Source organism: Citrobacter portucalensis, from assembly GCF_002042885.1.
Taxonomy (GTDB): domain Bacteria; phylum Pseudomonadota; class Gammaproteobacteria; order Enterobacterales; family Enterobacteriaceae; genus Citrobacter; species Citrobacter portucalensis.
Map to the genome: position 1 here is coordinate 1 of NZ_MVFY01000016.1, position 54,653 is coordinate 54,653.

Genomic DNA, 54,653 nt, shown 5'->3' on the forward strand with positions numbered 1-54,653 from the left:
GAACTCCCCTGTTCTTGAGCTTATGCGCGACCACCTGCTATATGCCGGAATTATGGCAGGAAGTGTGGTGGCGGGCTTTATCTGGCCACTCGCCATACCGCTCTTTCTTTTGCTGGCCATCGTGGCCAGCATCAGCTTCGGTACCCACCGCTGGCGCATGCCGATGCGAATGCCAGTCCACCTCAATAAAATAGATCCGTCTGAAGACAGGAAGGTACGACGCAGTTTTTTCAGAGCATTTCCCTCACTGTTTCAGTACGAAACAACGCAGGAAAGCAAAGGTAAGGGGATATTCTACATTGGCTATAAGCGAATGAATGATATCGGACGCGAGCTGTGGCTCACCCTTGACGATCTGACCCGCCATGTAATGTTCTTTGCCTCGACCGGTGGCGGGAAAACCGAAACCATCTATGCGTGGATGCTCAATTCATTTTGCTGGGGACGGGGATTCACCTTTGTTGACGGCAAGGCGCAGAACGACACTGCACGTACCTGCTACTATCTGGCTCGCCGCTTTGGGCGTGAGGACGATGTGGAGTACATCAACTTCATGAACAGCGGCATGTCCCGCAGTGAGATGATCCAGAACGGAGATAAAAGTCGGCCACAGTCTCACCAGTGGAACCCCTTCTGCTACAGCACTGAGGCCTTTGTGGCTGAGACGATGCAATCAATGCTGCCGACCAACGTACAGGGTGGAGAATGGCAGTCCAGAGCTATTGCAATGAACAAGGCGCTGGTCTTTGGCACAAAGTTTTACTGTGTCCGTGAAAACAAAACCATGTCATTGCAGTTGCTCCGCGAGTTTATGCCGCTGGAGAAACTGGCCGGGCTTTACTGCCGTGCCGTGGATGATCAGTGGCCAGAAGAAGCTGTCTCTCCGCTCTATAATTATCTGGTAGACGTACCGGGTTTCGATATGGCCACCGTGCGGCAGCCTTCAGCCTGGACAGAAGAGCCGCGCAAGCAGCACAGCTACCTGACGGGCCAGTTTCTGGAAACCTTCAACACATTCACAGAAACGTTCGGCAATATCTTCGCTGAGGATGCCGGCGACATCGATATTCGTGACAGTATTCACAGCGACCGCATACTCCTGGTGTTGATCCCAGCCATGAACACGTCGCAGCACACAACCTCTGCACTGGGGAGAATGTTTGTTACCCAGCAGAGCATGATCCTGGCCCGGGACCTTGGACACAAGCTGGAGGGACTGGACTCAGAAGCGCTTGAAATCACCAAATACAAAGGCAAATTCCCCTACATGAATTATCTCGATGAGGTGGGAGCCTACTACACTGAGCGAATAGCCGTTCAGGCTACACAGGTACGCTCTCTTGAGTTTGCACTTGTAATGATGAGTCAGGACCAGGAGCGCATTGAAAATCAGACCTCAGCGGCCAACGTCGCAACCCTTATGCAGAACGCAGGCACCAAAGTCGCCGGAAAAATCGTGAGTGATGATAAAACGGCAAGAACAATCAGTAATGCTGCAGGGCAGGAAGCCCGGGCGAATATGGTCAGCCTGCAGCGGCAAGACGGTCTCATTGGCACTTCCTGGATCGATGGTGACCACATCAATATCCAGATGGAGAACAAAATCAATGTGCAGGACCTGATTAAGCTACAACCCGGTGAGAACTACACAGTGTTTCAAGGTGATCCAGTTCCAGGAGCATCTTTCTACATCGAACCTCAGGATAAAACATGCAATGCCCCCGTCATTATCAATAGATATATCACGATTAACCCACCGAATCTTAAGCAACTGCGAAAACTTGTCCCACGAACAGCACAGCGCCGTCTGCCGGCAGCGGAGAACGTCAGCAAAATCATTGGTGTACTTACAGAAAAACCCTCGCGCCGGCGTAAAGCGGCCAGAACTGAACCCTGGAAGATAATCGATACCTTCCAGCAGCGGCTGGCCAATCGACAGGAAGCACACAATCTGATGACAGAATATGACATGGACCACGGAGGACGGGAAGAAAACCTCTGGGCAGAAGCGCTGGAGATCATCAGAACAACCACTATGGCGGAACGAACAATCCGGTACATCACACTCAATAAACCTGAGTCAGAATCGACGGAAGTAAACGCTGAAGAAATTCAGCTGGCGCCGGATGCAATATTGAGGAACCTGACACTTCCACAACCTGCCTATGTTCCTCCTGCCCGGCACAGAAACGAGCCATTCTTCTCCCCAAAACAGACAAGTTCACCACAGCCAGATATGGAATGGCCAGAGTGACAGTTCAAAAATTTGTCGGGTTTTAGGAACAACTGCCGATAATCAAAATGATATAGCACGAAAGGAAATGAAATGAAGAAACTAATATTTGCCGCACTCTTTGGTTTTTCAGCCGTTGCCGCTGCAGCGCCCCAACCTGTTGTAGACGCCAATGCCGTGGCGCAGTTGACTGAAATCCGTAACATCCTCCTCACGAACCAGCAGAAGGCGTACGCCTGCTCCGATGGCGAGAAGCTTTATACCGTCGGGTTGCAGATTAAACATGATGGTTCTGAATACAAATGTGTTTTAAAGAATGACCACGCGGAATGGGAAGTAGTTCCACGCATTGCATTTAACTAAAAAAGGCCGCGAAAGCGGCCTTTTTTGTTTTTATAGTTCTGCTTTGGAGGTAGCTGAGTCAAAATTCAGTGCTTTCGAATACGACCGTTGCTCATCCTTAGCGATCTTGCTCGTTTCTTCCATATCAAAGTCCGGATATTTTGTTTTAACCGCTTTGCACAGGTCTTTCAGGTGCCCTTCTGCTTCACATACTGCGTTCCGGAAATCATCATGAGCAGCCTTTGCCAACGGATCAGTATGTACATTGTGCTGATGGCCGAACTTCTGCAGATGAGGGTTATTGGTTTCAACGAAGTACCATGCATAAGAAAATGCCCGCGAGCATGACTGGTAAAATAGCTCTACAGACTTCCTGATTTCTTTGTCATGAAGATGGAACTGAGTAGCCTGAATATAACCCTCAACACCGTAGTGGTAATGAAGTGCCGGAATATATACCCACGTTATTTTTCCGTGATGGAAAAACCAGTCATAAGTAGGCAAGTGCATCTGGCTGAATAACTCATAAAGAGTATTTTTATCTTCCTTGTCTTCTGCAGTCATCTTCTTTTTTGATGGCCAGCGATCCAGTGTTTCGTTCGCTATCAAACAGAGCAGACCCAGCCCCAGACATACCCATCCACTCGTGCTCGTATCTGGTATATTAATGCTTGCGTACCTGGATAAAAATGCGTTCACATAGGGGACCCAAAGTGGCCCTGACAACATCGATATACCGGCAGCTATCAGCGCCCTGGTGACCCACTTACGTAGTTCTGGAAAAAAAACGCGAAATATTTTCCAGAAAAATTGCTCATCAATTTTCAAATCATATTTCCTGGGCATACCCTATGCCGCGGTGGAGGCCACAGTGTATTCGTGAAGAAAAAGCTAAGACAAGGCACAGAAACCCTTGCAGGCGACGTTAAAAAGTATTGGAGTAGCTATAACCCTCACTCATTTCTCAAGAGGTCGACATAATCCTTATAGACATAGCTTTTCCCGCGAGCTCTGCCAGTCGTTTCAACAAGAATGCCTGTAGCTTCGAGTACCTTGATCGCAGTACTGGCAGTAGGAAACGTTACCGCAAGTTCAGACTGAGCACGTTCGACAGTTAATCTTGGCATAACTGGCAGTAACTCAAAAAGACGCATGGTTTGCAAGGACGTCGAGGTGTTCGCAAGTAGCATCTTTCGATGCATGGCGATGAGAGAAGCTATCTGAATAATACTCCGTTGAGCCTCCTCAGCAGCTATCTCCACCCCTTCCAGGAAGAACGATACCCATTGCTCCCAGTTCCCATAGCTCCGTATCTCTGACAGACACCGGTAATATTCTTCCTGATGGCTTTTCAGGTACCCGGAAACATATAAAAGAGGTTCGGGCAGGACACCCCATTCTTCCAGCAGGATTGCAATAAGCAGTCGGCCAATGCGTCCATTACCGTCCAGAAAGGGGTGAATAGTTTCGAATTGCGCATGCACCAGGGCAATCTTAACGAGTGGAGGTAACGTCTGATTTTGGTCGTGAATAAACAGCTCCAGATCAGACAAGAGGTTCGTGACTTCTTCCGGGGGAGGAGGAACATAGACCGCATTACCAGGACGAGTTCCGCCTATCCAGTTCTGGCTGGTTCTGATGTTGCCGGGTTGTTTATTAGCGCCACGAATACCATTGAGAAGAACCTTATGCGCTTCCGTAATCAACCGCACCGATACAGGAAGACCTTCAGGTGAGTTAATTTGTTCCCGGACATACCGGAATGCCTGCAGATATTGTGTAACTTCTTCAACATCATCCGCATTGGCAACGGATAAACCTGCTTCGTCATCAAAAACGTCTGTCAGGGTAGCTTGGGTACCTTCCAGCTGGGAAGTTAGCAATGCCTCGCGGCGCAAGGCGCTGTAAATGAGCCACTCTCCGGAGGCAACGAGACCAGACATACCTGAAAGCCTGGCCAGGGCAAGTTCAGCTCGTGTATTTTGTTCTTGCCATACATGGGGATCCAGTTCTGGTTTCGTTGGTGGCAGAGGAAATGGCACAAAGGCATGAACAGCCTCATTGTGGCTTTGGGTGGTTTTGTAGTGGCCTGTTACTCGATTCATTAAAGCTCCTTTTAATAAGCTAGATAGTTATTAAAACATCCTTTAATAACAATATCACTAGTTAAAAAAAGCTTTAATACAGAGGCTGACTCTGTTTATCTTGGCGTCGGTGGTTCCCAGGTATTCTGATGTGAAGCTTGAGCATCCGGAGCATAACTGCTTTGATTCAACACATTTGTGAATTGTTGCTCATGCTCAACACGTAGCTGGTCTACATCCGGCCGTGCGATATGGTATTCAGCTTCATCGCGGTGGTTCACATTGTGCCATGCCACCATTTTGGCAAATGCTGTATTGAACTGTTCATCATTCCCTTCTGGTGCCATCGCGACGGTCGGAGAACGACTGAAGAGAACCGGTGCGACTTTGACCATATCCCGCTTCAGCGAATCGTAATCGCCGGTGTTTCTGAAAATAACCCTGTCGCCATAGTCAGTGCAAATGTGACGACCTGTCTCCGGATCCCGGAACTGGACGCGACCATTTTTCTTCAGTGAAGCCTGTAGGCCAGGTACACCGGAATACATCGGCGTACCACCAGGTTCACAGATAACAACACATCTGCTGTCTGTAGTGGATTTCACTGCATTACCACGACGATCCTTGTAATCCCATCCCCTTAGCTGTGATATCGCAGCCTTGTCACCTTTCACCGCTTCAGCTTCAACCCACTGCCGGTAAGACGGCGGATACCATGTTCCCTGTCCGATGAGTTCAGCGCGTTCAGCTTTCATAGCTTCTTTCAGTGTAATCAGAGCCTGCATACGCTGCAGTTCTACAATATGGTAATACAGCTTTCTCACCAGAGGGTCTCGATGTTCGATACGGATGCGCGCTTTACGCATCCGGCATTCATCATGTATAGCCTGGTAGCGCTCACGACCACGCAAATCCGGACGCTGCCAGTTAGCCCGCCAGGCTGCATAACGGGCTTTCAGATCTTCTCTTGCAGCTGCGCGCGCTTCACGGCGCTGGCGACGCAATTCAGGGTCACGTTTCATACCAGGAATATCGCGATCGCTCACGGCCAGTTCCGGATTGTAACGGCTTACCGGCTTAACACGTTCAAAGATGTCTGCCGGCACTGGAACAAATGAACCAGCATGAGGTTCCGCACGCGCAAGTGTAAGATCCGGATGAACATGACTTGCCTTAACAGGAGTCTGTTCGCGATTATAGGCATCCATCACAACCAGCCCCTGCTGCTCACGAACTAACAACAACCCTTGTTTCGCAAACTGTTCATGACAGCGTTCCCAGGAAAAGTGTTTACTGCTTATAAGCGTTTCAATCTCCTGACGGCAGTGCGAAACAGCATAGCCCCAGAGGCTTTCCTTATCGGAGAAAATCTCGCGTTTCAGGGCTCCCTGTGGACCCGATCCTGTACGCAATTTTCGCCATTCCCGATCGGAAACTGGAGTTGCTTCCAGACCGCCACCAGTGAACTGTTCTGCAGGAGGAACCTGCTGGAAAATGTCTTTTGGTACCGGCTTCCAGCCACCTTTATACGAGTCCAGGACCGCTTTCGTTAGCGCAGGCCATACCCGTTCTGCCCTGACTGGTGTGCGCGTTGGATCATATCCATCACAGATAACCAGTCGATCATGTTGTTCTTTAAGATACAAACCCGACTTTGCGAGGAGTGTATGTACCGACTGTATAGTTCGTTGCGACGGGTCCTGATCAAGTGCAATCAGCGGTGCGCGTAAACGTGCGGTCGCATAGTCAGTTAAGGTATCTTTCTCTGTCATTCGTTCAGGACGCGACGGCACTGTAATTTTCTCAGGTTCGTAACGGCCAACAGCCTGGACTTGCGAAAAGATATCCTGTGCAGGAGGAGTAAACTCACCCAGTTTACGAATAAGTTTTTCGGTATCGAAAGCGTGACCAAATGCCGAAAGCGTTACGCCAGGACGCTCACTGTCCCAGCCATCCTTCACTTTCAACTCGCCGTTATCCGCTGACAGGAACAAACCTTCTTTAGCAAAACGCTGATGGAGAGAAGACCAGTCAGTCACAGGTGCTTCCCGTAAACCGGCTATAGCAGTGTCAGCGATGTATTCTCTCAGGCTCTGAATACGACCACGCTTCCAGGCACTTTGACGATCACGTTCAATCGAAGTACGACGAACAATACGATTGTCAGGTGCAATCACATAGCACCCATTATCGGGCGAAAAGCCATGCTTAAGCTCCAGCTCACGGCAGGCCTTACTCAGTTTTTCCTGGCTGTAAGCGAGACGGTTAAGATAACCGGTCTCCGGGTGAACGCGGTTTACAGCGATGTGAACATGCAGATTATCCGTGTCAGTGTGAACGGCAGAGACGAACTGATGGCCGGCTAATCCTAGGCGAGAAAGCGTATGGCTGACCGAATCATAAATCTGTTCTGGACGTGGGCTTTCATGCGACTGCCAGCTCAGAATATAGTGGAATACAGGATCACTTTTGTTATGGGCGAACTTCGCTTTACGGGCCGAGAACTCCATCTCTTCGGCTGCGCTTTCAATTGACGTACAGTTGTGGAAACAGGTCACGCCGTAAAAATTTACCCATTCACTGCCGTCCGGCATCACGTCAACAAGCGAGATAAACGACTCATCACGCAGTTTCGTGGCATAATCAACAAGACGAGAAAAGCGACTGCTGTGCGGCATTTCCGGTTTTGTTCCGGATGCTTTAACAGCTTCCATCAAATCATCATCGCGCGGTTCATCACGAACAGAAACGTAAGACACCAAATCCCCAAAGGAGGACTTTCCGTCTTGTCGTTTCGGTGGAATAACTGCGATCATGATGTTCTGATTCTCTCCGTACTAGTCGTTGCTCATAAGTTTTTTTCTGAGCGTGGTGGACAATTCTGATATTGCTACAAGGACCGTGGAGTATTCTTTATCCCCGACTCTTTTCCCTTCAACAAACAGATGCTTTTGCAGTCTTCCCAGCCTCAATAGCTCAGTCATAAAGCTGTCGTCGATGAGTGAAATGACCTTTCTGTTCATCGCAGCGTTACGAATGTAAGCCGATACGCTTTGTCCAACCTCTTCCGCTTTCCCTTCAATTTCTTCGATTTCATCAGGGGTAAACCTCAGAGTCTTGATAACGGTTTTCTGCCGTTTATCACTTCCTCTTCGGGATACTTTGTCGCTCATGTGTGCTCCTTACTCGGGTGTCGGGGCGGAGCCCTGACCAGGTGGCATTTGTAATATCGTGCGTGCGCGGTATTACAAATGCACATCCTGTCCCGTTTTTTCGGCCATTATACGCTTCGCTGGCTGTTTCGCCTAGTGGCGATTTGACGGCATCGGCAGTGCGAGACACTGCCACTTTTTATTTGGCAATGGTATGATTTACATGAAAATCATAGCGGCAATATGTGAAAGGAAAAATTTGATATGACAGATAAAAAATGGTTCACAACGGAAGACGTTGAAATGGCAAAAATGACGTTAGATTCTCTACCGGATTTAACCGAGAAACGTCTTACCAAATCCGACGTATTGAATAAACTGCAAGACCAGATAATTTTGCTTTCTGGTCATAAAGGCTATTCTGTAGATGATATCCGTTCGGCTTTAGAGGGTGTGGGTATCCAGACAAGTGTTAAAGCTATTCGTGAAATATTAAGTAAGCAGAAAAAAACAACAAAAGGGGCAGGTTTATCTCGTAACAGAACGACTAAAAATTCTAATCAAACTCCAGTGAATCAAGAAAGTTAAGAATTTTTACGGAGAGCAACTGGAACCTGATGAGAGGCATTACTTTACCACGATAGTGGTTAGATAATTCCGAACTGTGTAATTAGTTTAAAACTGATTCAATACCTGTGTTTGTCACGTATAGCACCATAATTAGCGGGAGTTTCCTCCCGCATTGCATTATTCATGACTTCAACTTTTGCATCATTTCTGCCATTCCCCACAATGCACGGTTCAGTTTTACATCCCCATCAATTCCGGTCACTGCACGTGTACGCTGTCTCTTTCCTTGCGCTGTTTTTCCCAGTAAACCACCCTTTGTCATATTCTCCTGAACACGCTGATACGTCGTCCAAAGATCATTAGATTTATCTTCATTTCGGCGAACATTGAGCAAATCGGATGGTGCCAGAGGTATGTGCTTTCCTTCTGAGTTTTCATCATAACGCCAGCCCAGAGCGGTCTGTGCAAAAATTTCCTGCTCCTCGCGTGTCAGCGCGGTGTCTTTCATTATTTCTCGTGACTCTGTTATTTCGTCAAAAATTCCCAGAACCTCGTATGCGCCTTCTATAACTTGCTCTACTACATCGCCTTTGTGCGGGACACGTATCTCACCGAACGTCTGTCCGCAAATCATCCCGTTGGTGCAGACGAAGCGGAACATTCCCGGAATCATCTGATAACTGCTGCTACCATCGTGGCTATTCAAAAGAATTATTTCCGGAACCTCTTTACCTGCAATTTGCCCGGAACGACGCAAACGCATCATATGTTTGGTGTGAGCACGTTTTCCTTCATCACGGGTGCGTGTCTGGCAAGCAAAGAACGGGAGGAAACCTTCTTCGCGCAATTTTTCCAGAACGGTAATCGTTGGAATGTACGTGTAGCGTTCGCTACGTGAATCATGTTTGTCCTCGGAGAAAATACTCGGAACAACATGCATCAGTTCATCATTCGTCAGTGGACGCTCGCGACGGATGACATTCATTGATGCAAAACGAGATGCTAAACGGGCCATAGTGATTCTCCTCATGATGATAAAAAAATTGCTTCTGCCGTCGCCTTTTTGATGATGATTCACCATCGCGGGAGGCCGTTCCCGTGATAAAGCGAACGGCCTGACCTGCAAGGAGGAGATGCAAGGGTGCAGCAGGAAGCCGCAGCGCAAGCGACCAGAGGGAGTGCGAACGGGTGAGTGATGTCCCCTTGCATAGACTCCGGGTCGGGCCAGAGTCTTTCACGGGTAAGGCAGCACGCGGTGAGCAAAGTACTCAAAAGGTGAAGCTGGAATTAAGCCAGCGGGCGAAGCCCGTTTCCTTTCTGGGGCCGGAAGCGGCCCCAGTCAGGGCGGCGCTGACGGAACGGCAGCTGCAAGCCCGTGCGCCGGAGGTGGGGAATTATGCCCGGCTCTTCCGGGCGAATACTTACCATTCAAAAACAGGTGCGCCTTCCACATGATCGCCCACGGCAGAGAAGTGGATCATGCTGACATCGGCCTGACGAATTGCGCAAAAGATGAATGCACGTGTGGTTCTCGAAATACCCATTTTTTTCAGTCTGTGTAACGGGTTAGTAACGGCATCGAGCCGAATCAGGTAGCCCACTCCGGTATTCATTAACCACCCGCTGTCTTCATCCCAGAACACGATGTTGTCGAGAATATTATGATCTTCCAGTGTGATGTGATTGATGCAACACTCCAGGACAGGGCGCATCATCATGCGTGAAAGCACAACACGAGGTCCCCATTTCAGAGAGTCGGTAACATCGTTCCATGACCACTCTTCATCATCAGGAACGGGAAGCGTCAGCAACCTGAAAGGTACACCAATTTTTTCTGCAAGAATTTCTCCCATTCCGATAACAGGATCATCACGTTCATTAAGGTCACAGCACGCAATAAATTCACCGTTCAGGTAAATGGCTTCCTCGCCGTTATCAAGCTGAATAGCTGTTACGCCGCGTGGCGCATTTTGTAGATAATATTTTGTCATTGGTTATTCTCCGCTATGGCGCTCAAAAGCCGCCCCGTTGCGGGGCGGCGGCTGTCAGATGTAGCCCAACTCGGCGTTCACGGTAGTCATGAACTGCTGCCAGTATTCAAATCGCAGCGCAGGTACATGCGCGCGGCGGCCACTCTTCAGGGCGTTTACAAACGCCTTCGCCTGTGCGACTATTTGCGGGTCGAAAATCATAGTTAACTCCTTTGGTTTTGATGAGGACCAGTTGCATCTGGTCTGGAAGAAGCAGAGTTCGCGCTCTGCTTTTTTATTGCCTGTGATCCGGCAATCCTTTCTGCGTCGATGACGCAAGCCTTCAGTTGTTCCCCCCCGGCTCCTTCTGCCGTCTCTTTTTTCTTCGGCTTCCGGGCCAGAACGAAACGCCCTCATTGCGCAGACGATTCGGCAGCGCCCGAAAGAGGCTGCAAGGGTTAAGGACTTATTTTTTCTGCGTCACACCGGAAAAAATCAGGCCTTAAGCAGCTCTGCTGCGACCCTTTCAGACGCTTACGGGAGATGCCAGTCTGCATCAGCAATGAGAGGCTTTCGTGCGTGCGGAGGGGAAAAAGGACGGCAGAAGAAGCCGGTGAAGCCGGCTTTCCTTAGCGGACGCCAGCGGCGGCCAGTGAAAGCGGCGCGGCCGGAACGGTCGCAGCAAGCGCGGGGTTGCCGTTCGACATCGGACACTAGCGAATAGCCCGAAACCGCTTGCGGGTTCGGCGGAGCCTGGCCGGTGCGTCAGCAGCTGCCCGGCGGAGTGTGGCCTGACGACCCGGCGAGCTGGCGCGACGGGGAGCCGAAGGGGGCGCGCCTTTCGCATTTTCCTTTCTCTTTTCGCTGTCAATTTCAACATCAAAAAAAGTGCAATATCTGCACCTTTTAACCTTCAAAAAAACCATAATTTCATTATAAAATAAGTGCAATTTCTGCACTTTTTTAAGGATAAATAATGACAGGTTACGAGCTTCGACTCTGGAGAAAAGGCCTCGGCTGGAGCCGTGACAAGGCGGCTGAACAACTGGATATCAGCCTGCGAACCTATAAAGACTACGAAAACGCGCCCCGCCTGAAACGCAGCATTGCGCTGGCAACAGTGACGCTATCACTACAGGACCAGCTGCCCCGATTCAGACAGAACCGGACCAGCGGCGACAAAATGCGTGAAATGCTCAATGTGATGATCGATGATGCGATCCATCCGGATTAACGGCCCTTCCCTGCGGGCCTCCCCTGCAACGTGTCCTGCACATATTTTTGCGCCATATTCCAGACTCGCGCTTCATCTTTGCTCAGTTCCTCTGAATCAATGGCTTCACAAGTATAGTAAGCATCCCATGGCGGCGGATGACTGACCGCTTTGGGCATATTCAGCAGTTCAACCGCCGCGCGAACTGCCGGAAGCACATCACCCGAATCGACCCCTTCATCAAAAATTATCTCTGTGCCCATCGCCACGTTATCCTCCAGCCACGCCAGCAGGATTTCCAGTTTGTGGGGTTTGCTCATACGTCCTCTTTCGGTGTGGCCCGGCAACCGCCGGGCCTGATTTTTCAGTCAATGGCCCGGTAAATCAGATCGCGTTCCGGGTGTTTGATGATGCTGATATAGTCCTTCAGCGCGTCCTGACGGTCGACAAGGCCCTGACAGACTCTGGCCATCTCCGGCCCCATCTCGAAAACCTGCCAGTTGAGGCGGTTCAGGCACATCAGGGTTGCAATGATCCCGGCGGCCTCCGCTGAAACCTCAGCATCGAAGTAATTTCCCGGCATGGTCACGTGATACACCCCTTCCGGCGGTACCAGATACCCGGTCGGGCGGGTAATACAGTCCTCAGTCCATCCGTCAATTCGACCGCTGATACCACGCGGAACGGCAAAGTAACGCCAGAAACCTCCTTCATACTGGCTATGTACCTGTAACCAGGAGGCGACCAGCTGGTCGCCCTGCGGCGTGAAGAATAATTCTGGAATAAAGGCCAGACGCTGGCGCGGGTCAGTGATTTCAATGCTGGCAGTCGGGGCAATCATTGTGGAAGTCATCATTATTCGGCTTTCCTTAGCGGCCGCCAGTGGCGGCCAGTTTAAGTGGCGCTGCCGGAACGGCAGCTGCAAACGCTATGTGTCAGGCGGCAATATCGAGGCCGTACATAAAGTCCTTCATTGCTTTCATGCGTCTCTGGAACTCCAGCTTGTTTTGAAAGTCGTTCCAGTAATAAACCGGGGTATACCGCGCACGATGCAGGTTCATTGTCAGCGTGTTGCCTGTGATAACTTCCGCCGGGATACCCAGTAACGAAAGCTGAACAAACGCCATATCGGCGGCGATCGGGTCAATATCGATACAGCTTCCGAACATGTGATTCGAATGGTCATATCCGGCATCTAACAGGCATTCGGCATAGGCGATAATCATCCCCGCCGCGCCGCTCGCGGGGTCACTGACGGTGACAAAACCCTCGCGGCGGATCGACTCTTTCACGCCGGGCATCATCATTCGTGCCATCATCGACTGAACGGAATACGGCGTGAAGTATTGCCCCATGCCATTAGAACCCAGCTCCAGCTCCATGAAAATCGCGCCGAGAAAATCATGAAATTTGGCATCGAGCGCGCACACCATCAGGATGAAAAGATCATGCATTTTCTGAATATCTGCGGCCTCGTAGCGCTCGCAGATTTTGCGGCTACGCTCGATATTCTCCGGTGTAAGAATCCGCGCCAGATCCAGCTCACTGGCAGAAAGCGTGATGAAATCGCAGAACACATCCCAGCGGCGCATATAACGCGCGGTATCGTTAAACAGGCGGATAAACTGCTTACGTGCTGCATCCACGTGCATCAATCCGATAATCGGCTTCTTTTTGGAAACCGGAACAATTGGAATAACGTTGTCAGACTCACGCGCCTGATTGAAAAATTCTGCAAAACTCAGTTGTGACATAGTTCCCCCTGCTTGCCGCCCCTTCAGGGGCGGCTCCGTGTATCAGTGTGTTTTCTGGCTTTCAGGAATGAAGGTCGCTTTGACCTTCGCCACAATGACGGCGTGATTCAGGTGGCTGTAATCACGCAGACGGAAATAACGCTTGCCGCAGCGCACGAAAATATCAGTCACGTTCCCGCAATACATTTCCTGCATCATGAACGTTTCAGTGTCCTGCGCGGTGTCGCTACGCCAGTTCATTGGCGGCATCATCCCTGCCGCGTCATGGAACTTGTACACGTCGATTTCGACGGGGGCAGTGACAGCCGCTTTTTCGCGGGTCAGCCAGTAGGCGCGCTCGGCCTCGGCGGTCGCGTTCATGTCCAGCGTGTGGGTCGGTTCGGTCTGATATACGTGCATAGGGATCTCCTTTCTTTTTAATCACATCACCCGTTGAGTTACGGGAGCCGCGGTTTTGACGTTTTGCGGGAACCTGCTGAAGTTTCCCGGGTTGTTTCACTTCACCCGTTTGAGAACCTTCGCCGCAGGTGCAGCACGCCACCGGCCGACGCCGGAATCCAGGGCGGAAGCGCAAAGTTTTTACCTGGAAAAAGTTTTCGCTGGAGAGCGGCAGCGGCCCTGGATGACAAGGAGGACTGTGGCGTGATTCAGCACCCAGGAGGAGGAACTCAAAGGGCGAAACGCACAACGGAGAAGACGAGCCGGGACCCGCCGCAACGTCGATACGCGGCTGCGTAGCGATGTTGCCCTGTAGAATCCCGTCGCCGGCGACGGGATGGTTAGAGCGGCGTGGCCGGAACGGCCGCAGCAAGCGTGGTGTTTGACCTTCTCCATCGGACACTAGCGAGTAGCCCGAAACCGCCTGCGGGTTCGGCGGAGCCTGGCGGGTGCGTCAGCAGCTGCCCTGGCGGAGTGTGGCCTGACGACCTGGCGCGCTGGCGCGACGGGGAGCCGAAGGTGGCCAGGTCCTTCGCCTTTCTGGTTTGAAACAGGAAGAATCCGGGAGAAAATGGCACAGCCATCAGGGAAAGTGGAACAGAAATGAGTAAAGAGAAACAAACGGCAGGAAGAAAGCGGAATACTACAGCAGGACCAGAAAGAGGACATAGACGGAGGTGAGGATTGTAGGCGCGCAGCGCCTCTCATCCGCCCTCCCGGGTCCCCACTGTGGTTGTTCATGCCAGCCAGATGGGGAAAAGGGCCTCCCTGCGAGCAGGGAAGCCCTTCTAAAAGCGCCTGGGGCAATGATTCGACAACATAGAAAGCCCTGAGTGGCGGGGGTTTCCCCCCGCCGGGGTTAGCTACTTAGCGGATTCGTAAGCCAGTATTGCAGCGACCTCCCGTTCTCCGTCCTTCAGCCTGATTTCGCAAAGCGATTTTCGGGTCAGGTATGTGAATGCCAGCAGTGTTAAACACACTATAAGCACACACCAGATAACGGGACTTCGCGGCAGTTTCATGGCCTTCTTCTCCTGTTAACACCAAGCTGTAATGTCCCCTTTGAACCATTCTAAAATGTCCCCAGACAATTCTCTGGGGGATTTTTCATGATCAAAGAGACTGTTACGATGAGTCATAAGGAACTCGACCGACTTCACATTATTCAGGAGTCACTTAATCGCCATATTACTCAGGAACAAGCTGCGGCACGCATTGGCATTTCTATTCGGCAGGTTAAACGTCTGGTGCAACGGTATAGAAATGAAGGGCCTTCTGGTCTAGTTTCCCGCCGACGTGGAAAGCGTCCCAATAATTCCTTTTCTACCGAATTCAGAGCAACAGTAATTTCACTCCTCAAAGGCCGCTACGCTGATTTTGGACCTACGCTTGCGTGCGAAAAATTGCGCGAGATACACGGCTTGTGTTTATCCATTGAAACTCTCAGGAAGTGGATGGTAGAGGAGGGCATATGGCGCGAACGTCGTCGTAAGTTTGCCCGAATTTATCAGCGCCGGATGCGGCGCCCATCCTACGGTGAACTCATCCAGATTGATGGCTCGCCTCATGACTGGTTTGAAGGTCGGGGCCCCAAATGCACACTGATAGTCTTTATCGATGATGCTACCAGCGCTCTGATGGCGCTACGATTCGCTCCTGCAGAAACAACCCGGGCTTACATGGAAACCCTCCGGGGTTACCTTAATGATCATGGCGTACCACTGGCTCTCTATTCTGACAGACACAGTATATTCAGAGTAAATAACCCGGAGCGGGAAGGAGAGTTGACTCAGTTCACACGTGCGATAAAGACACTGGGCATCGAGCCAATCCATGCCAACAGCCCGCAGGCAAAAGGGCGGGTAGAGCGTGCCAATCAGACACTGCAGGACAGGCTGGTCAAAGAAATGCGGCTTCAGGGTATCAGTGATATTGAAACAGCAAACGCATGGTTGCCGACCTTTATTGAAGCCTATAACAACCGGTTTGCTACGCCGCCTCGTATTGCTGATAACGCCCATCTTGATGTACACCATTCTGAAGAGGAACTGGGTTATATCTTCAGCCTCCAGGCGAAGCGCGTTCTCTCCAAAAATCTCACTTTCCAGTACAAAAGCAGTGCGTTTCAGATTCGCAGTGAAGGCCGGGGATATCGACTTCGGCATTCGGTTGTCACGGTATGCGAAAGCTTTAACGGTGAAATTAAGGTTCTGTATGATGGGAAAGCGTTGGGATGGGAAAAATATGTTGATGGCCCGGAGCCTATACCACTGGATGATGAAAAAAGTGTCCATGAACGTGTGGATAATGCCCGTTTTGATTTACGCTCAAAATTCTACGTAAAACCTAAAGCTGACCATCCTTGGCTCACGCGCCGCACGCAAAGTAATCAGCAAGTGAAGCCCCCTAAATTACCCAGAAAGAAGGCTGATCCCGATAAAATGGACTGAAACCAGGCGTTATTCAGTTGAGTGCATATCCAGTCATAGGATAGATTCTTACGTAGCGTTTCTGGCGTGCATTTTCGGGTGGTTTGTTACTGTTTTTAACGGGGACACGTCAGAAACGCGCTCAGGCCGTCTGAGCGGTACGCGTAATGGGGCGTTATGGTAAATCCGACAACCAAAGCTGTTGTGCGTAAGATTGGTTGTGATGAAAAAATCCTCCCATGCCAATTCCTGGCTGAGCGACTGGAGATTTTTTATGACGATCAAATCTGTTTACATCGGTATGCCTGTCTACCATAAAGACGGCGGTGCTCATATGACGGTGAGACAGGTCTTGCCAACTGGTAATGTCATATGTGCATGGATTGAACCGGATGGCCGAGAGGTTGAACAGACTTTTCTACCGACGGACTTAGAGATAGGGGTTCACAAAATGGGAGCACTATTGCTTACAGGGCTGTAACCGTCGTTGTCCGGCGACGAAAAGTGTACAACTGAAGCCCGCTATCGCGGGCTTTTTCATCGATGTATGCATTGCGACGTTATGGTAAATCAGAGTGCTTTACTCGCGGTTCTCTAGTGAGAGAGCAATCCTCTCTAGCGCGTCGCCTATACGTGAAAGAGACTCTGCTGCTGTTTCACGTTGGTAGCCCAAAGCAATTGCTACGGCCTCAATAAACGCTGGTGAAGACTGGCTTACGCCTAATCCGTCATGAACCAAATTTTTCAAAAGCTCTTCACTTTTTTCGGTCATAAACACCTCTGTATGCTGTATAAATCAACGAGTTTCGATGAGTAAATCAGGCGATTTTTGATAATCAGGGCGTGAGTAATCCCGATCAGTTTCTGAAAGGCAGCGGAAAATGATACTTATGGTCGTATCGATCCCCATGCGGGTATTTGCCACGCTTTCATTGGTAAGCATAAATTTTTTACCCAGTGTGGCACACTTCTTTGCCCCAGCTTCAAAAGCACTTTGCCTCGCCGAAGCCGCATCTCTGAATCCATCAGCGGTAGCTGAAACACTATACGTATCTCTGCCTAACTCAAGAACATTGCTGGTTGAAACGCATCCGGTTAAAAACAACAGAGAAATTATGGCTGTTTTTTTGTAACTCATTGATTTTAATATCCGAGTAGGGTGATTGTGGAACACCCCTATTGTGTATTGATTTCTTAATATTTTCAATGTGTTGGGTGGTTTAAAACTAGCGACTGGTATATGTAATAAGTGTCGGTATTTATTTGTGATGATTTAATGATAAATCATGATGTTAGTGGTTCCCGTTATGAGGCGTTATGGTAAATAGCCTATGCTAATGTCCGCTAAGAGCGATATATAGTCATTCGCACCCTGATGTAGCCCCCTGAAACTCCAGACAGTAGCTGTATCTCCAGATAAGAGATAGGCTTGAATATATGTCTAACACTAACGCCAATTTTGAGATGACCGGGATCCTGTTAGGGCAAGAAGTCCGTAAACGTAAAACTCCTCAGGAGAAGATCGCCATTATCCAGCAGACGATGGAGCCGGGCATGAATGTCTCCCATGTCGCCCGCCTGCATGGCATCCAGCCCAGCCTGCTGTTTAAGTGGAAGAAGCAATATCAGGAAGGCAGCCTCACCGCCGTTGCGGCCGGAGAAGAAGTTGTTCCAGCTTCTGAGCTTACTGCTGCTCTGAAGCAGGTCCGGGAGCTTCAGCGCCTGCTGGGCAAGAAGACGATGGAAGTTGAGATCCTGAAAGAAGCCGTGGAGTACGCTCAGTCGCGAAAATGGATAGCGCACGCGCCCTTGTTGCCAAAGGACGGGGAATAGCCCTGGTCAGCCGCACCATGGGCGTGTCGCGTGCGCAGCTGTCACTGCGAATTAACCGTTCTGCCGACTGGCAGGACAGGCGCTGTAACCGGCGTGATGACGAAGCAGACGCTGAAATACTGTCAGAGATCCTCGATATCATCAGCGATATGCCCAGTTACGGCTATCGCCGTGTGTGGGGCATCCTGCGTACGCAACGTCGTACAGAGGGACTGCCCCCCGTGAACGCCAAACGGCTTTACCGGCTTATGAGCGAGCATAATCTGCTGTTACTGCATGACAAACCAGAGCGGTCGAAGCGTGAACATAAGGGCAAAATCGCGGTGGCAGAAAGCGATATGCGCTGGTGTTCAGATGGCTTCGAGTTCGGCTGCGACAACGGTGAGAAGCTGCGGGTCACGTTCGCGCTGGACTGCTGCGACAGAGAAGCCATAGACTGGGCAGCGAGCACAGGAGGCTACGACAGTTCGACGGTGCAGGATGTGATGCTGAGGTCGGTGGAAAAGCGCTTCGGCGACGGGCTGCCGACCACACCGGTTCAATGGCTGACGGATAACGGTTCAGCATATACCGCGCATGAAACGCTGAGGTTCGCCAGAGAGCTGAATCTGGAGCCGTGTACAACAGCGGTGAGCAGCCCGCAGAGCAATGGCATGGCCGAACGGTTCGTGAAGACGATGAAGGAAGACTATATCGCGTTCATGCCAAAACCAGATGTGAGAACAGCCCTGCGAAACCTTGCAGCAGCGTTCACACATTACAATGAAAACCACCCGCACAGCGCGCTGGGATATCACTCCCCGAGGGAATATCGGCGGCAGCGGACATCGTTAACTTAAGATACAAAAGCTGTCCGGAGATGGCGGGTCAAGATCATAGTCATTCGCACCCTGAGAATTACACTTTGAAGTGATTCAGGGTATGCGCTTACTGGTTACGAATATTGAGCGAGAATCATGCGATGATCGCCGCTTTTCTTTCGAGCCAGTAGGTGCTCCACGTTCGCTAACGAGTACTCAGGGCATGCAGATAACTGCTGGCTATATTTCTTTCGAAGAGCGTGGAATGCATACCAATCCCCGATAAAAAGGAGTTGGTGATGACTGAGACTAATCAATTTGCTGCGCACGTTGGTCTGGACTGGGCAGATAAAAAGCACGATGTCTGTGTTCAGTTTAAAAACGGTGAACGCACATTCCATGTGATTGAACATACGCCGGAAGCGCTTGATGTCTGGCTTACCGAGTTACACCAGAAGGTAAAAGGCAGGATCGCTATCGCCGTTGAGCTGAAGAAAGGTCCCGTGGTGTATGCTCTTCAGAAATATCCATTTATCACCGTTTTCCCTGTCCACGCTTTGTCCCTGGCCCGTTACCGGCAGACCTTCTCGCCTAGTGGCGCTAAAGATGACCCGCAGGATGCCGAGCTGGCATTAGAGTTAATGCTGCGCTATCCCCAAAAGATAAAAGCCATTGAACCCGACAATGCGGATATTCGCTTACTTCAGCAACTGGTTGAGCAGCGTCGTCAGCTGGTTGAAGATAAACGCCGTTTTGTGAACCGGCTCATCAACACACTTAAACAGTATTATCCTCAGCCCCTGGAGTGGTTCTCACATCGGGGTAGCTTGCTATTGTGTGAACTGATTATGCGATGGCCCAGTCTGCAACAACTAAAACGAACCAGGCGCGACACGATCCGCAACTTTCTCAATGCCAAAGGTGGCCGCGCAATGGCCCTTACCGAGCAGCGTGTTGTGAGTATTGATAACGCCATTCCGTTGACGACAGACCCGAGTGTTATAGAGGCTAATGCTTTGATGGCAACAGCACTGGCGACACAAATTAAAGTCGTGAGTGAAATCATCAAAACCTATGACGAACGAATCGAAACGCTGTTTGACACATTGCCAGATTCGGGGCTGTTCAAATCACTTCCGGGCATGGGGCCGTGTTTGGGACCACGAATGCTTGCTGCACTTGGTGATAACCGTGACCGGTTTAACAGCGCTGAAGAAATTCAAAACTACGCAGGTATTGCACCGGTGACAGAACGAAGTGGCCAGAAATCCTGGGTTCACTGGCGATGGCAGTGTGCCAAGTTCGTCCGGCAAACCTTTGTTGAATGGGCTGCCAAGACGGTTAACTCATCATACTGGGCCAGACTTTATTATCGGGGACTGCGAGAAAAAGGAAAATCTCACCAGTCTGCAATCCGGGCTCTGGCCTTCAAATGGATAAGGATCATTTACCGCTGCTGGAAGACCAAGACCCAGTACGATGAAGCGAAGTATTTGCTGGCACTGGAAGCGCGAAAGTCGCCCTTACTGAAGCCATAAAAAAGCTTGTCGAATGTCTCAGGGCGTGAAGCAGACCTTAGGATAGTTCTTCTGGTATGCCATACCACGCTTCCAGCATGGGTTACTCTGCGTCGGGAAATTTGCAGAGCAGTAGTAATGTTACTTTTGTATTCTGTTAACGCGAACCACAGGAGGTTGCGTTTTGGTGTCAAGACTGCCGTTAATACTGATCATTTGATCGGGTTTTACCGTGCGACCGTCAAAGACAGAAAGTGGAATCAGTGTATAAATACTGCCGGTTTTGTCACGAAAAACAAATTTATCTCCACCTTGACCATCAATCAGATTCCCGCGCAGGGAGATGGTTGCACCATCATACATACTTTTGGCTTGTTGAACCGTCATGATTCGCGCATCTTCTGTACCCCGGTACCCCTCATCCAGAGCGTGTGGTGGTGGCGGCGCAGTATCTTTTTTCAGTCCACCATTGTCATCGTCAGCGAAAACTGTCGGGATTAAAAAACAATATATTAATGGTATCACGTATAATTTCACTCCGTCCTTACCTCAGTAACAACTTGACTTATTAAGTCTGGTTGCTATTCCTTAATCTGGCAAACTGGAACTGTCTTAAAAAGTAATATCGTTACAAATCATCTAACTGGCGAGATACAAGCAAAACAGAGAGGTCAAACATGCCCAGAAAAAAACAGACAGTCCCCGGCATTGAAGAAAGTCATTACTTTCTGAATTTTGAGTCGAAATTTCATAAGGTTGGATTCGCTGTTTTACTCATTATTATTTCCCTGGCGGTATTAGGTGTTTTTTCGGATGGTTATTTCAGTAATGCCGTGAGTAAGAATACTACCGGAGAAGTGACACTGGATTTTGAGCGATTTGGTCGTTTGCAGACAGAGTTTAAATTAAAGATCTCGACTACAGGTCAACATTCTGAGGGGAACATTTATCGTATTGGTGGAGATTTCAATGCTTTCTATGAAACAGAAAATATCTGGCCTCTACCTGACAGAATGTACAGCAAGGGAGATGATCTGTACCTCGTGTATAATGCCAATAAAAAACAAGAAAATATAGCAATCTGGTTACTTGTTACACCAGTAAAACCCGGAAGCGCCATGAGTGTGATCCAGTTAAATTCCGGCCCTGAAATTCGTTTCAGTCAGTTTATTTATCCATAGGAGATCATTATGGAAATGGTGCTGAGAGCCTTAGCAATTTATCTTATTTTACTCGTCGTATTTAAGATTGTTGGACGCCGCGCATTATTACAAATGACCAGTTTCGACCTGATTTTATTATTGATTATTAGTGAAGCCACACAACAGGCATTACTTGGCAATGATTTTTCCATAACAGGGGCGATGCTCACCATTGTCACTTTGGTAGTGATCGATATATTTTTCGGATTCATTAAAAAACAGATGAGCGGCGCTGAATCTGCTCTTGATGGCTCACCGGTGATTCTGCTGGACCACGGCGAACCGTTAATGGAGAAAATGAAAATGGTTGATGTCTCTCTCGATGATATTCTGGTGGCTGCACGCCAGAGTCAGGGCATTACGGAACCAGGGAAAATTAAGTATGCAATCCTTGAGCGTAATGGCCATATTTCAGTCATTCCTGATGAGGATTAAGGGGGGAAATGAAAAAATCAGCGTACAACAAAACCAAAACCACTGGCGAGTTAACAAAACAGATCGCGAATACGTTCATTGACAGCGGATTATCCTTAACCACAGCTGAATCTTGCACGGGTGGACGTCTGGCTGCTGCGCTCTGCGCAGAGGCAGATACCGCCGCGTTTTATGATATTGGCATCATTACCTTTAGCAACAGTGCAAAACAGAAAATGCTTGGTGTGCAGGCCAGTACGCTGGAGAAATATACCGCTGTAAGTGAACAGACGGTGATAGAAATGTCTGAAGGCGCCCGGGTACGCGCCGGAACAGATATCAGTATTGCCATTAGCGGCTATGCGGGGCCTGACGGCGGAGAGGATGGTACTCCCGCGGGTACAATCTGGTTTGCGTGGAATTTCCGCGGGCAGATAGTAACAAAACGAACCATTTTCTCCGGCAGTTGTCAGGATGTCATTGAAAAAGCGATCTGTTATAGCCTTGAGGTTTTAGTGGAAGAAGTTTCAGTCTGGCAACGGCACTGACTGTGGTTTGTCAGTGCATGCATTGCCAGAAATAGTCTGAAAAGAACTTATTTTTTCGCTTCGACGCCGTTTGCATCAGATCTCAAAAGGAACTGCGCCGTCGTGTTCGGGAGATGCTTAAGAAGCCAGTCAGCCATATCGAGTTCTTCCGCCAGAATTGACTTTATGGCAGGTATGGACGCGGTGTCACCCGCTTTCTCAGCAGCAACCAGGAGCGAGGTATAACAAGCTATTTCAAATTGTTCAAATACATAGCCGCTGATCGCTCCCTTTACAATTTCATCAGAGGGTAACATGCCTCCAATCGACTGGCCAAACGCGGCCATTTTACTCATCGAGTCTTTTAGTACAGAACGCGAGATATCATTTCGCTTAAGAATCTCTTCCAGCACGGTAATCTGTCGTTTTGTCTCGGTCAGGTGTTGCTCTATTCTGGCACGTAAATCAGGATAATTATCGATACGGCCTGCCATTGATTCCAGCATGGATTCCGCTTGCTTTTCCATCGCATGCGCATCCCGTAGCCAATCATGGTAATGCTCAATATAATTCATCGTGATTTCCTCGAGTCAGTAATTTTATTTTTTCTCGGCCTTTTTATTGATATTGCCTACCGCAAGGTCGGTGAGTTTCAGGTCGGTATCTTTTTCTTCCTTAAGTGTTTCCGCGAGAAGTTTCACCGCTTTTTTATAACCCAGTTGTTCCGCTAGGGTGGCCAGAGTGCCGTAACTGGCTATCTCATAGTGCTCTACTTTCTGTGCCGCAGCGATTAACGCCGCATCGCGAACTTCATTTTTTTCAGTGCCTTCTATGGCCTCATTAGCTTCTTCAATCAGTCCTTCCATAGCCACGCATTTGATACGTTTAAGCTTAATTTCCGGCTCTTGTTCAAGGATTTGGTCTATACGCTCTATTTGCCCCCGAGTTTCTTCCAGGTGTGCATTAAAAGCCGCACTGAGTTTTTCATTTGACGCCGCTCTGGCAAGTTTAGCCAACCCGCGCGTTAATTGTTTTTCAGCACTATAGGTGTCTGAAAGCAGGTGAATAAAAACATCTTCAATAGTTTTCATATTCATATGGATTCCTTCAGGGCTAGAGAAATACTGCGAGTCTAATCCAGACCCGCAGGACACTCTTTTTTATTAAAAGATGAGACTGAAACTAATAATCAGGAATTGTCAGACTTACGGCCACCACTGTGACTGTTCTGCCCGCCTTTCTTACCGGCTTCAGATGCACGTTGCGGATCATTTTTGAAGTTTCCCCCGCTGTGCTGACCACCTTTGCGGCCTGCTTCAGATGCTTTATCTCGGTTTTCAGCGAAATTACCGGAACCACCACGATGCTCTGCCATATATCACCTCATATATCGGTTATGCCAGTCAGATACAAAAGTGTATTTCGTACCCGTCGTTGTTCAGTGCTTAACGTTAGCGGTAATCCTGACTTAGTCAAATTTAATTCCGGCATCCACCATTTTTCCACCTTTATTTTTCAATACATTACAAATCTCTCGCTTGGCTTATTTTAAGGCTAACATGATATTAAAGACACGCTAACTCACCGACCACGCACAAAAAAATAAAAAATATTAAAACCAGGATTAATCTGATACGGAAATTATTAAGATACAAGCTGTGAATTTTGATCTACGCTTATTAGCTCTTCCAAGTAAATATAGAGAGGTGATGGAATGCCGGATAAATATAATGAGAAACAGGATACGAATATGACAAATTCAGAACGTTTTCCTGTTCCACCTTTTCCACACCAAAGACAACCTTTTCCGGGACTTGCCGGAAAAATGCAACCACGTCCGGATCATGGTGAAGAAAGTTATCAGGGAAGCGGTCGCCTTACTGACCGAAAAGTGTTAATTACCGGAGGTGATTCAGGAATTGGACGAGCAGTCGCAATTGCTTTTGCACGTGAAGGCGCGGATGTGGCAATCAACTACCTGCCTGATGAAGAAGAGGACGCTCGTGAGGTCGTCGATCTAATTCAGAAAGCAGGAAGAAAAGCCGTGGCACTCCCTGGTGATATCCGTGAAGAGACATTTTGCCAGCAATTGATTAGTCAGGTGGTTAAGACCTTAGGTGGGCTCGATATCCTGGTCAATAACGCGGGTCGCCAGCAATTCTGTGAGTCGATTGAGGAACTTACAACTGATGCCTTTGATGCAACATTCAAGACCAATGTCTACTCGTTATTCTGGATTACTAAAGCGGCACTCCAACATTTATCCCCTGGTAGCGTGATTATAAACACCTCATCAGTTCAAGCCTACGAGCCCAGCGAGATCCTACTGGATTATGCTCAGACCAAAGCGGCTATCGTAGCTTTTACAAAATCGCTGGCAAAACAACTGGCACCGAAAGGGATCCGGGTAAATGCCGTTGCCCCCGGTCCCTACTGGACGGTTCTTCAATGCTGTGGCGGCCAACCACAGGAGAAAATTGAGCAGTTTGGTGCTAATTCACCACTTGGTCGACCTGGTCAGCCTTCGGAAATTGCACCACTATATGTCACCCTGGCTTCCCCAGAGAACAGCTATACGTCCGGGCAGGTCTGGTGTTCTGACGGCGGAACCGGGACGTTATAACGAGTGATTGCACGAGATGAATAACGGGAGAACTAATGATGAAAGCAATGACTTATCATAGCCGTCTTCATGCCCGCAACCACACACTACCTTAACCCGGTATATAAACGCCGTAAGATATTGTTATTCGTGTAACGTAAAGTGCTATCTGTGGTTCGGGCCCCGCATATTTATCGGGGTAAACCCCAGTGCACTTCATGGTGACATCTTTGGCCATGAGTTTATGACAGAGGCCGTTGAGACAAAACCGGAAGTGACAGCGGCCAGTATTGGCGATCGTGTGGTAATACCCTTCTTCCCAGACACCCAGGAGATTAAATGGCTGACTTAAATGAACGCGTTGAAATCCTTGAGAGAAATCTAGACGATCTGAGACTCGACCTTCACGCATCAAAGATTGCTATTAGCGTTTTATCTACTGTGATAAACAGCATGAGTGCTGAACCTGGAGTACTTGAAAGATCTTATGATCAAGCCAAAAGTTCTGGTCCTCTTGTAAAATTCAATCATCCAGTAGAGGAAGGTTATGAGGATAAACTTACGGAGAGAATATTAAATATACTCTCGTCTACCTAAAACAAGCTTAACTAATCCAAAACTACCCCAGAGGATAAGCGGAATATCCTCTTAGGGTGAACGCATTCCGGACTTCCCCAGCCGGGGACAAACTGACCATAGCGGTGGGGTTCAGATATGCGCAATAATCCCTTCAATGAAAAATCTGAGCACAATAGTTACGTACGAACTGTCTGCTCATGGCACAAAGCGGACAGTGATCACCGTTCTTACGACTACTTTCTGACTTCCTTCGTGACTTGCCCTAAGCATGTTGTAGTGCGATACTTGTAATGACATTTGTAATTACAAGAGGTGTAAGACATGGGTAGCATTAACCTGCGTATTGACGATGAACTTAAAGCGCGTTCTTACGCCGCGCTTGAAAAAATGGGCGTAACTCCTTCTGAAGCGCTTCGTCTCATGCTCGAGTATATCGCTGACAATGAACGCTTGCCGTTCAAACAGACACTCCTGAGTGATGAAGATGCTGAACTTGTGGAGATAGTGAAAGAACGGCTTCGTAATCCTAAGCCAGTACGTGTGACGCTGGATGAACTCTGATGGCGTATTTTCTGGATTTTGACGAGCGGGCACTAAAGGAATGGCGAAAGCTGGGCTCGACGGTACGTGAACAGTTGAAAAAGAAGCTGGTTGAAGTACTTGAGTCACCCCGGATTGAAGCAAACAAGCTCCGTGGTATGCCTGATTGTTACAAGATTAAGCTCCGGTCTTCAGGCTATCGCCTTGTATACCAGGTTATAGACGAGAAAGTTGTCGTTTTCGTGATTTCTGTTGGGAAAAGAGAACGCTCGGAAGTATATAGCGAGGCGGTCAAACGCATTCTCTGAACCAAAGCATGACATCTCTGTTTCGCACCGAAGGTGACACTTCTGCTTTGCGTTGACAATGGCCTTCTTCTCCTTGCCTTACGGCATCTAAGAGGCTATCCTGATGGTGTCGATTCATGCAGGGGCCTCGGTTAATGAAAATTAACTGGGGCTTTTGTCTTTCTGCCTCACGACACAGGTACAAACCACCGGAACATCCTGAGGCAAAAAGCCTCAAGCGCCACCGCCATTATACCGTTCATCCCTCTTTCTGCCCAGGAATAGGCAGCTAACTGTCTTAATTTATCCTGCTTATCCGTCTTCCCGGGGATCGCCCTCCCCTCTGGCCCACTCAGTAATCTGCTCATCCAGCACGGCAAGTTGCGGGTATACCGCCTCAGCCAACAGATAAAAATCTGTCTCCAGTCCGCCATGCCAGTCGGCCCATTCGGCAGACATATCATTCAGTTTGTCGACGATGGTCTGCAGCTTCTTACGCTGACTGCGTGCGAGTTTCAGTTCCTCGCGGAACGGGTTTCGTTTTCTCACGGCCAGACCTCCCGAAGAGTGATCTTGTTCGGTACCATCCAGCGTTCAAGCTCGCGTTCTTCAGGCGAACTGGCTCCCGCAACGTCGTGAACATCCAGCACAACCTCCAGCGCCGACAGGTTATACCCGCGAACCAGAGATGCCAGTGACGGACAACGTTCTGTCCACGCCCACAGCATTTTTTCCAGATCGTAGTCCCGGATATCCTGTTGTGACCAGTGGGCATACCAGGTGCGGATAGTCTCCGGTGTGTGAAATGCCAGGTCAATTTCGGCCTGCCCGGTCAGATTGTCATACTTCTCTTCCCGCTCTCTTTCTCGGCGTGCCTCCTGACGGCTGTATAGATCATCTTCACGCTGGTAACGGCTTGCCTGACGCTCTCCCACACTGAACGCCTGCTCCGGAAACAGCGATGTCACCATCGAGGTATCAAGCGGTGAATAACAATGCCGACCCCGCGAGCGAATCAGAGTATCAAATGCTTCCTCATACTGAGCGAGCGGGACTTTGTCGTCCTTGTACCAGTACACGCCGCGTACCTGGTTAATGGCGCGACCGCTAATTTTGCTGCTCCCACACAGGAATCGGAAAAAGGCCCGGGCATAAGGGTGCGGCGGATTACCGAACCGCCTGTCCTTCTGAGTTGTTTCCTCAACGTGCATAATGGCACGGAGTGCAGCTTCACGTTCTGGCAGTTGCGTCACAAGAGAGAGATGGCGTGGAATGCTCATGCTGGTATCTCCTCTTTCAGAATAGACATGATGTCGCATAGTCCGTATCCATCCCAGTGAAGGCCACTGACCTGGCACAAAATGCGGCTGATTTCACTGGCATCGAAGAACGAGGACTGGTGAACACAGGCCAGACGCTCTCCCTGAGACATGGAAATCAGCACAAGCCAGTAATCACTGATTTCACCAGGGCTGCATACCACCACTTCAAAGCGCCCATGTTCGGGGGTAAAGCGAATCTGAACCGGAAACAAGCCGCCGAACTCACTGCGAAATTCTCCGTTCATGTCCCATTTGTCAGGAAGCGCGAAGGAATTCATGACGGCATTAGTGAGTTCACTGCGATACTGAAAACCCGCTGCTCGATGGGCTTCAAACTCTTCGGCGGTCATCGCGGCAAGACGGGAATGATGAATACTCATAGGGTATCTCCTTATTGCCGCCCCATCGGGGCGGCTCTCCATATCAGGCGGCTAATGCCGAGTGGTCAGTTTCAGTCTGGTTTTCTTCAATCGCTTTCGGCTGCGGAGCGCATAACCACGCAGGAACCCAGCAACTGTCTTTCAGACGATCCTCGGCAAGCTCGGCAGCATCGCCCTTCTTCATCTTCGCCGCATCGGACGCTGCCCCTTCCATTCCAGCCTCTTTCAGGGATTCGACAATCTGGTCATGCTTAACGCCTTTGAAATATCCGTCTTTGGTTGGATGCCACCAGTCGCGAAAGTTGAAATCGATCGCAGTCTCCAGCGCGTCAAGTTTGCTTCGGGAGGTATGACCGTTATCGCGAGTCTGAACACCGTCAACGGAACAGGCCGTACAAAACGCCATAAGAGACATGAGCACACCACCATCCAGCGAGAAGAACGAGGTTAAATCCTGTCGCCAGCCCTCTGGCAACAGCGCCTCAAGACGCTCACCTTCGGTCCGGATTGCGGTATATGCTTTACCCTCCTTGCCCGACGGTGCATTCATGGTCTGTGAGTAATGACCTACAGTCACGCGAACACCAAATGGATTATCCTGCTCTCCACGCCCCGTAAAGACCTCAGCACACATACGCCATGCCAGCAGCGCCACGGCTTTGGTTGGCTGGTTCATCAACGCTGCCTGAACAGCAAGCGTCCTTTCAGACGACATTTTCAGCAGTTGCGGCGCGGTAACCCCTTCGGTGATATCTTTTTTGATCGAAGTCACCGCAGGTACAGGATCCTCCCCACTTTCCGTTTCTCCGTTCTCTTTTGTCGGAAGGTCTGCAATACGGCAGACACCGCGCTGAATGACCAGTTCGCCATACTGGTAGCTGACCACAACACCCGCAGAGGCTTTCATCCCATCCGTCCAGGCACGTTGTCCTGCTTCTTCCTGCATACGACAGATTTCGGCATCAAGCTCGTCAGCTTCATCACAGGCACTGTCAAACGTACTAAATTTCTCTTTCAGTTCATCCAGACGCGCCTGTTCTTCATCGGTATAGACGGTTTCTGGTTTTTCCAGCAGCAGGTAGTCTTGCCCGTCCTGACCATAACGACCTACCGTTTCTGGACGACCCATACTCCACGACCAGCCCTCGCTCAGTTCGTGTTGCAGTGCAATCGAGTCCAGTTTTTCCTGTACAAGGCGCTGAACCAGTACGCTGTCAGCCGTTCCAGCTCCCTCTTCCTTGGAAAACAAATCTTCACGAACCACACCGCCAGCGGTTTCATATGCTTCACGACCCACAAAGAGAAAGGCTGAACTGGTAACAGAAATTTCGGTTTCTGTGATCGCACGTTTTAGTAAATGAGCCTGAACAGATCCCCACTGCGCGTAGACGCTGTCAAACACCTGAACCTGACGTTCCTGACTGGATTCAAGGCACAGAGCCTGACACTGCTCAACAGTGATTTCATCCTGTGCCAGCTTATCCAGCAGTGCTGGGGCAAGGTTTGCCAGTTTCAACATGCGCTGAACATGGCGGGAACCATAGCCCAGACCATCACCAATCTGCGCGGCGGTTTTGCCCTGCGCCGCCAGCTTACCAAAGGCCATAATTTGCTCGGCAGGGTGCATCGCCTCCAGTTCATTGTTCTCAGCGTAAGACGCTTCAACAGCCAACTCGTCACTGACACACTTAACCGGAACCTGATAATCAGCACCAATACGTCCCGTCTCGCACAACAGATTCAGTGCGGTGAGACGTCTACCACCTGCAGCAACTCCGGATTTGCCCTCCGGCAGCACGTGAACCACGAGGTTATGCAGAAGCCCGAGGTTTTCAATCGAGTTAGCCAGACGTTTAACACTGTCAGCGGTGTAAGGGATAGTACGCACGTTCAGCGGAGATTTAATAAGATCGGACAGCGGAACGTATGTGATAACAGCGGAATCAAGCGCGCTTTTCAGTTCTGCGCTGATAACTTTATTCTTCGGGTTGGCCTTTTTGGCTGATTTTGCTTTAACATTTGCTACTGACATCGTTATTTCCTCCATTTTAATGATTGTCGCGTTCTGCGGAGGTGCATCTCCGCAGAACACCTTTCGTTTACTGCTGTACTGCCCTGCCGTGACTTTTCAGGTAGCCGTTCAGTACCTGTCCGGCATCCGGCTGGAAATTCCAGACCCGTTCAATCAACTGCTCATGTTCGTCACGCATAACTAACTGAAAATGCGATGACTGATCGTTTTCTAACGTCACATTGGAGTAATACGCAGACACGTTTTTCGCGTCTTCGCGTGTAAAAGCGCCCAACGGAAGCAGTGGCGCAGGAGCATTGACGACTTCGCCATTCAGCAGCGCCGCCAGCGCATGATCCTCAGCCGTAGGCTGCCGTAATGACTCAGGCTGATTCAGAAAATCCTTCAACGATTTGCACATCACAAAACCCCTCTGGTCTGGTTTTCAGAGGCAAAGCCTCTCCTGCCGTCCTCTTTCTGGTGTTTTCACACACTGCGGAGGACCTTTCCGCGAGAGCGTAACGGGCACGGCCCGGTGAAGCTGTCCAGGATTAGCGGGAAATTTATTCCGGCTCGTCCGGAAAAAATTTGCTGATAAAGCCCCGGCGGTCCTGGCCAGCAAGACGGGTTGTGGCGGTATCAGCGACCGGAAAGGCACTCAGCAGGGAATGAACGCAGAGGAAGTGGCGGGAGAGAGCCGGCAACGTCAACAACGTTGCCCCTTACACCCCGGAACGGGGTGCATCGAGCGCAGGAACGGCGCGACAGGGCGGCGTGACCGGAACGGTCGCTGCAAGCCAGCCTTTGACGTTGCGACAGCCTGGGATGGAAACCCGCTGCCCGAAGGTTTACCGGAGGGCCGGGCAGAGACAGCGCAGCTGGCTCGGTGCGAAGCATGACAGCCCCGGTTCCCGAAGGGAAGTCGCCCGGGTAAACCAGCCCGTGGAAAAAAAGTATCTGAAAGCCCCGGTTTTTATCGTTCTGGTTATGGTTCTGGCCACGCGGCCCACGCCCACGCCCACGCCCACGCCCACGCCCACGCCCACGCAGGTCAGCATGTTTCAGAAACGACAGCAGGAAAAGCAGATTTCAGAACTGATTCATCACCGGCTTCACCGGCGGAGGGAATGCGCCGCAGGCGCTTTCCCCTGCCGTCATCCCGCAGGGATGACAGGGTTTTCCCGCGCGCGAACAGGCGGCTCATTGGCCGCCTCCGGGACTAATATTTAACTTTTTGCTGGATAAACTGGCCGCCGATAAAAAGTTGCTCGCGACGAGTCAACAAATCACAAATATCGTCAAGGAGCATTGGCGTCGTTATGGGTCTGAGGCCTAATTCCCTGCGGCGTTCGTTTACCAGAGTTTTGTAGTGTTTCAGAATTTTGCGTGTTTCAGGTGTCATTTTCATAGGGAACCTTTTTCCGGCAGGGTTTCCCCTGCCTTATCAGAATTAGCGACGAAAAACATAGCCATCAATGAAGTTGAAAGTGTCGATAAACAAATCACGGGCAAACGCGTCATAGTCAAAGTAGCCGTGCAGGCTCTCAGGGATAGCCGCCAGCAGGCTGTGTTCGTTCACGTAGTCCACAGCAAAATCTTCTTCGCTCACGGCCTCGCCATAGTAGGCGTCTTCGAACGCGTCAAAGTCGCATTCGCCGCTGTATTCGGCCCACGCGATAAATGCCGCGTCCTTACCTACATCCTTCGCCTGTTTGTAGGCATCGATGAAATCCCAGTCCACAGAGCTTTCAGAGGCAAACTGAGAAGGAATGCCTTCCCAGTCCTGAAACATCAGTTCCGGGTCATGCTCATTCGCGTGGAGCGCGTGACAGGCTTCCAGAAAGTCTTCTTTCTCGTCGAAATCGGTCAAATCAAACCATTTTCCGGTCAGGCTGCCACAGTTGTATTTGTGATAAGTGCCAACGTATACCGCCGGGGTGGTGGTGATAGTGTTCATGGGTGTTCCCTCCATAGTCCAGGTTATCTGAGTACCGGCTTACGCCGTGCCGACACGACAGCCCGACGAAAAGCGGAGGATGCAAGGTCGGAAGCGGAGGCCGCAGCGCAGATAAAGAAGAGGCGGTCTGGACGGTTTTTCTGCGAATTTTTGAGCAGAAAAACAACGGGAAGAACGCCGATAATCATCAAAAATAACTGCGACCGGGTGACGGTGGAGGTGGCGCCAGCCACGTGCCTTGCATACGCAGCGGTCGGGCTAAAGTGAAGGCACGGCGTTAGCCGCAGACCGCACGAAATCTCATCCCCCGCGCGCCCGTAACAGCGTGGAGGTCGCGCTGGTATAGCGGAGCAGCGCGACATCCGATTCCTGTACAGAACTGCGGGGCAATCTGCCCCGCCCGTCGGTCACGCAGCAATCCGGATTCCGGAGAATGACCGCATCATCGCGTCAATTTCGACGCGGGCCTCGCTGACCGCATCACGTAACCAGCGGCGCTCAAACCATACGCGTGATGGGCTGTCCGGGTGACGCAGCGCGAACGGTACGTTCTTGACACCAACAACGCGACCGTGACATTCGAGACGGATCTGGAGGCGACGAAACGTTTCCTGCCCGTCGAGGACGGCTTTCAGGCGCGCGTCGAGAGTGTCGTTATCCCACTCGGTATCATCGCTTCCGGCTTCCACTTCAATCACGGAGAGCGTGAAGTTGCGCGTCCGGCGGGTAAACACCAGAGGATCAGCAGCAGGACGCAGGGCTTCTGTCAGGCGGTATCCGGCAGCGGCGACACAGCTACAGACATGGTTGATTTCGTCTCGCAGGGCTTTCAGGAGGCACAGGATTTGTTTTACCGACATCCCGGCAGGACAGTTATCGTATTCCAGCGAAATCGTGCCAGCGTGGGCTTTGCGGTGGCCCAGCGAGTTGCGGTAAAGACGAACAATCAGATCGCTCCCGCTAACTAATGGCAGCAGTTCATTCAGTGCGCTATCCGGCATCAGGCCACGCAGCGCAATTTCAGGCAACAGGCGCAGCAGATCGGACGCCCCCAGTTGTCCATAGAAAGCGACGCCTTCCCCACGCGAATAATTCAGGCTGGTATCGATATCCATCGTGGCTGGCCAGCCACGGGCAACCAGCGTATTACGGGTGTGACGGTGCATAAAGCGATAAGCGGTGGTCATAGTTTTCTCCTTGTCTCGACGCGGCGACTGCTTCGCCGTGCCGATACGACAGCCCGACGATCCGCGGGAAATGCAAGGGCGGAACCGGAGGCCGCAGCGCAGAAAAAAAGCAGAAACGGTCTGGACGGTTATCGAGCGAAACCTGAGCGAGAGAACGACGGGAAGAACGTTGAAAAACATAAAAAATTTACTGCGACCGGGCGATGGTGGAGATGGCCCGGCCATATCCCTTGCATTAACCGCAGTCGGGCTATAGTGGAGGCACGGCGTTGACACCCGCCGCGACACCGGCGCGGCATAAAAAGCGGAGTCCACGACATCCTTATGGCTGATTTGGCGGGCTGACAATGCAGCCCGGCCACGGTTAGCGGGTGAATTCGTCCCAGTGTTCGTTGAACTGATTCTGAACCCGCGGGCTTGTCAGATCACCGGTAACAACCCAGGCATCCAGGAATTTAAGCCCCTGCAGGATAGAACTTTCAACATCATCAAGCAGTGTGATGCTGTTAAACCAGACCGACTTTCCGGAACGATAAGCCCATCGGCAGCCATCACTCTCTTCCAGGCATTCCTGCCACCAGGTTCTCCCCATATAAACAACCCCGGCTTCCGCCAGCGCCAGACTCTCCGCCTGGATCAGGAAATATGCCGGAAACTCAAGATCAGAAACTTCGATATCGACGCCAATCAACCAGGTATTCATTATTTCTTTGCCTCTTCAATCGCCCACTGCAGGTGATCCCAGTTGAAACCGATATTGGCATCATGGCATTCATCAGCGAGTGCCATCGCAGCCTCAATCGTCTCGTTGTCCAGCGTGTTATCGAGCGAAAGGAAATCGTCGGCCAGCCAGAACGTCCCTGTACAAAGTGCATCCAGAGGAAGTTGCTGCAATCTGGCAATCATCCCCGATACAGTCATTTCACGACGCCACAGAGCAGGTGCCGGGAAAACTGCGTTGGCCACATCAAACCACTCCCAGTCTCCTGGCGGTACCGGCCATTTCACCATTTCGGTCTGAACGCCTGGTAGCCGGGACAGACGCTCAAGGATCTCCCCCAGGGAAAACTTATGGCCACTTACATCGTCACTGGCCAGACAGTGGCCATTGAGAAACACCGCATGCTGGCCATCATCCAGCGTAATACACGTCAGCTTAAACATATTTCCCTCCTTAACCCGGCACCCATCTGCGCCGTGCCGACACGACAGCCCGACGATCAGTGGTTAATGCAAGGGCGCCAGCAAGGCCGGTAGCCGGTAATAGCAGAGGCGTTCCGGACGGGTTTTCCGTGAAAATTGAGCGGAAAACCGACGGAAGGAACGACGATAAGACGTTAAATCACAGGCGGCCGGGCGCAGCTGGCGGCGCAGCTTCCCTTGCATTCACCACAGTCGGGCTATAGTGAAGGCACGGCGCACCCATGCCTGAAGATGGGATAACCAGACGCTGCCGGTTCAATACCGGCAGTGGATGGCTGGGGAGAGATGATGAGCCACGGTTTCCCGGGGATGTCTTCAGGAAAAGCTGGAGGTTAATTCCCGATCGTGGATGATACGCTGGCGTACCTCGTCAGCCAAAGCATGAAGCGCTTTCAGCGGTAGCCAATGGCGTACTGGCGCTCCCGGACGAATAATGCAAATGCCGGCGCTGCGGTCACCTTCACGGACCATATCAAAATCACGGTAAATCGCGAGGCCAACGGCAACAACTGCGGCCCCGTGGTGAAAAATTTCTTTCAGCCATAGTTGCTGTTGTTCAGCATCCGGGCGCATCAGCGGCGGCATATCATTCCACGCTTCACCAAAAACCCAGAAGTGGCGTGTCTGGCGCTCAAAAATATTAATCCCTTCATACTGGGCTCCGGTCATCTCTCCAATAATGCCGGCATCAATGAAGATCTGACGGCACAGGACCATCAAATCGGCTTCAATCGCTTCAGTCAGGCCAATACAGATCGGGTTCGCCTCCACAAAATCAACCCGAACACAAGGATCACCTTTCAGGATTTCGCCGCTGACGCTTGCACACAGGTTGAGATCACTGCACATCTGCTGCAGGCCATGGACCGCACGGGTATCAAGATGGCCACGTGAAGCAATCGCCGGCAGCATCGCCATAATAGATTCGGTAGTGACATGGCCCGAAATAGTGAAGCAATAACAGTTTGCATCAGGCTGGACAACGACTGACGACGGCCAGTTGTTTTCTGACAGGATCTGACGGCTGCGGGTTGGTGCAAGAGTCATATAAAGATTCATAGGGTGCTCCTTCGTTTGATTTACCGGGCTTCTTCTGCCGTAGCTTTTACGTACGGGAGGATATCTCCCGCCATAAGCGACAGGCGGCAACGTGCCATCAGGCAAAACTCAAGTTCCGGAGGCAAAGCCGCAGCGCAAGCGACCAGAGGGAGTGCGAACGGGTGCAGCAGCAGGCGACTTTATTTTTGCCGGCACGGTGCAACTGTTTAAGCGATGGCTGGAGATAATCTGACTGCAATAGAGCAGCAAAGTGACTTCATTGGATATACCCACATCGTTATCCCCCGATTCTGTGGATAAGTAACCCAGCTCTCAACGAGTGCAAGGTACCACATCACCGGTGGAGTTTTTCCAGGAACTACAGAGGGTTAAAGGCAGCAAAAAATCAATACTTGAAAGTGTCTTCAATAAAGCAATAATACTGTATATGCAAACAGTGTTATTTGAGGTGGTTATGTTTGAGTTTATACGTGCTGACAGCAATCCAGAGTTGACGCCCATCCCTCTCTATAGCGATCGCTGCCAGGCTGGGTTTCCCTCACCGGCCCAGGACTACGTGGAGGCCGAATTAGACCTGAACCAGTACTGTATATCGCGGCCCAGCTCAACCTACTTTGTACGAGCTATCGGCAACTCGATGACCGACATCGGCCTGCATTCGGGCGACTTGATGATCGTCGATAAAGCTGAACAGGCTCAGCACGGAGACATCGTCATAGCTGAGATAGAGGGAGAGTTCACGGTTAAGAGATTGCTGCTGAGGCCACGGCCTGGACTGCAGGCGATGAACCCAGCCTACCCAACTCTATGGCCAGACCCGGAGAACCTGCAGATCTTCGGTGTCGTGACGGCATTTGTGCACAAAACCCGGGGACATGATTGATGTTCGCCCTGGCTGATGTGAACAGCTTTTATGCGAGTTGTGAGAAGGTCTTTCGTCCTGACTTACGTGATAGACCAGTGGTTGTTCTTAGCAATAACGATGGTTGTGTTATAGCCAGATCTAAGGAAGCGAAGCGGCTTGGAATCAAAATGGGGATCCCCTGGTTTCAGCTAAAAGCAATGCAGTTCCCGGAGAAAGTCCTAACGTTTTCAAGTAATTATGAGCTGTACGCAAGTCTGAGCAACCGGGTCATGGCACATCTGGAAGAACTGGCGCCCCGCGTTGAGCAGTATAGTATCGACGAAATGTTCCTGGAAATTCGCGGCATCGATGGCTGTACTGACTTTGAAGATTTCGGACGGCAGCTGCGCGAGCACGTCCTAAGAGGAACCGGACTGACAATTGGTGTCGGGATGGGACCGACAAAAACTTTAGCAAAATCAGCACAATGGGCTTCTAAGGAGTGGCCGCAATTTGGGGGCGTGCTGGCCCTGACTACTGGCAATCTCCGTAGGACGGAGAAACTGCTCTCACTGCAGCCAGTGGAGGAAATCTGGGGGGTTGGTCGCCGCATAGGCAAAAAGCTGAATACATACGGCGTGACAACTGCGCTGCAGCTGGCGCGCATGAACCCTGCCTTTGTACGAAAGAACTTTACCGTGGTGCTGGAGCGGACAGTACGCGAGCTGAACGGTGAGGCCTGTATATCTCTTGAAGAGGCACCGCCCGCGAAGCAGCAGATTGTCTGCAGCCGATCATTCGGAGAGCGCATCACGACTTACGAAGCGTTGCGACAGGCTATCTGCCAGTACGCCGAACGCGCGGCTGAAAAATTGCGGGGAGAACATCAGTTCTGCCGGCACATATCGGTCTTTATCAAAACCTCCCCTTTCGCAGTCAACGAAGCGTATTACGGCAACGTGGCCAGTGAAAAGCTTCTAGTGCCTACACGCGACACCCGAGACATCATTAATGCCTCAGTAAAAGCCCTGGACTGTATCTGGCTCGACGGGCATCGATATGCAAAGGCTGGAGTAATGCTGAATGACTTCACCCCTACGGGAGTAGCACAGTTAAATCTTTTCGATGACGTTAAGCCGCGGGAATGTAGCGAGGAGCTAATGAAAGCCCTGGATGGCATAAACCATTCAGGGCTCGGGAGGGTATGGTTTGCTGGGCGCGGAATAGCGCCGGACTGGCAGATGAAAAGAGAAATGCTGTCGCCGGCATACACAACTAAATGGACTGATATACCGTGCGCCTCAATTTGAGTATCAGAGAAAGCTCTTCATTTTTTCTCGGGCTTCTTCCAGTCGCTGCTGCTCATCATCCTCTACGACTTCGGGCTTGATTGCAGGGGTAAACTGCCCAGCTCCCAGTTCCTGAAGCACTGAGCGAATATCAGCCTGCGTAGGTTTCCATCCGGTGGTCTGGCTGAGCAGCCCGGTCAACTGGTCAGCTGTAAACTCCTTGTTCAGCATCGCGGCCAGAAGCGCGGGTAATCTAGGATCCAGTTGCTGCAGAGCCATTCCGGAAATAAATGCATTCCGGAACAACTCGCCCCGGGTAGAACGGGGAACGGCTTCAATGACTTCCAGAGCCTGTCTGTCTGCATCCCTCTCAGGATGCAGATATAACGTGAATTTTTTCCGTTCCTCACTCACTTCATTACTCCCCTTTAAATACGGCGATCGCTTCTACCAGTGCGGTCTGTGGAGAGGCCATCATAACCACTTTCGGGCCCAGATGTTGCCATGCCGCCTGGACTGCCGTTTCGATAAGCGGTGCACCACCACCGACAATATAAACCCGGTTTACATGACGGAAATCGGCAAGGTCATCCACCACCCGAGCCCCCAGACTGGCGATTGCGCTTTCAATGGTATCCATCACCAGTGGGATTTTGCTCTCGTCATTAATCACCTGACGGACAAAATCCATATCGTGGCGGTGTTTTATCAATTCATCAGCCACCATGGCACTGGTATCACTTGAAGCCATACGAAGCGCACTGAGGGCACTCTGAGTGACCATTGACACACCAATATCCGAATTACCATGAATGGCACTGACCGCATCAAACTGCCCGACAATGACGCCAACATCTAGGGTCGTCCCGCCAAGGTCGATTACCAGCGATTTCTCGTAAGGCCCGACACTGTCTTTTACCAGACGGGTAAACACGGCAGGCAGGGATTCCGGCATAACTTCAACGTGTTCAATACTGAACGTCTCACCTTTGTTCAGTTTTACCGGCCGCATAAGGTTGTCGATCTTGCGCTGAATGTTGAGCTCATTCTTCTGGCATTCTTTTGTATAGAACTCACTGATAGGCAGTGTCACCGTCAGTGAAACAGCCTGTGGCTTCAGCCCGCTGTTAAGTAATGCATGATGTACAGCCAGAACATTCACATCCGTGTACTGATACTCAATATGAGTCGTCAGGATGGACTGATTGCTGACTTCATCATAGGTGTACTTCTTGCCATCGAGCTCATAGTTAAAAGTCTGTCGATTTCCCAGCCCTTCTACCTTCCAGCCGGTACGGAACGAGTTCGCAGATACTGACGTCTGCAGCTTTTTCCCGGCATACCAGGCAAGTTTTACGTTTGTTGATCCGTCGTCACAGAAAATATTCATTGTCATTCCTTAGCCCAGATATCGATAACACTCAAAGTGAGTATTAACAATTATTCTCACGGCAGTGCAACTACTCACTTTGAGTCCCTTCGAACATGATAATATCAAAACAAACTCATAATCAAATCATTTGAACATCGAAAACACATTATTTTAATATTACTTTAATATCACTCTGAATTGACGTAACTTTCACCAAAAAGCATCGCTATCGGTTGACATGACAGCCAAAAAAACTATCATCATGATATTGTTTTAATATTAAAAAGGGATTGCAATGATACTTACGATAGCTAACACAAAAGGTGGCGTAGGTAAGTCTACGCTCGCGGTCAACATTGCCGTAAAAAGAGCCCTTCAGGGGAAAAAAGTTTGGTTAGTCGATGGTGATAAACAGGGTTCGTCGCAAACAGCTATTTTGGTTCGTTCAGAGGACGGTGTTGAGCCAGGTATTGCTTGCTCGCATTACCCTGAAGGTCCGGTATTAAGGAGCCAGGTTTTACAACAGAAAGATAACTTTGACGATATCATCATCGAATGTGGGGGCCGAGACTCCACTGCTATGAGGGCAGCTCTGACAATCACAGACGTCCTTTTAGTCCCTTCAGCACCGGGAAGTTTCGAAGCTTGGGCTATGGATGCCAACGCCGAACTAATCAAAGAAGCGCGGAGCATAAGAGATGGGTTGGTCTGCTATTCGCTTTTGAACAAAGCAGATACTCAAGCCAGATCCTCCTACAACAGAGATATGCTGGAAATGATGGAAGAGTACAAAGAGGACATCCCAATCCTCGACAAAGTCATCTATCAAAGAAAAGTCTACGCCAATGCTGCAGGCAGTGGAAGGACCGTGAGTGAACTGAAATTACGTTCGCATGAAAAGATTGCAGTGCAAGAGCTAGATACTCTCATATCAACACTATTTGAATAGTTAAATGCAATCAAAATAATATTAAAGTAATGTATAGGTGATATGAAATGGCGCTCCAAAAAAAACCCAAAAACCAGCAATCTGCTTCAAATAATGAGGCAGTAGAAAACTTCATAAACTCAGCCCCCGATGCAAAAATCCCCGCGTCGAAGGGAGTTGTTAAAGGTAAAAAACAGCAGATCACAATCACGATGGACCCTGAACTGATTAAGCGTATAGATGAAGCAGCTGCAGAGAACGGGCAATCGCGCGCTGCTTTCATTAATATGTCATGCATAAACATACTGGACTATGGTTTGCAAATTGCTGGCAAGAAGAAAATCAGCGACTAAAAACATCAAAACACAATGAAAGCAATTTCAATTTGATGTTGTTTTAATATTAAAACAACATCAAATCAATCTTTTCTGAATCTTACTGCTATCTTAGATTTTTTTTATCATCGCAACAGCCTCAGCCCCGGACATCTGAAACTGTACCCGGTGCCGTGCCGCCACATCGAGTGCAAACACCTTCGTGTAGACCTCCGTTGAACTGATACTCTTATGCCCCATCAGACTCTGCAGCACCTTCAGCGGAATACCGTTGTACAGCATATGCATGGCATAGGAATGCCGAAAAGTATGTGGAGTCACCGGTACCGAGAATGTCACACCGTCGGCCGCAGCGGATTCAACCGCTTCACTCAGCCAGGTTCTGACGGTGCGGTCCGTAATTTCCCAGATGCGTGCTTTCTCTGTTCTGCCAGTACGTTTATTCCGGCGCTCGAGGGGAATTTTCAGCGTGGCCACCATCATCTCCAACTGACTGACGTACTGTTTATCTGACAGCGGCACCAGGCGATGAGCCTGGCTGCCGGCAGGCATTCTTCCTGCTGTTCTGGCCGCCTTTTCCGCCCGTTGTTTCAGGGTGGCCAGCTGCACAAACGGGTAGGGTGGCGCCAGCGAAAAATCACTCCGGGTCAGCGCCAGCGCTTCGTTAATGCGCGCGCCGGTATTCCACAGCGTGGCCAGCAACATCTTGCGGTGCAGATCGGGGACATAATGGAGCAGGGCGCTTACTTCCGGCGCCAGCAGATACTTCGGCATTTCGTCCTGGACGATCGCCATCTGACGCAGGGCCAGAGCAGCCGGATAATCGATGGCCACAGGTAGCTGTGCTGCAGGAACGTTGGTTTGAGTGATCGGCATCAGATGACTCATTGCTTTAGCACCAGGACCGGCAGTTTACCCGTCCACGTTTCAAAAGGTTCGTAAAAATACTCAGCAGGAATATCGGCAAGAGCCATTCCACTCCATGTTGACACTGTCATGTTGCTCCTCGTTATAGCTTATAGGCGGCGGGTAACCAGCCGGGAGCAGGCGGCAGCGGAGAGCAGTTCCAGGGATGCTGCGCTGCCAGCTCCTGAATATCGTCGTCATACAGTCCTGTCCCGCCAAAATCAAACGCCGGCCAGCGCTGGCAGGCATAGCAGTAAGCCAGAAAACCTTCATCCCGCTGCCGGGTCAGCCAGTACACCCAACTGATGGCGTAAATGTCCTGCGAGTAAGCGCCCCAGGCCACAAAGAATGCAAACCGGGTCCAGTGTGCCAGTTCAGGGTAAAGTGGACGCATGGCAGCCAGTTCATTCAGTGTCTGCGGGTCGAGACTGAAATCCTGCTCTTCCGTGTCGGTAACAAATGTCTCCATATCAAACTCAAACTTTTCCATTCCCGGTGTTCCTTTATTGTGGAGAAATTCCGTCTGTACTCTGTGTCAGTGAACCTCAACCTTTTAACACTACCAGTACCAGCAGGAGAAATATCAGCGTCAGTATCTTGTCCTGCGTGGACAGTCCCAAAAACATCTGGATGATTCTCAGTAATAACTCACACATATCAACAAGCCCCTCATGATTCAGAATCTTTGAGGCCCGATAGTAAGGAGTCTGTACTTTGCGTATTTTGTAAAGTCCGGTAAATCCTCTGGCGAAGACTGAGCGCGCTTCCTCATATACGGATGAAACTGTCACTCAGAGTAATCACACTCCCCGGCATAATATTTTGCCACGACCGTCCTTTTCGTACGGTGCTGACTCTGTCCGGACATTTCTGCGTTAATTGATGCCGGGATTATCACCTGGTGTGACAGTCCCGGACGCATTAGGAATTTTCCCCACGTCGCTTAGGAATTTTCTCGCATCACTCACATGGGTGATGATAACGCCGGATGTAATCATTCACTTATAACATCACGGTAGTGATAATAAGCAGACACATAACAACGACATTAAATTACCGGACGATGTTTTTCAGATGATCCGATTTTCTGCTTATTCACAACTTTCCGGAAGTGTACCACGGGCAGGGAATAAGCAAAGCGGTCTTTTCTGCCCCTGCGCGCCGGGTCACAGGGAAGGTTCATAACACAACATCTGGTAGCAAAGCAGCTGACTGAGACGCTACATCTTGTGTTACCGGGCCGCAGCGCGCGGGTGCGGTTCGCGGAGATCCTACTCTGGGAGTTTTCGGATCTGACCGGGAAAAGGGAAAGAGTGTATGTAAGTTCTGTACTGTATGTACTGTATGTATTAACTGTATTGTATGTATTATATGTATTACGTGTATTGTGTATTTTTTACACCCGGAGTACGATGGCGCCATTCCCTGAGAAACCGGAGCCAGACCATGACCACCCTCTCCCCGGACACCGTCCGCCGCATTGAAGACGCCGCTGCCGCCCTGATCGCCGCCGGCACCCCGAACCCGACCAACGAGCAGGTCCGTCAGCACCTCGGCGGCGGCTCCCTGTCCCACATTTCCCCGGTGATGCGCGCGTTCCGCGCCCGCCAGCGCGAGCAGGCCGCTGAGCAGGCCACGCCCCTGCCGCCGGAGCTGGCGCAGCTGCTGACTGGCCAGCTGGGGCTGCTGTGGCAGGCCGCGGTGAAACAGGCTGAAGCCGGAGCCCTGGCGGCGCGCGAGCAGGCCGACGACGACATTGCCCGGGCCGACCAGGAGCGGGACGAGGCCCTGGCGACGGTGGCCGCCCTGGAAAGCGAGCTGGCGGTGCTGCGCGAGGTGGTGGCCGAACGTGACCGCCTGCTGCAGGAGGTGCGCGAGCTGCGCGCGGAGGCGCTGCCGCTGCGTGAGCAGGTGGCCCGCCTGACCGCCACCGGCGAACACCTGGCTGTGCAGCTGCAGGACACGAAAGCGGAGCTGAAGGAAGCCCGGGAGGACGGCCGTCAGCTTCAGACCGAACTGCTGGCCCTGGCCCGCCAGGAAGGGAAGGTGAAGAAATGAATGCGGACACCCGGGCCCGCGTGGAGGCCTTCCGTCGTGCGCTGGAGCTGGCTGCCCGTGAACGGTCCGGCGAGCCGGTACCGTCCGTCTGGCGTACCTTTCTCGCGTCATTTCCACGCGGCTGCTGCGAGCTGGCCAGCCAGACTCTGGCGGAATATCTGACGGAAGACGGCAGCAACCTGCACCCCTATGTTATCGGCATGAAGTGGAATGAAGGTCCTGATGCCCATGGCCATGTCATTGTCGCCCTGGACGGGGAGTACATCGACCTGACGCTGGACCAGTTTGACGGGTATGACGACCGGATTGTGGCGGAGCCCATTGAGTACGACGGGCAGATCGCGGCATTTATTCGGAACGTCCGGGCCCACGGCGGGACCCTCACCACGCGTAAAGTAACCCTCGATGTCATACCGTACGAAGGCCATAAGCTGTATGGCTGGCTAAAAGCCACGGCGGACAGTCTGCTGGCTGCGTCAGGACAGGGCAGGGCACCTGACAGTATGCCTCAGCTGGTCTCCACGGAGATCCTGCCTCAGTACCGCGACAGAACGGTGGCTGCTTCGTCAGATAAGGCCACTCACGTCACTGAGCGGAAAAAACGGCAACCAATGACGCACGTGGGGATCATTACCGAATGCTACCGGCCCCGCGAGGTCAGGCTGCGGGAAACCCGCACTCAGTGGGTCAGCGAATGCGGTCTGCGCTTCAGAAAGGCCACCGGCGCCGCGGCCGGAAGCGGCGTCTGGAGTGCAAACCGTCTTGATTTAAAGAGCATCCGGAAAATCCAGTCTGAAGATTAACGGTCGAAGATGCCTGACAAACACATCAACCCGTCGCGCCGCTTCCACTTCCATATGTACACAACCTGCCGGATCAGGATGGCGGCAGGACTTGCACCCTATGTGCCAGCCGCCTCGCCTCTTCCTGATCCCGGTATTCATTCGCCTTTTTCATCATTTCTGCCGTTGGCTCCGGCAGTTTTTCAAAGAATTCCTTAAATCGTTTAGCGACCGACTGCAGGGAAACACTGTCCGTGCGGGCGGTATTCTGATTCGTGTAAACCAGGCGGGCAAGGGGTCTGGTCAGCTCCTTCCCTTCCATGAAGCGTTTGAAGATCCAGAGATAAATATCAACCATCTCCAGCCCTGCACTTTTTGTACCCGACTGGAAGACCAGCGGTTTGGCCGGCATGTTCTTCATATCCATAACAGGTAAACCGGGTCCGAGTCCCCAGGGCTGTTCGCGGATCTGGTAATAGAACTGGCTCAGCTCCCGCTGGGTGGTGTTAAACTGCGACTGCTGGTCCACAATGATGTCAGCTTTTCTATTCGGTGACCCCAAGCGGGAACAGATACCGTGCAACACTGACTGGAACCCGATCATGTTGGGCATGATCTGCAGCTTTTCCTTACCGGTTTTGCAGTTATATCCCAGTTCGTCAAAGTGGACCATCGCCCAGGACAACGCATCGGAAATCAGTTCTACCGAACGGGGATCGCCCAGAGTATGGACACGCGAAAGTAACTCCCTGCAGACCTCACTGAACAGGGATGAGGCACGCTCATCATGGGCTTCGTGACGGGCACGCCACGCTTTTTCAGCCAGTTCATCATCGAACAGGTTTGCCAGATTCAGCAGCAGCGGGTACCGCAGGGGTGTCCAGTAAGCAGTCCAGGGCACCACCGGATTCAGTCCCTGATCGAACACCTGGTCGAAGAACGAAATAATGGCGTGATCCCGTTTAACCACCTGCCAGACATCAAACCGCATCCGGTGCTTCTTCTGCAGGACAAGCAGCGTATCAACCACCCCATCAAGGCGGTGCATGCCCAGTTCTGCGGCGTGCAGGCGCTGTACTCCCAGTTTGTTACGCAAGGCAGCAAGATCTGCTTCGGCAACCTTGTCCAGGTCATCCGGTGAGGAAAGCACGCCGTAGGAAAGGACGGGCTGGGTGCGGTCAAAAAGATTCGGACCGGTATGACCGGTTTCATCCACATAAAAATGCATGCAGGGTTCCTTTGTCAGGCAGGCGCAGGCGAAACGATATTGTTTACGCGACTGTAAAACCTTTCTGTCAGTGGGTGCAAGAGAACCGGTTAACGCTTTTTTCGGATCTGCGGAAAGGTTGTGCTCAAAAAACCAGCAGCATGGGACTTGTTACTGAAGGTTATGTGCACTCTTTAACGAAAATGATGGTGTTCTTTTAAGTATCGGATTAGAAAGGTGATGAAATAATGACAATAATTTTTAAAGGATGATTGCTCCGACTATGAATATTATCAACCCTTTCCACACACAGTGCAGTGCCAGAATCCCCGATATTTACCCCGACCATGTACCGCGCTCCCCCATAACATCCTGGCTTGATGCGGCGCATGTTCTGGCTTTTGCAGGAGCTAATGGTGATATTGCGTGGCATATTGAAAATGAACTGGAGAATGGCGGTGAATACGCGAACTGGAGAGCAAATATGCCGACAGTTACACCGCAAATTTTACTGGACTATCAGCAGCTGTACCCCCTTTCGCCAGAGCGGATGGCTCAGGCGGACAACGAGGTAAATACCCATGGAATGATGATCCCCCATGGTCAGATTCTCTTCCACGGTGGCCAATGGATGGGAAAGAAAACTGTTACTAAACTTAGTGACCCCTTTGCCACGACCTTCTGTCCACAGGTTGCCATGCGTGAAGCTGAGCACTCAGGGAAAGCATACAAGGAAGGCTACATTGATCTGATGGTCATTACGGTTATCGATCCCCAGGTCAAAGCCTTCGTGTTCGACATGGATGAGCCAGAAAAGGGAAATGAGCTTGAGGTGCTGTTTGCGGCCGGGGCAACGATAACTGTTACCAGCAGAACCTCTATGGGTCACAACTATCCTGTTTATGGGAATCCAGAAAAAGAAATTACGACCTACCTCGTTGAAGCGACACTCAGTTAAAAACAGAAGGGCGCAATGTGCGCCCTTAATATATGAGCTCGTTGCGCAGAGTGAGTTTTCGGGCGACTGAGTCCCCATATGCAGGCCGATAAGCGCCGGCGTTCGCTGAACAAATTCTGTCTCTAAATCTGAATAATTGCCCACTCAAACCTCCCGCTCCAAATGCTTCAGGCCAGCAATTCCGACTTAGCCAATTTCCGGATCTGCACGGCGGGAAATCCGTAAACGATATGATAATTAAAGCAAACACATAAAATCATACTAAGTGTGATATTTGTCGTAATTCATAACATCATATCTGATATGATGTTTACTCATTTAGTAGAAAATCATTCTGGATATGATTTTTTACTTCACCGGACATTTTCAGACGGAGCGTGCAGGATGGATGAGAAAGAAGTGAATTTTTCACTCAGCTATGAGCAGCTTTTTCAGGAAGCGGAAAAGCAGATAAAAAAACGGAATCTCAGCAGGACCGGTGAGTTTTATGTCCATGAGAAAATTATGGCCAACGACATACTGATGTTCTGGCACAGTCTCGCCCTGCGTGGTTATCAGGGCATTCCTGATACGGCGCGCATCGATGCTGACTGGCAGCGTCTGAATGCCCACATTGAGAACGAGGGCGAAGTATCGTGACAACAGCTAACGCCCGTCGCCCGTCACCGCTTCAGCGTCGGGTGCTGATTGTGCTGGCCGCCCTCGGGGAGAAACGTCCGGGGCCGGTGGCCACGCGGGATATCGAGCGCGTACTGGCGCGGGGCGGGGAGGCGCCGGTGTATGGGCCGAATCTGCGTGGCTCCTGCCGGCGTATGGAGTCCGCAGGCTGGCTGCGCACCCTGCGCGCCCCGAACCTGCAGCTGGCCGTCGAGCTGACGGACGCCGGCCGTGCGCTGGCCGCCCCGCTTCTGGCTGACGAACAGGCGCGTGTCCTGGCTGAGCAACGCGCGACAGAGGTCCGGGTTCTGCCCCTGGTCCGGATAAAGCCGGTATACGAGTCTGACAGGTTCGGTGACGACCGGCCGGTGGCGCTGGACGGTCGCTGGCACCTGGCGTGCCGGGGCGACTACGTTATCCGTCTCGACGGCACCACCTGCCTGCAGCTGTGGAACACGGCCGGGCAGGTGACGCGGCTGGGAGGCGACCCCCTGCAGGTGGCTGAGTGGTTGCAGGCCTGTCACGATGCCGGCATTGATATCCGCCTGCAGATCAACGAAAGCACCGCGCCTGAACAGGGTACACCTGTCCTGACGAATGCAGAGTTTCCCGGCGGACAGGCTGCAGACACGACGGAAATCTGGTACCGGCACCTGCTCAGGGCACTGCGACAACACGATGTGCAGGGGCTGTCCGCCACAAACCCGGAGCACCTTAAAGCAGTGAAGCCCGGCTGGCGTAATAAGGAACAACCGCTGCAGGAACGTTTTCTGGCGCTGGCAAAAGCCGTGGAGGGGACTCCTGATGCCCTTCGCTCGGATCGGTATGAAGAAGATACCGGCCATTTGATGACACCGATGCTGGCCGGATTCGGGTTCACGCCGGACCAAACTTCCCGCCTCATCCGCCTTATCCGCTGGCCGCTGATGAGTCAGGAAGAATATGACCGGCGCGAGCTGAACAGCCTACTGGATGAACTGGAACAGCGACAGCTGTACTGCAACCGCGAGCAGCTGACTGAGATTGTGTTTTCACCGGTCCGCCAACCCGGCGAGCGCTGGACTGACCGTCTGCAGTGGCTCCTGATGACGGACGGATTCGGGTTCTGCAGTCCGCTGTCCCGTGACGCAGGCGCCCGGGCGTTGGCGATCCTGGCCGGCTACACGGGGCAGGAGGTGGCGGAACATCTGGCCACGGTGATCGTCTGGAACAACCACAGCGCGGGGACGCCGTCATGAGCACAGGCAACGTCCATTTGATTGTAACCTGCACGCGCCGCAAAACCGTGCCTGCAGGTGATGCGGTCTTTCCGGATGAACGTGACGTGGAGAGAGCTTACGGGCTCTGGATGGAAAGACTGGCGCAGGCCTGTCGCGGATCGCCCCCCATGACCGCCGGCGAACTGTATACGGGCCAGCACTGGTGCAGGGCAGTTGCAGCTGCGGCGCGAAACGGTGCCGAAATGTGGGTGATTTCAGCTGGCCTGGGGCTACTACATGCCTCTGATCCCGTGGTCCCGTATGAGGCGACATTTTCCTCGATGCCGTTCTGCCATCGCACTCACTGGGAACGACTGACAACACGTCCACTTTCGGAACGACGGTGTACCTCCCTGAAAATGCTGATGCAGGCAAGGCCTGACGATCGGTTTGTAGTGGCGGCCTCCCCAGTATACCTGCGTGCCGTGGAATCAGACCTTCTCGCGGGAAGGTACACGCTACGAGCACCTGATCAGTTGACGGTTGTCACCTCAAAAGGCTATCAGGGCAGCCTGAAGGACAGTGTCCGGTATACGAGCGCAGGAATGATGAAGGGGCTGAATACCAACATGACAGGATTAAATATTAGTTATGCCGTGCAGTTGATTGGTAATGAGGAAGATCGCACCAGAACAGCACATGAGGTATATGCATGACCCGTCTGTTATGTTCAATAGTTATGATCGTTCTGACGTTTTCTGCCAGCGCGGATGTCAGCGGCAGGGTTGTGCGCGTGCTGGATGGAGATACCGTTGAGATTCTTGAAACAGGGAACAGAGTGACCCGTGTTCGTCTGGCCGGCATTGATGCACCCGAAAAGAGCCAGCCCTTTGGCCAGCGCTCCCGTCAGGCTCTTTCATCGATGGTGGCGCAGCGAACCGTAACCGTCACGGGAGGAGATACGGATCGTTATGGACGGCTATTGGGTACGGTGTGGCTTGACGCTAAGGACGTGAATGCCGAACAGATCCGTAAGGGACTGGCCTGGGCGTACCGATATCACGGAAAACCCATCAAACCTGACTACGCTGCCCTCGAAGACGAAGCCAGACGTCTGGCAATCGGACTCTGGTCAGCCCCCGACCAGACAGAACCCTGGCGTTGGCGGAAGCAACATCAGGGATAAGGCTCTCTCAATGACGCCCTGAATCCGAACGTTGCCGACAGCAGGGGAAACCGATTACCTGTGCCTGTGTGAAAATGCCTGCATCCTGTGCTACGAGTGCTCACGATGCCAGACGGCCGATTTGACTGCCAGTGCCAGTGCGCGTCCTTCTCCTTTCTTTTCCTGTTATACATAGCAACACACAGATATATATTGACGGAAATAAAATGCACTTAAGTTAAAACTAATGGACATATCAGAAAACAACCTATAAATTTATATATGTGCGGTAGAAACAAGTCTAATTAAATATATATCATTAACAATTTCATCAGGAGTTCTAAAATGAATAAGAAGAGTGACAGAACCTTTCCTAAACCATTTTATTTTGCAGTTCTGTATGTAATAACGTTTTCCTTTTCTTACGCATGTTTATCTGAAATTCAACTAATTGTGTCAAATAATAATTCGCAAATTGATGCGGTGTGGCCATTAAACTGGATTACAGATCCGAACCAACGCATCTATGGTGCAGCTTTTTTAGGAGTGCTAATCTGCTGGGGTATTAAAGTTATTTTTACAAAGTATAAGAATTCGCAAAAAAAATCCATCTGAAGCCCATGCCTTTTCAGCAATGGCGGACGCTTGTTCGCCTCCTGAGCTATGCCTCAAGTCGTATTCCCTCCAGACTTTCCCTCGTTCGGCGCATAGCTAATGCATCCAGTCGGTAATTACTAGGCAAAAGACGGACATAACGCGAATTAAACCTAGAAAAAATCGAGCCGGCAGCAGATGACAAAGTTTTTTTCGACGCTGTCGCTGTATAGTGCTTACTGTTCCCTTTCAACAACGTCATTCTTCTCCCGATATTTATTTAGCCCGCTGTTTGATCCATACTCGATACTGTTAATAATACCCACTGCATCGGTCTCGAGTATTACTGTAGTTGTCCCGTAAAAATACCTACCCATAAATATCACGCTGAATATTTCCGCTCCAAACAGCTATTTCTTTGTTGTCTTGTTGACGAGGTCTTTTGTACACAGGGTGTCGAACGCTAAAATTTATGTTCCACGGAAATTTCGGCAGTTCCAGCGGCTACCGGTATAAACGGAGAATAATTATGCCGCGTGGCGGCATAAAGGCGCCAACAGATGTTAAACATTACACTGAAAGTGAGTGGCGCCGTTGCCCGGCGTAGCCGGTTACAGTTCTGATAGGTTCCACCAATCCATCCCTTCCCCCTGTTAAGCCATAATCCGCAAACAGGCTGCTCAGAAAGCTATGTGCGCCGTCGGAGTGGTCACGACAAGGCTTTGCCGCAGTCGGGGCGTATCTCCGCGTTAGCGGGCCGTTAGGACCGCTTACGGGCGTGTTACCCTGGACCTGTCGAAAGTATAAATTAAAGCGGCTCAGGATATAGTTACAACATTCATCATTAAAAGCGATGTCTTCCGGCCCCTTGGGCCGGGTGGCGGCGCTTTTCAGTGGTGAGTTTGTGTGAGGAGTTGAAGATTTGGAAGGTCAGTTACCAGATGTTGGCAGTTTATAAAGTTTTGCACCCTGCCCGCCATTTTTGGCGGGAGCTACTTTAAGGCGCAAAGCGCCTGAACCGAACCGGCGCGGACAGCGTCCGCTGCAAGGGCGGGCGTTTTACACATGTCCACAGGACAGGTGCTGAATAGGTTTTATTTTTAAAAGTAAGTAATAACTGAAGTTTAAAAGAAAGAAGATCGGGGGTTTAAAAGGATCATCGTAGTTTGTAAAAAAACCATTTAGTGGTTTGAAAGATATCCTTCCAGTGGATTGAAGCAATACCCTCTTGTAGTTTGTGTGGATAAGTAGAAGAACAACGAAAAGCGGCGAAACATTGGGCGATCGGTCACAGAAATGTGTGACCAACCAAGGTCGGATTTTGTTTAAGTTTATTCACCCCGAGGTCTACAGGACGAGTATGTCATTCAGAGACCTGAAACAGGGACTTGGACAGGTGAAAACTGCAATACAAGCTGTAAAGCAGGCAGGCGTAAACCGGCGCCAGGGCACCAGGTCATATAGATTGTGTATTAGCAGGCGTTAAGTTGTGACGAGCAAGGCATCACCGAGTCGAGCATAATGGCCACGCGAGAGCTTCATTCGCTCAGTGACACGACGTTCTATCTCGTCGCGCACCGAATCAAGAGTACCGAAGAAGCGGCCCTTACTGATTTCTTTCTGGAGCTGCAGACGAACCAGTTGCTCAATCTCTTTACGCGTTCGGGGAGCATCCTTACGCGCCCTGTGCCGTTTCATGCCGTGTTCATAACGTGACTTATGATACTGTCGGAAGCGTTCACGCACGAATGACCAGGCTGCACTGATAAGTTCATCTGCACCGGCGCGAGGTAGCCCTTTCTTCTCACGTTGCTTGTTCTCCCACTCGATACGGCTGCGACGGGCTGCAGCAACTGCTTCCTCAGACACTCCCAGTACCTGCCACATCAGCGGCGTGAAAGTTATGTCTGTGGGGATATTGCAGCCAATTTCTTTGTCGTATTCGGTGTTATAGGTAATGAGATTGAGCTGAGCGAGAAACTTCAGAGCCCCCGTCAGGCGGGTGATCGACAGACGTTTTTTTTCCGTGGCCAGCCCGCAGCGAATGCTCATGGTAGTAAGCGATGAACCAACGCGATTAGCCAGGGGATTAAAATAATGGCACATTGCCTGAACAGCTGCTTCCAGAGCCCGTATGCGCAACACTGGAGGGCGCTTTTTGCGCTCACCACGGGCGATCAGCATAGCAACCAGAGCCTGAAACTCTGCACGCTGAGTGAAGCCAACAGCTTTCTCGCGAATTTTTTCACAGAATGGCAGGGTTTTCTTTCCCTTTTCAGGAATGAACTCTGGATTCGGATTTTTTACCTGGCGGTAAAGTGTAGTAGCTTCAGAATTCTGCTTACTCACTACTTCCTGCGCTTATGTTGCACAGAAGGAGTAAGCACGGAATCTCTTGTCTTTTTTCGCGCACGGGTTATACTCCCATACAGAAGCAACAACTTCTGCATGATTTGTTAAGGACCCCGTTAATCTCGCGATGCCGCCAAGTATCTAAGATTATCGGGGTTTTTGCTTTTCTGGGCTTAGTTAACTAACCTGCCAGAACCTGTCACCTTCTAAGGCGTGACAACCTAATAAATTCATTTATAACAATAAGTTCACCGACTTTATCACCACAACAATGCAGGATCAATTTTTAGGATCTCTCCAGCACCAGGATTAAGCTTCACTTCTGGAACGATGCGCTTCTGCGTCTCGTTTTAAGCTCTCGAAAAGCTCTAGTGGTACAAGATAAAACGCCGGCGCGCTACGATTCAGAATAGCAATAGCATCACCCTCTGCTGACTCGACAGTCCCTAACGGATCCCTTTTGAACTCCGTGATACCAGCGACTTTCGTGCAATGTATCGGATGTGCCATAACTCCTCCTGGTTTACAGATAGCACCTACGAATTATTGTATCGTAGCATACAATCAGACACTTAAAAGCATCATTAACTAATATTATGATCGCTGATCAAACTCAGTTAAGTGTAGTTTTACATGATATAGTACATCCGCACACAGAATATACCTCTAAAATTCAAATAGATACGGCCATTAGCGGATGATGTCTAAAATCATTTCTTCAAAAAAAAATTCCAACTTGCTCCTCAGGTCTTAAACCTGATTTCCAACAGCAGGGAACCTATGACAATCAAGAATGGTAGCCTGCAGTATGTAGCAGTAAACCAAGCCTTTCTTAGGTTATTAAAACTCCCTTATGATTATCCTATTGTAGGTAAAACATTAGACCAACTTCCTACATCCTTAGCTTACCTTTCACAGCGAATACACAATCAGGAAGAACTTGTTATGGAGCATGAAGACCAGTTCTCTTCAATCGTTACGCATCCAATAGGTGAGAGCAACTCTATACATGCTTTGTACTTCGAGTCCCGGCCCTATTATGACGATGAAGGGATCTGTTCCGGTACTATGCTTCAGGTAAGACCTGTTGATATTTTTGGACCAGATAGCTTACTGTCGGGAGACGTTCCCAAATCGTTGGTATATAGGGTACCGTCCGAGATATTTACTAATGCTGAATGGGAAGTCATTTTTTTAATATCTCTTAAATACAGCAGGAAAATTATGTCTCGGATATTAGGGACTTCTTTAAAAGCGGTAGAACACAGAATCAGCAGATGTCTGCAGAAAACCGGGACCGCGTCAGGGGCCGAGCTAATAGAAGTTTGCAAGAAGAATAACTGGGATGCCTATATCCCCCCTCGATTTTTAAAGCCGAGATTTCGATTATTCAGAGCTGATCCTGATGCGTATCTAGTTGACTCATCACTAAGCAAACAGTAGTCTTCAACAGTCATAGTAAATCCTGTGACCGGGCGTGAGAACCCGTATCTACACGTGCACATAGACACGCATAGCGTGTTTTTTTGTGTACTGAACCAGCACATCTGTGTAATGGCGGTTCAGGTAGGGCAACCGTAAGGTTGGCCGGTACCGTGTAGGCCGGTTTCTCACCCCTGCCTGGGCTGCCACCAGAGCGTGAGAACTCCGTGGTAGCCGATATCATATCTACACGGGAGCTTCATCTACAATGCTCAAGAACTTATCAAAGAATTCTCAATCCCCCTTAGCAAATAAACTTGGCTTTCAATGCCTTGTAGCTGATGTGTTCTCTAAACAGAACGCCCTAATCCATACCACATATCACAACATGTTCAATGGGGTTTCTCCCCATTAAGGGAGATGCATTTTACGCGTAAATTTATTACGTACTGATTTGCCAGGGGACTTCACAATGATTAATGAGAACACTATTAACGCCCTGCATAGCGTTTTTCCTGAACTTTCCAAAAAACAGTTAGAAATTGTGACTCTGTATGCACACGGAAATACATATGAATCCATTGCTGACATTTGCAATATCTCTGTTGAAACGGTCCGATCACATCTTAAGCGAAGCACTAAGGCTCTGAACTTAAAAAGCAACGATGCAATGCGGGCAGTAATATTGTCACGCTCATATTTTTTTATGATTTCATTGATGATCACAAATTAATCAAAAAATGCACCCCTTAAGGGTGCATTTTTAAGACTTGGACTATTTACACTTTACTTTGGTTTACTGGGATAGAATTATACGCGCAGACCTTTAAGTATTGCCGCCAATTTTACTTGAGGGTCTACCCTACAAGAGCATTCTGAGCTATGAGACCCCCAATACAGCAGGCAAACTTAAGTGTTTGTTAGTAAGACTGTTAGTCGTCATGGTTGAGTATGTTCGTCCCCGTTGAACATTGAATTAT

The 54,653-nt window shown here is 50.6% G+C and carries 65 protein-coding genes and 3 pseudogenes; 29 read left to right on the forward strand and 39 right to left on the reverse strand.

Features of this window, described 5'->3' with window-relative positions; translation table 11 throughout:
* Both trbC and BZK40_RS19830 read left to right on the forward strand, forming a co-directional pair.
* Window positions 1-2,254: F-type conjugative transfer protein TrbC (gene trbC / locus BZK40_RS24860; RefSeq protein WP_253193187.1), on the forward strand; the 2,254-nt coding region annotated here is incomplete at its 5' end.
* Between the two features lie 72 nt (window positions 2,255-2,326).
* Window positions 2,327-2,596, forward strand: a complete 270-nt coding sequence (locus BZK40_RS19830) for a hypothetical protein (protein WP_048227650.1) — start codon at window positions 2,327-2,329, stop codon at window positions 2,594-2,596.
* A 30-nt stretch (window positions 2,597-2,626) separates the two neighbouring features.
* Here the strand turns inward: BZK40_RS19830 and BZK40_RS19835 are convergent, their stop codons facing one another.
* The 4 genes from BZK40_RS19835 to mobA all read right to left on the reverse strand — a co-directional run bounded on the left by BZK40_RS19835 (window position 2,627) and on the right by mobA (window position 7,832).
* Window positions 2,627-3,403 (reverse strand): hypothetical protein, encoded by a 777-nt coding sequence (locus BZK40_RS19835; protein WP_094935554.1) that lies wholly within the window; start codon window positions 3,401-3,403, stop codon window positions 2,627-2,629.
* 125 nt (window positions 3,404-3,528) lie between these two features.
* The gene (locus BZK40_RS19840; RefSeq protein WP_048227653.1) at window positions 3,529-4,680 is read right to left on the reverse strand and encodes a Fic family protein; all 1,152 of its coding nucleotides are present in this window, start codon (window positions 4,678-4,680) and stop codon (window positions 3,529-3,531) included.
* A gap of 95 nt (window positions 4,681-4,775) precedes the next feature.
* Complete coding sequence (locus BZK40_RS19845; protein ID WP_048227654.1) at window positions 4,776-7,475, reverse strand: relaxase/mobilization nuclease domain-containing protein; 2,700 nt, start codon at window positions 7,473-7,475, stop codon at window positions 4,776-4,778.
* 21 nt (window positions 7,476-7,496) lie between these two features.
* Window positions 7,497-7,832: a plasmid mobilization protein MobA gene (gene mobA / locus BZK40_RS19850; RefSeq protein ID WP_048227655.1), complete on the reverse strand. Its 336-nt coding sequence runs from the start codon at window positions 7,830-7,832 to the stop codon at window positions 7,497-7,499.
* Window positions 7,833-8,075: 243 nt separating this feature from the next.
* Between mobA and BZK40_RS19855 the strand changes: the two genes are divergently transcribed.
* Window positions 8,076-8,399, forward strand: a complete 324-nt coding sequence (locus BZK40_RS19855) for a hypothetical protein (RefSeq protein ID WP_048227656.1) — start codon at window positions 8,076-8,078, stop codon at window positions 8,397-8,399.
* A 163-nt stretch (window positions 8,400-8,562) separates the two neighbouring features.
* Here BZK40_RS19855 and BZK40_RS19860 read toward each other — a convergent pair whose 3' ends face one another.
* The 3 genes from BZK40_RS19860 to BZK40_RS19870 all read right to left on the reverse strand — a co-directional run bounded on the left by BZK40_RS19860 (window position 8,563) and on the right by BZK40_RS19870 (window position 10,573).
* Window positions 8,563-9,396, reverse strand: coding sequence for a DUF932 domain-containing protein (locus tag BZK40_RS19860; protein WP_048227657.1), 834 nt, complete (start codon window positions 9,394-9,396; stop codon window positions 8,563-8,565).
* A 406-nt stretch (window positions 9,397-9,802) separates the two neighbouring features.
* Window positions 9,803-10,372, reverse strand: a complete 570-nt coding sequence (locus BZK40_RS19865) for a DUF5983 family protein (protein ID WP_053069312.1) — start codon at window positions 10,370-10,372, stop codon at window positions 9,803-9,805.
* Between the two features lie 54 nt (window positions 10,373-10,426).
* The gene (locus BZK40_RS19870; RefSeq protein ID WP_048227658.1) at window positions 10,427-10,573 is read right to left on the reverse strand and encodes a hypothetical protein; all 147 of its coding nucleotides are present in this window, start codon (window positions 10,571-10,573) and stop codon (window positions 10,427-10,429) included.
* 754 nt (window positions 10,574-11,327) lie between these two features.
* Between BZK40_RS19870 and BZK40_RS19875 the strand changes: the two genes are divergently transcribed.
* Complete coding sequence (locus BZK40_RS19875; protein ID WP_040231225.1) at window positions 11,328-11,585, forward strand: helix-turn-helix domain-containing protein; 258 nt, start codon at window positions 11,328-11,330, stop codon at window positions 11,583-11,585.
* Here BZK40_RS19875 and BZK40_RS19880 read toward each other — a convergent pair.
* The 6 genes and pseudogenes from BZK40_RS19880 to BZK40_RS24865 all read right to left on the reverse strand — a co-directional run.
* Window positions 11,582-11,884 (reverse strand): DUF957 domain-containing protein, encoded by a 303-nt coding sequence (locus BZK40_RS19880; RefSeq protein WP_048227659.1) that lies wholly within the window; start codon window positions 11,882-11,884, stop codon window positions 11,582-11,584. The two genes, BZK40_RS19875 and BZK40_RS19880, sit on opposite strands and share 4 nt — an antisense overlap.
* 44 nt (window positions 11,885-11,928) lie before the next feature.
* Window positions 11,929-12,420: an antirestriction protein gene (locus tag BZK40_RS19885; protein WP_048227660.1), complete on the reverse strand. Its 492-nt coding sequence runs from the start codon at window positions 12,418-12,420 to the stop codon at window positions 11,929-11,931.
* A gap of 79 nt (window positions 12,421-12,499) precedes the next feature.
* On the reverse strand, window positions 12,500-13,318 hold the full coding sequence (locus BZK40_RS19890) for an N-6 DNA methylase (RefSeq protein WP_048227661.1): 819 nt from the start codon (window positions 13,316-13,318) through the stop codon (window positions 12,500-12,502).
* Window positions 13,319-13,360: 42 nt separating this feature from the next.
* Window positions 13,361-13,717 carry a hypothetical protein gene (locus BZK40_RS19895; RefSeq protein ID WP_040231230.1) on the reverse strand — a complete coding sequence of 119 codons (357 nt, stop codon included), beginning with the start codon at window positions 13,715-13,717 and terminating at the stop codon, window positions 13,361-13,363.
* Window positions 13,718-14,619: 902 nt separating this feature from the next.
* Window positions 14,620-14,745 carry a type I toxin-antitoxin system Hok family toxin gene (locus tag BZK40_RS19900; protein ID WP_228719026.1) on the reverse strand — a complete coding sequence of 42 codons (126 nt, stop codon included), beginning with the start codon at window positions 14,743-14,745 and terminating at the stop codon, window positions 14,620-14,622.
* A pseudogene (locus BZK40_RS24865) lies at window positions 14,687-14,827 on the reverse strand (DUF5431 family protein); the annotation flags it as partial. The gene BZK40_RS19900 and the pseudogene BZK40_RS24865, both read right to left, overlap by 59 nt.
* A gap of 38 nt (window positions 14,828-14,865) precedes the next feature.
* On the opposite strand from BZK40_RS24865, the gene BZK40_RS19905 reads away from it, so the two are divergent.
* Window positions 14,866-16,206 (forward strand): ISNCY family transposase, encoded by a 1,341-nt coding sequence (locus BZK40_RS19905; RefSeq protein WP_000589001.1) that lies wholly within the window; start codon window positions 14,866-14,868, stop codon window positions 16,204-16,206.
* Window positions 16,207-16,459: 253 nt separating this feature from the next.
* Window positions 16,460-16,666, forward strand: coding sequence for a YodC family protein (locus tag BZK40_RS19910; protein ID WP_049040708.1), 207 nt, complete (start codon window positions 16,460-16,462; stop codon window positions 16,664-16,666).
* 99 nt (window positions 16,667-16,765) lie between these two features.
* On the opposite strand, the gene BZK40_RS19915 is transcribed toward BZK40_RS19910, so the two are convergent.
* Both BZK40_RS19915 and BZK40_RS24510 read right to left on the reverse strand, forming a co-directional pair.
* Complete coding sequence (locus BZK40_RS19915) at window positions 16,766-16,957, reverse strand: hypothetical protein (RefSeq protein ID WP_049040709.1); 192 nt, start codon at window positions 16,955-16,957, stop codon at window positions 16,766-16,768.
* A 24-nt stretch (window positions 16,958-16,981) separates the two neighbouring features.
* On the reverse strand, window positions 16,982-17,323 hold the full coding sequence (locus BZK40_RS24510; RefSeq protein WP_139762118.1) for a hypothetical protein: 342 nt from the start codon (window positions 17,321-17,323) through the stop codon (window positions 16,982-16,984).
* 326 nt (window positions 17,324-17,649) lie between these two features.
* Between BZK40_RS24510 and BZK40_RS19920 the strand changes: the two genes are divergently transcribed.
* Window positions 17,650-18,857 (forward strand): IS3 family transposase gene (locus BZK40_RS19920; protein WP_095533168.1). Its coding sequence is split into 2 segments (ribosomal slippage): window positions 17,650-17,971 and window positions 17,971-18,857, totalling 1,209 coding nucleotides; the frame shifts between segments, so codons are not numbered across the junction.
* A gap of 260 nt (window positions 18,858-19,117) precedes the next feature.
* Window positions 19,118-20,356, forward strand: coding sequence for an IS110 family RNA-guided transposase (locus tag BZK40_RS19925; RefSeq protein ID WP_079935174.1), 1,239 nt, complete (start codon window positions 19,118-19,120; stop codon window positions 20,354-20,356).
* A gap of 120 nt (window positions 20,357-20,476) precedes the next feature.
* Here the strand turns inward: BZK40_RS19925 and BZK40_RS19930 are convergent, their stop codons facing one another.
* Window positions 20,477-20,872 carry a YdeI family stress tolerance OB fold protein gene (locus tag BZK40_RS19930; protein WP_079935175.1) on the reverse strand — a complete coding sequence of 132 codons (396 nt, stop codon included), beginning with the start codon at window positions 20,870-20,872 and terminating at the stop codon, window positions 20,477-20,479.
* 140 nt (window positions 20,873-21,012) lie between these two features.
* Here BZK40_RS19930 and BZK40_RS19935 point away from each other — a divergent pair, with 140 nt between their 5' ends.
* Genes BZK40_RS19935 through BZK40_RS19945 form a run of 3 tightly spaced genes read left to right on the forward strand, consistent with a single transcriptional unit; the run spans window position 21,013 to window position 22,499 of the window.
* On the forward strand, window positions 21,013-21,516 hold the full coding sequence (locus tag BZK40_RS19935) for a hypothetical protein (RefSeq protein WP_079935176.1): 504 nt from the start codon (window positions 21,013-21,015) through the stop codon (window positions 21,514-21,516).
* Window positions 21,517-21,525: 9 nt separating this feature from the next.
* A complete protein-coding gene (locus BZK40_RS19940; RefSeq protein WP_075847167.1) occupies window positions 21,526-21,972 on the forward strand; it encodes a DUF421 domain-containing protein in 447 nt (148 codons plus the stop codon).
* An 8-nt stretch (window positions 21,973-21,980) separates the two neighbouring features.
* Window positions 21,981-22,499, forward strand: coding sequence for a 2-oxo-tetronate isomerase (locus tag BZK40_RS19945; RefSeq protein ID WP_079935177.1), 519 nt, complete (start codon window positions 21,981-21,983; stop codon window positions 22,497-22,499).
* Between the two features lie 47 nt (window positions 22,500-22,546).
* On the opposite strand, the gene BZK40_RS19950 is transcribed toward BZK40_RS19945, so the two are convergent.
* From BZK40_RS19950 to BZK40_RS19960, 3 genes are all read right to left on the reverse strand, one after another.
* Window positions 22,547-23,053, reverse strand: a complete 507-nt coding sequence (locus tag BZK40_RS19950; RefSeq protein ID WP_016152755.1) for a ferritin-like domain-containing protein — start codon at window positions 23,051-23,053, stop codon at window positions 22,547-22,549.
* 24 nt (window positions 23,054-23,077) lie between these two features.
* On the reverse strand, window positions 23,078-23,575 hold the full coding sequence (locus BZK40_RS19955; protein ID WP_016152754.1) for a YciE/YciF ferroxidase family protein: 498 nt from the start codon (window positions 23,573-23,575) through the stop codon (window positions 23,078-23,080).
* A 92-nt stretch (window positions 23,576-23,667) separates the two neighbouring features.
* Window positions 23,668-23,853, reverse strand: a complete 186-nt coding sequence (locus BZK40_RS19960; protein ID WP_016152753.1) for a con-10 family general stress protein — start codon at window positions 23,851-23,853, stop codon at window positions 23,668-23,670.
* Window positions 23,854-24,192: 339 nt separating this feature from the next.
* Here BZK40_RS19960 and BZK40_RS19965 point away from each other — a divergent pair, with 339 nt between their 5' ends.
* Both BZK40_RS19965 and BZK40_RS19970 read left to right on the forward strand, forming a co-directional pair.
* Entirely contained in the window at window positions 24,193-25,101 is a 909-nt protein-coding gene (locus BZK40_RS19965; RefSeq protein ID WP_079935178.1) for an SDR family oxidoreductase, read from the forward strand.
* 318 nt (window positions 25,102-25,419) lie between these two features.
* Window positions 25,420-25,677: a hypothetical protein gene (locus BZK40_RS19970; RefSeq protein WP_016152751.1), complete on the forward strand. Its 258-nt coding sequence runs from the start codon at window positions 25,420-25,422 to the stop codon at window positions 25,675-25,677.
* A gap of 180 nt (window positions 25,678-25,857) precedes the next feature.
* Here BZK40_RS19970 and ydfV read toward each other — a convergent pair.
* A pseudogene (ydfV, locus tag BZK40_RS24875) lies at window positions 25,858-25,956 on the reverse strand (protein YdfV); the annotation flags it as partial.
* A 24-nt stretch (window positions 25,957-25,980) separates the two neighbouring features.
* On the opposite strand from ydfV, the gene relB reads away from it, so the two are divergent.
* Entirely contained in the window at window positions 25,981-26,220 is a 240-nt protein-coding gene (relB, locus tag BZK40_RS19975; protein ID WP_000534858.1) for a type II toxin-antitoxin system antitoxin RelB, read from the forward strand.
* On the forward strand, window positions 26,220-26,507 hold the full coding sequence (gene relE, locus BZK40_RS19980; RefSeq protein WP_000323025.1) for a type II toxin-antitoxin system mRNA interferase RelE: 288 nt from the start codon (window positions 26,220-26,222) through the stop codon (window positions 26,505-26,507). Before relB ends, relE begins: the two co-directional genes overlap by 1 nt.
* Here the strand turns inward: relE and BZK40_RS24520 are convergent.
* From BZK40_RS24520 to BZK40_RS20035, 12 genes are all read right to left on the reverse strand, one after another.
* Entirely contained in the window at window positions 26,491-26,625 is a 135-nt protein-coding gene (locus BZK40_RS24520; RefSeq protein ID WP_139762119.1) for a DUF5431 family protein, read from the reverse strand. The two genes, relE and BZK40_RS24520, sit on opposite strands and share 17 nt — an antisense overlap.
* Window positions 26,626-26,798: 173 nt before the next feature.
* Window positions 26,799-27,035 carry a hypothetical protein gene (locus BZK40_RS19985; RefSeq protein WP_048227663.1) on the reverse strand — a complete coding sequence of 79 codons (237 nt, stop codon included), beginning with the start codon at window positions 27,033-27,035 and terminating at the stop codon, window positions 26,799-26,801.
* Window positions 27,032-27,766 (reverse strand): plasmid SOS inhibition protein A, encoded by a 735-nt coding sequence (locus tag BZK40_RS19990; RefSeq protein WP_048227664.1) that lies wholly within the window; start codon window positions 27,764-27,766, stop codon window positions 27,032-27,034. The genes BZK40_RS19985 and BZK40_RS19990 overlap by 4 nt, the downstream gene beginning before the upstream one ends.
* Window positions 27,763-28,188: a conjugation system SOS inhibitor PsiB gene (gene psiB / locus BZK40_RS19995; RefSeq protein ID WP_048227665.1), complete on the reverse strand. Its 426-nt coding sequence runs from the start codon at window positions 28,186-28,188 to the stop codon at window positions 27,763-27,765. The genes BZK40_RS19990 and psiB overlap by 4 nt, the downstream gene beginning before the upstream one ends.
* Before the next feature lie 43 nt (window positions 28,189-28,231).
* The gene (locus tag BZK40_RS20000; protein ID WP_048227666.1) at window positions 28,232-30,220 is read right to left on the reverse strand and encodes a ParB/RepB/Spo0J family partition protein; all 1,989 of its coding nucleotides are present in this window, start codon (window positions 30,218-30,220) and stop codon (window positions 28,232-28,234) included.
* Window positions 30,221-30,287: 67 nt separating this feature from the next.
* Window positions 30,288-30,620: a DUF905 family protein gene (locus BZK40_RS20005; RefSeq protein ID WP_077223967.1), complete on the reverse strand. Its 333-nt coding sequence runs from the start codon at window positions 30,618-30,620 to the stop codon at window positions 30,288-30,290.
* A 798-nt stretch (window positions 30,621-31,418) separates the two neighbouring features.
* Window positions 31,419-31,607: a hypothetical protein gene (locus tag BZK40_RS20010; RefSeq protein ID WP_048227667.1), complete on the reverse strand. Its 189-nt coding sequence runs from the start codon at window positions 31,605-31,607 to the stop codon at window positions 31,419-31,421.
* Between the two features lie 42 nt (window positions 31,608-31,649).
* Window positions 31,650-32,156: an antirestriction protein ArdA gene (locus BZK40_RS20015; RefSeq protein WP_079935180.1), complete on the reverse strand. Its 507-nt coding sequence runs from the start codon at window positions 32,154-32,156 to the stop codon at window positions 31,650-31,652.
* Between the two features lie 407 nt (window positions 32,157-32,563).
* A complete protein-coding gene (locus BZK40_RS20020; protein WP_048227669.1) occupies window positions 32,564-33,343 on the reverse strand; it encodes a YubG family protein in 780 nt (259 codons plus the stop codon).
* A gap of 364 nt (window positions 33,344-33,707) precedes the next feature.
* A complete protein-coding gene (locus tag BZK40_RS20025) occupies window positions 33,708-34,046 on the reverse strand; it encodes a hypothetical protein (RefSeq protein WP_048227670.1) in 339 nt (112 codons plus the stop codon).
* Window positions 34,046-34,507: a hypothetical protein gene (locus BZK40_RS24270; protein ID WP_095533165.1), complete on the reverse strand. Its 462-nt coding sequence runs from the start codon at window positions 34,505-34,507 to the stop codon at window positions 34,046-34,048. Before BZK40_RS24270 ends, BZK40_RS20025 begins: the two co-directional genes overlap by 1 nt.
* 354 nt (window positions 34,508-34,861) lie before the next feature.
* Window positions 34,862-35,605 (reverse strand): hypothetical protein, encoded by a 744-nt coding sequence (locus tag BZK40_RS20035; protein WP_048227671.1) that lies wholly within the window; start codon window positions 35,603-35,605, stop codon window positions 34,862-34,864.
* A gap of 454 nt (window positions 35,606-36,059) precedes the next feature.
* Between BZK40_RS20035 and umuD the strand changes: the two genes are divergently transcribed.
* Both umuD and BZK40_RS20045 read left to right on the forward strand, forming a co-directional pair.
* Entirely contained in the window at window positions 36,060-36,488 is a 429-nt protein-coding gene (gene umuD, locus BZK40_RS20040) for a translesion error-prone DNA polymerase V autoproteolytic subunit (RefSeq protein ID WP_048227699.1), read from the forward strand.
* Window positions 36,488-37,759, forward strand: coding sequence for a Y-family DNA polymerase (locus BZK40_RS20045; RefSeq protein WP_048227672.1), 1,272 nt, complete (start codon window positions 36,488-36,490; stop codon window positions 37,757-37,759). The genes umuD and BZK40_RS20045 overlap by 1 nt, the downstream gene beginning before the upstream one ends.
* Before the next feature lie 3 nt (window positions 37,760-37,762).
* Here the strand turns inward: BZK40_RS20045 and BZK40_RS20050 are convergent, their stop codons facing one another.
* Window positions 37,763-38,086 carry a plasmid partitioning/stability family protein gene (locus BZK40_RS20050; protein ID WP_232926361.1) on the reverse strand — a complete coding sequence of 108 codons (324 nt, stop codon included), beginning with the start codon at window positions 38,084-38,086 and terminating at the stop codon, window positions 37,763-37,765.
* Window positions 38,087-38,156: 70 nt separating this feature from the next.
* The gene (gene parM / locus BZK40_RS20055; RefSeq protein WP_048227674.1) at window positions 38,157-39,128 is read right to left on the reverse strand and encodes a plasmid segregation protein ParM domain-containing protein; all 972 of its coding nucleotides are present in this window, start codon (window positions 39,126-39,128) and stop codon (window positions 38,157-38,159) included.
* A gap of 277 nt (window positions 39,129-39,405) precedes the next feature.
* On the opposite strand from parM, the gene BZK40_RS20060 reads away from it, so the two are divergent.
* Entirely contained in the window at window positions 39,406-40,059 is a 654-nt protein-coding gene (locus tag BZK40_RS20060) for an AAA family ATPase (RefSeq protein ID WP_048227675.1), read from the forward strand.
* A 47-nt stretch (window positions 40,060-40,106) separates the two neighbouring features.
* Window positions 40,107-40,391 carry a ribbon-helix-helix protein, CopG family gene (locus BZK40_RS20065; protein ID WP_048227676.1) on the forward strand — a complete coding sequence of 95 codons (285 nt, stop codon included), beginning with the start codon at window positions 40,107-40,109 and terminating at the stop codon, window positions 40,389-40,391.
* Between the two features lie 93 nt (window positions 40,392-40,484).
* On the opposite strand, the gene BZK40_RS20070 is transcribed toward BZK40_RS20065, so the two are convergent.
* Together BZK40_RS20070 and BZK40_RS20075 are read right to left on the reverse strand one after the other, a co-directional pair.
* Window positions 40,485-41,261 carry a site-specific integrase gene (locus BZK40_RS20070; RefSeq protein WP_079935181.1) on the reverse strand — a complete coding sequence of 259 codons (777 nt, stop codon included), beginning with the start codon at window positions 41,259-41,261 and terminating at the stop codon, window positions 40,485-40,487.
* A gap of 121 nt (window positions 41,262-41,382) precedes the next feature.
* Entirely contained in the window at window positions 41,383-41,769 is a 387-nt protein-coding gene (locus BZK40_RS20075; RefSeq protein ID WP_079935182.1) for a hypothetical protein, read from the reverse strand.
* A 956-nt stretch (window positions 41,770-42,725) separates the two neighbouring features.
* Between BZK40_RS20075 and BZK40_RS20085 the strand changes: the two genes are divergently transcribed.
* On the forward strand, window positions 42,726-43,337 hold the full coding sequence (locus tag BZK40_RS20085; protein WP_048227678.1) for a DNA-binding protein: 612 nt from the start codon (window positions 42,726-42,728) through the stop codon (window positions 43,335-43,337).
* Window positions 43,334-44,140, forward strand: a complete 807-nt coding sequence (locus BZK40_RS24880; protein WP_053069314.1) for a hypothetical protein — start codon at window positions 43,334-43,336, stop codon at window positions 44,138-44,140. Before BZK40_RS20085 ends, BZK40_RS24880 begins: the two co-directional genes overlap by 4 nt.
* A gap of 73 nt (window positions 44,141-44,213) precedes the next feature.
* Here the strand turns inward: BZK40_RS24880 and BZK40_RS20095 are convergent, their stop codons facing one another.
* Complete coding sequence (locus tag BZK40_RS20095) at window positions 44,214-45,347, reverse strand: DUF3800 domain-containing protein (protein WP_048227679.1); 1,134 nt, start codon at window positions 45,345-45,347, stop codon at window positions 44,214-44,216.
* A gap of 262 nt (window positions 45,348-45,609) precedes the next feature.
* Between BZK40_RS20095 and BZK40_RS20100 the strand changes: the two genes are divergently transcribed.
* The 6 genes from BZK40_RS20100 (at window position 45,610) to BZK40_RS20125 (ending at window position 49,920) form a co-directional block, all read left to right on the forward strand.
* Window positions 45,610-46,284, forward strand: coding sequence for a hypothetical protein (locus BZK40_RS20100; RefSeq protein WP_079935183.1), 675 nt, complete (start codon window positions 45,610-45,612; stop codon window positions 46,282-46,284).
* Window positions 46,285-46,668: 384 nt separating this feature from the next.
* Window positions 46,669-46,923: a hypothetical protein gene (locus BZK40_RS20105; RefSeq protein ID WP_079935184.1), complete on the forward strand. Its 255-nt coding sequence runs from the start codon at window positions 46,669-46,671 to the stop codon at window positions 46,921-46,923.
* Window positions 46,920-48,179, forward strand: a complete 1,260-nt coding sequence (locus BZK40_RS20110; protein ID WP_048227681.1) for a hypothetical protein — start codon at window positions 46,920-46,922, stop codon at window positions 48,177-48,179. Before BZK40_RS20105 ends, BZK40_RS20110 begins: the two co-directional genes overlap by 4 nt.
* On the forward strand, window positions 48,176-48,856 hold the full coding sequence (locus BZK40_RS20115; protein WP_048227682.1) for a DUF6884 domain-containing protein: 681 nt from the start codon (window positions 48,176-48,178) through the stop codon (window positions 48,854-48,856). The genes BZK40_RS20110 and BZK40_RS20115 overlap by 4 nt, the downstream gene beginning before the upstream one ends.
* The gene (locus tag BZK40_RS20120) at window positions 48,853-49,326 is read left to right on the forward strand and encodes a thermonuclease family protein (RefSeq protein WP_048227683.1); all 474 of its coding nucleotides are present in this window, start codon (window positions 48,853-48,855) and stop codon (window positions 49,324-49,326) included. Before BZK40_RS20115 ends, BZK40_RS20120 begins: the two co-directional genes overlap by 4 nt.
* Before the next feature lie 324 nt (window positions 49,327-49,650).
* Entirely contained in the window at window positions 49,651-49,920 is a 270-nt protein-coding gene (locus BZK40_RS20125) for a hypothetical protein (RefSeq protein WP_079935185.1), read from the forward strand.
* Between the two features lie 549 nt (window positions 49,921-50,469).
* Here BZK40_RS20125 and BZK40_RS25080 read toward each other — a convergent pair.
* Both BZK40_RS25080 and repA read right to left on the reverse strand, forming a co-directional pair.
* A pseudogene (locus BZK40_RS25080) lies at window positions 50,470-50,805 on the reverse strand (replication-associated protein RepA4); the annotation flags it as partial.
* Window positions 50,806-51,381: 576 nt separating this feature from the next.
* On the reverse strand, window positions 51,382-52,248 hold the full coding sequence (repA, locus tag BZK40_RS20130; RefSeq protein WP_048227619.1) for a plasmid replication initiator RepA: 867 nt from the start codon (window positions 52,246-52,248) through the stop codon (window positions 51,382-51,384).
* Window positions 52,249-53,010: 762 nt separating this feature from the next.
* Here repA and BZK40_RS24970 point away from each other — a divergent pair.
* Both BZK40_RS24970 and BZK40_RS20145 read left to right on the forward strand, forming a co-directional pair.
* The gene (locus tag BZK40_RS24970; protein WP_255366017.1) at window positions 53,011-53,694 is read left to right on the forward strand and encodes a helix-turn-helix transcriptional regulator; all 684 of its coding nucleotides are present in this window, start codon (window positions 53,011-53,013) and stop codon (window positions 53,692-53,694) included.
* Window positions 53,695-54,145: 451 nt separating this feature from the next.
* Window positions 54,146-54,406 (forward strand): helix-turn-helix transcriptional regulator, encoded by a 261-nt coding sequence (locus tag BZK40_RS20145; RefSeq protein ID WP_048227622.1) that lies wholly within the window; start codon window positions 54,146-54,148, stop codon window positions 54,404-54,406.
* The last annotated feature ends 247 nt before the right edge of the window (window positions 54,407-54,653 follow it).

Bases quoted from the DNA above. Each gene is read 5' to 3' on its own strand.
- BZK40_RS19830 (WP_048227650.1), top strand. From the start codon at position 2,327: ATGAAGAAACTAATATTTGCCGCACTCTTTGGTTTTTCAGCCGTTGCC.
- BZK40_RS19840 (WP_048227653.1), bottom strand. From the start codon at position 4,680: ATGAATCGAGTAACAGGCCACTACAAAACCACCCAAAGCCACAATGAG.
- BZK40_RS19845 (WP_048227654.1), bottom strand. From the start codon at position 7,475: ATGATCGCAGTTATTCCACCGAAACGACAAGACGGAAAGTCCTCCTTT.
- mobA (WP_048227655.1), bottom strand. From the start codon at position 7,832: ATGAGCGACAAAGTATCCCGAAGAGGAAGTGATAAACGGCAGAAAACC.
- BZK40_RS19855 (WP_048227656.1), top strand. From the start codon at position 8,076: ATGACAGATAAAAAATGGTTCACAACGGAAGACGTTGAAATGGCAAAA.
- BZK40_RS19860 (WP_048227657.1), bottom strand. From the start codon at position 9,396: ATGGCCCGTTTAGCATCTCGTTTTGCATCAATGAATGTCATCCGTCGC.
- BZK40_RS19865 (WP_053069312.1), bottom strand. From the start codon at position 10,372: ATGACAAAATATTATCTACAAAATGCGCCACGCGGCGTAACAGCTATT.
- BZK40_RS19870 (WP_048227658.1), bottom strand. From the start codon at position 10,573: ATGATTTTCGACCCGCAAATAGTCGCACAGGCGAAGGCGTTTGTAAAC.
- BZK40_RS19875 (WP_040231225.1), top strand. From the start codon at position 11,328: ATGACAGGTTACGAGCTTCGACTCTGGAGAAAAGGCCTCGGCTGGAGC.
- BZK40_RS19880 (WP_048227659.1), bottom strand. From the start codon at position 11,884: ATGAGCAAACCCCACAAACTGGAAATCCTGCTGGCGTGGCTGGAGGAT.
- BZK40_RS19885 (WP_048227660.1), bottom strand. From the start codon at position 12,420: ATGATGACTTCCACAATGATTGCCCCGACTGCCAGCATTGAAATCACT.
- BZK40_RS19890 (WP_048227661.1), bottom strand. From the start codon at position 13,318: ATGTCACAACTGAGTTTTGCAGAATTTTTCAATCAGGCGCGTGAGTCT.
- BZK40_RS19895 (WP_040231230.1), bottom strand. From the start codon at position 13,717: ATGCACGTATATCAGACCGAACCGACCCACACGCTGGACATGAACGCG.
- BZK40_RS19905 (WP_000589001.1), top strand. From the start codon at position 14,866: ATGATCAAAGAGACTGTTACGATGAGTCATAAGGAACTCGACCGACTT.
- BZK40_RS19910 (WP_049040708.1), top strand. From the start codon at position 16,460: ATGACGATCAAATCTGTTTACATCGGTATGCCTGTCTACCATAAAGAC.
- BZK40_RS19915 (WP_049040709.1), bottom strand. From the start codon at position 16,957: ATGACCGAAAAAAGTGAAGAGCTTTTGAAAAATTTGGTTCATGACGGA.
- BZK40_RS24510 (WP_139762118.1), bottom strand. From the start codon at position 17,323: ATGAGTTACAAAAAAACAGCCATAATTTCTCTGTTGTTTTTAACCGGA.
- BZK40_RS19925 (WP_079935174.1), top strand. From the start codon at position 19,118: ATGACTGAGACTAATCAATTTGCTGCGCACGTTGGTCTGGACTGGGCA.
- BZK40_RS19935 (WP_079935176.1), top strand. From the start codon at position 21,013: ATGCCCAGAAAAAAACAGACAGTCCCCGGCATTGAAGAAAGTCATTAC.
- BZK40_RS19940 (WP_075847167.1), top strand. From the start codon at position 21,526: ATGGAAATGGTGCTGAGAGCCTTAGCAATTTATCTTATTTTACTCGTC.
- BZK40_RS19945 (WP_079935177.1), top strand. From the start codon at position 21,981: ATGAAAAAATCAGCGTACAACAAAACCAAAACCACTGGCGAGTTAACA.
- BZK40_RS19950 (WP_016152755.1), bottom strand. From the start codon at position 23,053: ATGAATTATATTGAGCATTACCATGATTGGCTACGGGATGCGCATGCG.
- BZK40_RS19955 (WP_016152754.1), bottom strand. From the start codon at position 23,575: ATGAATATGAAAACTATTGAAGATGTTTTTATTCACCTGCTTTCAGAC.
- BZK40_RS19960 (WP_016152753.1), bottom strand. From the start codon at position 23,853: ATGGCAGAGCATCGTGGTGGTTCCGGTAATTTCGCTGAAAACCGAGAT.
- BZK40_RS19965 (WP_079935178.1), top strand. From the start codon at position 24,193: ATGCCGGATAAATATAATGAGAAACAGGATACGAATATGACAAATTCA.
- BZK40_RS19970 (WP_016152751.1), top strand. From the start codon at position 25,420: ATGGCTGACTTAAATGAACGCGTTGAAATCCTTGAGAGAAATCTAGAC.
- relB (WP_000534858.1), top strand. From the start codon at position 25,981: ATGGGTAGCATTAACCTGCGTATTGACGATGAACTTAAAGCGCGTTCT.
- relE (WP_000323025.1), top strand. From the start codon at position 26,220: ATGGCGTATTTTCTGGATTTTGACGAGCGGGCACTAAAGGAATGGCGA.
- BZK40_RS24520 (WP_139762119.1), bottom strand. From the start codon at position 26,625: ATGAATCGACACCATCAGGATAGCCTCTTAGATGCCGTAAGGCAAGGA.
- BZK40_RS19990 (WP_048227664.1), bottom strand. From the start codon at position 27,766: ATGAGCATTCCACGCCATCTCTCTCTTGTGACGCAACTGCCAGAACGT.
- psiB (WP_048227665.1), bottom strand. From the start codon at position 28,188: ATGAGTATTCATCATTCCCGTCTTGCCGCGATGACCGCCGAAGAGTTT.
- BZK40_RS20000 (WP_048227666.1), bottom strand. From the start codon at position 30,220: ATGTCAGTAGCAAATGTTAAAGCAAAATCAGCCAAAAAGGCCAACCCG.
- BZK40_RS20005 (WP_077223967.1), bottom strand. From the start codon at position 30,620: ATGTGCAAATCGTTGAAGGATTTTCTGAATCAGCCTGAGTCATTACGG.
- BZK40_RS20010 (WP_048227667.1), bottom strand. From the start codon at position 31,607: ATGAAAATGACACCTGAAACACGCAAAATTCTGAAACACTACAAAACT.
- BZK40_RS20015 (WP_079935180.1), bottom strand. From the start codon at position 32,156: ATGAACACTATCACCACCACCCCGGCGGTATACGTTGGCACTTATCAC.
- BZK40_RS20020 (WP_048227669.1), bottom strand. From the start codon at position 33,343: ATGACCACCGCTTATCGCTTTATGCACCGTCACACCCGTAATACGCTG.
- BZK40_RS20025 (WP_048227670.1), bottom strand. From the start codon at position 34,046: ATGAATACCTGGTTGATTGGCGTCGATATCGAAGTTTCTGATCTTGAG.
- BZK40_RS24270 (WP_095533165.1), bottom strand. From the start codon at position 34,507: ATGTTTAAGCTGACGTGTATTACGCTGGATGATGGCCAGCATGCGGTG.
- BZK40_RS20035 (WP_048227671.1), bottom strand. From the start codon at position 35,605: ATGAATCTTTATATGACTCTTGCACCAACCCGCAGCCGTCAGATCCTG.
- umuD (WP_048227699.1), top strand. From the start codon at position 36,060: ATGTTTGAGTTTATACGTGCTGACAGCAATCCAGAGTTGACGCCCATC.
- BZK40_RS20045 (WP_048227672.1), top strand. From the start codon at position 36,488: ATGTTCGCCCTGGCTGATGTGAACAGCTTTTATGCGAGTTGTGAGAAG.
- parM (WP_048227674.1), bottom strand. From the start codon at position 39,128: ATGAATATTTTCTGTGACGACGGATCAACAAACGTAAAACTTGCCTGG.
- BZK40_RS20060 (WP_048227675.1), top strand. From the start codon at position 39,406: ATGATACTTACGATAGCTAACACAAAAGGTGGCGTAGGTAAGTCTACG.
- BZK40_RS20065 (WP_048227676.1), top strand. From the start codon at position 40,107: ATGGCGCTCCAAAAAAAACCCAAAAACCAGCAATCTGCTTCAAATAAT.
- BZK40_RS20070 (WP_079935181.1), bottom strand. From the start codon at position 41,261: ATGAGTCATCTGATGCCGATCACTCAAACCAACGTTCCTGCAGCACAG.
- BZK40_RS20075 (WP_079935182.1), bottom strand. From the start codon at position 41,769: ATGGAAAAGTTTGAGTTTGATATGGAGACATTTGTTACCGACACGGAA.
- BZK40_RS20085 (WP_048227678.1), top strand. From the start codon at position 42,726: ATGACCACCCTCTCCCCGGACACCGTCCGCCGCATTGAAGACGCCGCT.
- BZK40_RS24880 (WP_053069314.1), top strand. From the start codon at position 43,334: ATGAATGCGGACACCCGGGCCCGCGTGGAGGCCTTCCGTCGTGCGCTG.
- BZK40_RS20095 (WP_048227679.1), bottom strand. From the start codon at position 45,347: ATGCATTTTTATGTGGATGAAACCGGTCATACCGGTCCGAATCTTTTT.
- BZK40_RS20100 (WP_079935183.1), top strand. From the start codon at position 45,610: ATGAATATTATCAACCCTTTCCACACACAGTGCAGTGCCAGAATCCCC.
- BZK40_RS20105 (WP_079935184.1), top strand. From the start codon at position 46,669: ATGGATGAGAAAGAAGTGAATTTTTCACTCAGCTATGAGCAGCTTTTT.
- BZK40_RS20115 (WP_048227682.1), top strand. From the start codon at position 48,176: ATGAGCACAGGCAACGTCCATTTGATTGTAACCTGCACGCGCCGCAAA.
- BZK40_RS20120 (WP_048227683.1), top strand. From the start codon at position 48,853: ATGACCCGTCTGTTATGTTCAATAGTTATGATCGTTCTGACGTTTTCT.
- BZK40_RS20125 (WP_079935185.1), top strand. From the start codon at position 49,651: ATGAATAAGAAGAGTGACAGAACCTTTCCTAAACCATTTTATTTTGCA.
- BZK40_RS20145 (WP_048227622.1), top strand. From the start codon at position 54,146: ATGATTAATGAGAACACTATTAACGCCCTGCATAGCGTTTTTCCTGAA.